The organism is Lentzea sp. NPDC036955, assembly GCF_055608005.1.
On sequence record NZ_JBVJRC010000004.1, the window covers coordinates 589515 to 645153 of the forward strand.

A 55639-nucleotide genomic window follows, 5' to 3' on the forward strand; every position below is an offset into this window, starting at 1 on the left:
GCCAGGGCCTGTACGGCGGCATGGCCGTCACCCTGCTGCTGGCCGGTGCATCGATGCTGGTGGTGGGCCTCGAACAGGTCAGGGAACGCCGTCGCCCGCTGGCCGTGCTGGCCGCGTCCGGCGTCCCGCGCGCCACCCTGGCCCGTTCCCTGCTGTGGCAGAACGGGCTGCCCCTGGTGCTGTCGACGGTGGTGTCGGTGGCCACCGGCATCGGCCTCGGCGTGCTGTCGGTGAGGGTGTCGAGAGCCGAGGTCGCCTTCGACTGGCAGGGCATCGCCCTGGTCACCGCCGCCGCGATGGCCCTGGTCCTGCTGGTCACCGCCCTGACGCTGCCGTCCCTGCGCAAGGCGACCGGCGCCCTCGGCCTGCGCACGGAGTGAGGTGCCGATCTGCACGTGCCTACGATCAGGCCCGTGCAGATCGCCACCACCTCCGACCATCCGCACCTCTCCACAGCGGCGCTGGTCGGCGAATGGCCCCTGTTCGTCCTGAAGGACCCGATCTCCAACCGGTACCGCAAGACCGTCCAGCAGTACTTCCCGCAGTACGACGTGCTCGCACTCGACGGCTCGGAGGTCCTGGCCCATGCCGTGGCCGTCGCCCTGTGCTGGGACGGCACCCCGTCCACCCTCCCCGACGGCGGCTACGACGGCGCCATCGTCCAATCCGTGCGCGACCACGAATCCGGCACCACCCCGGACACCCTGTGCGTCCTCGCCGCCACCGTCCGAGCCACCCACGCCGGCCGGGGCTTGGCCGCCGCGGTCCTGACCGCCCTCCGCACCCGCGCCCTCGCGAACGGCCTGTCCCGCGTCGTCGTACCGGTCCGCCCCACCCTGAAGGCGAGCTACCCGCTCACCCCGATGGCCGACTTCGCGACCTGGACCCGCCCCGACGGCCTGCACCTGGACCCGTGGATCCGCACCCACCAACGCCTCGGCGCCACCGTCCTCGGCCCAGCCGAACGCTCCATGGTCGTGACGGGCACCGCCGCGGAGTGGCAGAGGTGGACCGGCCTGCACTTCCCCCAGTCCGGCCGGTACGTCGTACCCAGCGGCCACGACGTCGTGGTGTTCGAGGGGGACCGCGGCGTCTACGAGGAGACGAACCTCTGGATGCGCCACCTCTGACGGCCCAGGCTCCCGCCCGCGTACCGCACAAGACGCCCGCGCCTTCCGGTGCCTCCGCTCATCCCGCGCCGTTCAGCCCGCGTGGCGTGGCGTGGCTTGCGCCGCTCCGCCTGCGCTGCCCACGCGGTTCGGCTCGCGCACCGCCTCGCGCCGTCCGCGCTCGACAGCCCTACACCCGGTCCTTCCGCCGCAACCGCACCTTCCCCACCCCGCCCCCGGCCGCCGCACCGTGCTCCGCCAGCCGGTCCTGCACCAGCCCGTGCCGGAACTGGTAGCAGGCCCCGGCCCGGCACAGCACCCCGAGCTTGCGCGCGTCCTCGAAGAACACCATCAGCTCCCAGGGCAGCTTCCCCCGCAACGCCAACCAGATCCGCGCCACGGTGAACCACCACCACCGCAGGTGCAGCACGGCCAGCGCGAACCCCAGCATCAGCCCGGAAGCCAGCCCCAGCCCGACCATGCCGGTCTGGTTCGGCCCGAACACCAGTGCCGCCGCCGAACCGAACACCACGGCCAGCACCAGCGACCCGGTCCACACGGCGATCCGGTCGCGCGCCATGGTCCACTGTGGACTGGAGGCCTGGGACAGCTCGGCCGTGCTGGACAACGCGAACCGCAGCGCCACGGCCACCGCGAGGCCCAAGCCGACCACCAGGCCGGCGGACAACCCGTACAGCGCGCCGAAGACGAGGCCCGCCGCGAGGCCGAGGACGCCGGGGACCAGGAGCAGGGAGCGCGAGATTCCCAGGCGTGGCTTGGGTTTGCGTTCCTGCGAGGCGGTCAGTGCGGCGCCGCCGACCAGGACGCCGGCGACCAGGCCGCTGAGCGGGGCGAGTTTTGGGGTGATCGAGTAGGCCATCAGCCAGGCGACGCCGAAGCCGCCGATCGCGCCCAGTGCCAGTGCGCCGAGCAGGGCGAGCCAGGTGCGGCCGACCGAGCGGCGCAGCTCCCACCAGGCCAGCTCACGGATGCCGCGGTCGCGCATCTCGTGCGCGAGGAACTCCAGCCACCTGCGCGCCCTGTCGCGGGGCCAGACCTGGCTGGCCCTGGCGTGGTGGGCGGCGGCGCGGTTGCCGAAGGCGCGGGAGACCAGCTCGTCGCAGAGGTGGTCGCAGACGGCGCGGGCGTCCGGGAAGCAGCCGCGGTCGAGGAGCTCGGTCGGTTCCGCCTCGAAGTCGGCGTAGACCATGCTGGCCAGCCACATCGTCAGCGGTGTGGACAGGGCGTCGGCGAGGCGGCCGTCCGGTTCCTCGCGCAGGTGGATGAACACCGGTTCCCAGCGGGCCGCTCCCACGCTGTCGGCGCTCGCCCGCAGGTAGGAGGCGACCTCGTCGAGGTCGAGCGGGGCCAGTTCGACGACGTCGGCGCCGTGCAGCGGGCCCGCGAGGTGCACGGCCTGGGCGTACTCGGCGGTGCGGCACGTGAGGACGAGCGGGCGCGTGGCGGGGAACGCCTTCGCGATCCGCGCCAGTGCGTCGGCGCGCTGGTGTGCGGGGACGTCGTCGAGGCCGTCCAGCACCGGCAGGACGCGGTGCTGCTCGATCAGCAGGTCACCGGCGTAGCTGCCGTAGAGCTCGGTGTTGCTCAGGGCCGGGTGGTCCTCGTAGAGGCGGCGGGTCAACCACGTGCGGATGTCCTCGACCGCCGGGTTCCACGTCGACAACGGCAGCAGCACCGGCACCATGCCGCCGTCGTAGCGGTCGAGCAGGCCGCACGTCAGCAGCATCGCGACCGTCGTCTTCCCGGTGCCCGCCTCGCCGAGGACGACCATCCGGCGGTGGGGCTGCCGTTCGAACGCGCCGACCACCGCGTCGCTGTGGCCGGGGGGTGCGTTCCGTCCGTCACCCAGGTCCAGTTCGGGTGCGGTCCAGTGCAGGTCGAGGACGTCCGGGTCGGTGAGGCCGCGGGAACGCACCTCCTCGTTCCACTGCGCCTGCAGAGCGGTGGCCAGGGCGCGGCAGGCGGCGTCCAGGTGCTCTTCGGTGCTCAGCTCGGCGTTGTGCCTGCGCCGCACCCACGGGTCGAGCAGCGCGAGGAAGCCGAGGAACACCACGGCGAGCGCGCCCAGCCACACGTGCGGGTTGATGCCGTGGTCGGTGACGAACAGACCGGCAGCCGTGAGCAGTGCGGTCAGCACGCAGCCGGCCAGCAGCGCCTGCTGGCGGAATCTGGACATGCGCGCATCATGACGCACCGCATCCGCCCGGGGTCGGTTCAGTGAGCCGTGTCGTGCCGTTCGCTGTTGATCACAGTCGCCACCTCCGCCCGTCGAAGGTGAGGAACTGGCCGTCATGACCGATGGTGACACCGAAGTGCTGCCGCCGGGGTTTGCCCAGGTCCTCCCACAGCGCCAGCGCCTGTTCCGCCAGGTCCCACAGCCGTCGCGGACCGCCCTGGTCGACGTGCGAGCCGTGGTGGTGCACCCAGGAGCCGTCCGGGTGGCCCAGCCAGTCCTGTCCCGCGACGACGTCGGGCAGCGCGACGCCGGCGAAGAACTCGAACGGGCTGGCCGGGTCGACCACCGTGGCCATCGGCAGCGTGGTGGTCCTGCGGTCGAACGCGCCCGTGCCGGCGAGCGCGGGCTTGCGGGCGTGCGCGCGCAACGGCATGAAGCGGCCGTCCTCCACCAGGACCCGGCCCTCGCCGGTGCCGTCGCCGCGGGAGACGATCCGGACGAGCCCGGCGCCGATGGGGCGGTGCAGGGTGGTGATGACGAGGCCGCCGGGCCGGGTCTGCTCCAGCCACGCGGGTGGGATCGTCGTCACGGAACACGTCGCGAGCACCCGGTCGTACGGCGCTCCCGCCGGATGACCCCGCGCGCCGTCACCGATGACGCAGGTGGGGGTGAAACCGTTGCGGTGCAGGCGTTCGCGGGCCCGTGCGGAAAGCTGCGGGTCGACGTCGACGGTCGTCACGCGGTCGGCGCCCAGGGCGTGGCACAGGAGAGCGGCGTTGTACCCGGTGCCGGTGCCCACCTCCAGCACCGACTGTCCGGTGTGGACCTCCAGCGCCTCCAGCATGATCGCCATGATGGCCGGCATGCTCGACGAGCACGTCGGTGTGCCACCGGTCACCGTGTCGTCACCGTCGAACTGGGTAACCCAGACCCGGTCGGTGTAGACGAGCTCCAGCCAGCCGGGGTGCTCCGCGGTGACCGGTTCCCAGTCGCCGTCGTGCCGCTGGCGGTAGAAGCGAGGCAGGAACTCGTGGCGCGGCACCTCGCGGAAAGCCTTGAGCCACCGGGGATCGCGCAGCACACCGGTGCCGAGCAGGTGGTCGGCCAGCTCGGCGCGCAGGGCTCCGGCGTCGTCCATGACCCCTCCACGGTAGCCCTGTGGCGGAGCACACGCAGCGATTGCTAGCAGAGTGCTTGCAACTGCTAGCACCCCTCGCTAACGTGGTCGGTGCACGAGGAACGGGAGCGGGAACCAATGGACAAGTCCATCGACAAAGCCGTCGCGGACCTCGGCCGCAACATCGGGGACTTCATCCGCGAGCAGCGCAACACCGCGAAGATCTCGTTGCGGGAGTTGGCAAAGCAGGCCGGCGTCTCCAACCCGTACCTGAGCCAGATCGAGCGGGGACTGCGCAAGCCCAGTGCGGAGATCCTGCAGCAGATCGCCAAGGGGCTGCGCATCTCGGCCGAGGTGCTCTACGTCGAGGCCGGGATCCTCCAGCAGCGCGAAGGCGGTGCGTTGGCGGACGCCGTCGTCGCCGCGACCGATCTGACCGAGCGGCAGAAGCAGGTGCTGCTCGACGTCTACGAATCTTTCCGGCGGGAGAACGCCGCCAAGACCAAGGAGGAGTGATCTCCATGCCGAAGCTCACCCAGGACGACATCCGCACCGCCGCCGAGCAGGGCGCGCACGCCGCCCGCCAGGCCCTCCTCGCCGCCCTCGGCGCCGGTGACCTCGCCGCCAAGGCCGTGGTCGAGGCGCTGGGCAAGGCCAGGGAGCGCGCGGAGGAGGCCTCCGCGAAGGCCACCGACCTGCCCACCGAGCTCAAGGACCTGCGCGAGAAGCTGCAGCCCGCCGAGCTGAAGAAGCTGGTCGACGCCTACACCGCCTCCGCCGTGAACCTCTACAGCTACCTCGCGGAGCAGGGCGAGCAGACCCTCGAGCAGATCAAGGCCCAGCCGCAGGTCAAGCAGGCTGTCGAGCAGGTCGAGCAGGCCGTCGGGGCCGCCCAGAAGCGCGCGGGGACCGCCGCCGCCGACGCCCGCGTGCTCGCCGACGACGTCCTCGGCAAGGTGACCCGCCGCACCCGCTCGGTCGGCGAGAAGGTCGCCGTCCAGGTCGAGGACACCGCCGAGAAGCTGGCCGAGGAGATCGTCGAGGTCGGTGGCGAGGCCGCGTCCGAGGTCCGCAGCACCACCCGCAAGGCCGCGAACCGCACCGCGCCGCGCAAGCCGGCGACCACGACCCGCAGCACCGGCACCACCGCCGCGGTCAAGAAGCCGACCACGACGACGGACGACACCGCCAAGTGAGTCGTTGAAGACTCGTTGAGGTTCCTCCGGAGGGGGAGCGCGCCACGGCGTGCTCCCCCTCCGGTGCGTCCGGCGCAAGTGCGTCCCGCGGGCCGGATCGGGCCCTGCCCGACGCTCCGTTCCCGCTGACGCGCACGGGCACGTAGGCTGGTCCTGTGTTCCCCGTGCCGATCTTCAGCATCTGGAACCTCGACGGCATCGTGTACTTCCTCGCCGACCTGGGGTTCACCATCCTCGGGCTGTTCGCGTTCTTCCACGCGCTGAGCCAGCGCGTCGACGCCTACACCGCGGCCGAGCGCATGACGAAGCCGGCGTGGTTGGGCATCACCGGTGGTGGAGCCGCGGCGATGCTGCTGTTCTCGCCGGGCACCTTCGGGTCGATCTTCTGGCTCGCCGGTCTCGTCGCGGTGCTCGTGTACATGGTGGACGTGCGCCCCAGACTCATCGAGGTGCAGCGCGGCCCGCGCTGGTGATCACGAACTCCTACGGCTCCGGCTCGCCCGTCACCCTGGTGGCGCACGGGCTGGGGGCCACGCCCGGTGAGGCGCGCATCCCCGCCTCCGGGCTGCCCGGCACCCGCGTGGTCGTGACGCTGCCCTCCCACGGGTCGGCTCCCGACGCGCCGCCCGGCTACTGGGACTACGGGCGCATCGCCGCCGACCTCGCCACGGTCGAGGCCGACCACGCGGTCGGCGTCTCGCTGGGGGCCGCGGCCCTGGTCAGGCTGCTGTCGCGGCAGCCGCGACGGTTCCGGCGGGTGGCGTTGCTGCTGCCCGCGGTGCTCGACCAGCCGCGCCCTGCGGTCACGCTCCAGCAGCTCTCCGACCTCACCACCGGCCCGCCCGCCTACGTCGAGGACCGCCAGCAGGCGCTCACCAGGCTCGAAGCCGCGGCCGAACAGCTGCCCGGCCAGGTCGCCGTCGCCGACGCCGGACTGCTCGCCCAGGTCGAGGTCCCGGTGCTGGTCATCGCCGCCACGAACGACCCGCTGCACCCCGAGGACGTCGCCGAGGCGACCGCCGGTGCGTTCCCGAACGGCGAGCTGTGGCTGGTCGACTCGCCCGCGCCGATGATCACCCACCGCGCCGGGGTACGCCACAGGTTGGTCGAGTTCTTCGGCGGGTAACCGAACGACATGGCTGAGAAGAAGATCGCATTCCTGGTCGCCTCGGAGGGCATCGAGCAGGTCGAGCTCACCGACCCGTGGACGCACGTCGAGAAGGCCGGTGGCACGCCGCGGCTGCTCGCGCCTGAGCTCGGCGAGGTGCGCGGGTTCAACCACCTCACGCCGGCGGACGCGTTCCCGGTCGACACCAAGCTCGCCGACGCCAAGGCCGACGACTACGCCGGCGCGGTCATCCCCGGCGGGGTGGCCAACTCGGACTTCCTGCGGATGGACGGCGACGCCGTGCGGCTGGTCAAGGAGCTGGTCGCGCAGGGCAAGCCGGTCGCGGCGATCTGCCACGGGCCGTGGCTGCTGGTCGAGGCGGACGTCGTCCGCGGCAAGATGTTGACCTCGTTCCCGAGCCTGCAGACCGACATCCGCAACGCGGGCGGTGACTGGGCCGACCAGGAGGTCCGCGTCTGCGACATGAACGGGTGGACGCTCGTGACGTCGCGCAACCCGGACGACCTGCCCGCTTTCAACCGCGAGGCGCTCAAGGCGTTCGGGCTGGCCGAGTAGCCGGGATCTGCAGCTCCCGGCCCTGCGTCAGCTCAGACGCGTCTCGGCGTAGTGCGCCATGGCGTCACGCGTCCACTCGGCCATGTTGCCGGCACCCTCGACGTCGAAGTTGGCCCGGAACTCGTCCGAGTCGACGTAGAGGTCGCCGAGGCCCTTGTAGGACTCCCGGTTGGGCGTCCAGCTCAGGCAGATCCAGCGGTAGTGGCGGTCGACCAGCTCCTGCGTCTGCGGAGTGTCGACCGCCGCGCCGGCGACGTACAGGGCACCGAGCTGTGTCGCGATGTCCTGCCACTCGGCCATGAACCGGTCCGCGTCGGCCCGGTTCCAGCCCTTCATCTTCCGCTTGCTCTCGGCGATGTGCTCCTTCGCACCCTCGCCGTAGCGCTCGACGAGCTCTGCCTCGTGCCGTTCCTGCTTCTTCGCGTCGAAGCCGTCGAACAGCTCTTCCATCTTCACCTCGTCCCCTCCTTCCAGTTCGGCGATCGTGCGCGCGACGGTGCCCGCCAGCCGGTCCAGCCGCCGCTGCTCGTCACGCAGCCACCGGTGGTGGTTGCGCAGGACGGTCAGCTGGTCCGTGCCGTTCAGCACCTCCGCCACCACGTCGAGGCCCAGGCCCAGGTCGCGCAGCAGCAGGATCTGCTGCAGGCGGTGCACCTGCTCCTTCTCGTAGTAGCGGTAACCGTTGTCGCCGATCCAGGCCGGCGGCAGCAGCCCGATCGAGTCGTAATGCCGCAGCGTCCTGGACGTCACCTTCGACATCCGGGCCACCTGGGCGATCGACCAAGCCATCTCTTCTCTCCTTCGCGCTCTCCAATGACGCTAAAGGTTGACGCAACGTCAATGTCAACGCGACTTTTCAAGTGCACGCGGGGCGCTTTCGTACTCCAGGAGGGCACGCGGGGTCCCCGCGTGCCCTTGGAGGGAACGTGGGGTCCCCGCGTGCCCCCGAGGGGAACGTGGTGCCCCCGCGTGCCGGAAAGTGGAGGGGGAGTGGGGGAGGATGAGAGGTGTGTGGACCATCGGTGGTTCGTTGGAACCCGTACCTGTGCTGTCGCGCCTCGACCTGGTCGCGGAACCGGTCGCGAAGGCGCTGAAGGAGCTGGACGGCGCCGACCGCGTCGCCGTCGCGGAGATCGACCCCTCGCTCGCCGACACCGCCGAGTTCTGCGCCCATTACGGCTCACCGCTGGAGGCCAGCGCGAACTGCGTGGTCGTCGCGGGCAAGCGTGGCGGTGAGGTCCGTTATGCAGCCTGCATGGTGCTGGCGACCATGCGTGCGGACGTCAACGGCGTCATCCGCAGGCGGCTCGACGCGCGCAAGGCGTCGTTCGCGCCGATGGACGAGGCAGTGGCGTTGACGGGCATGGAGTACGGCGGGATCACGCCCATCGGGGTGCCCGCGGACTGGCCGGTCCTGGTGTCGCCCGAGGTCGCCGCCGCCCCCGAGCTGGTGGTGGGCAGCGGCATCCGCGGTTCCAAGATCCTCATCCCCGGCGACGTGCTGCTGACGCTGGCGGGCGCCGAGGTGCTACCCGAGCTCGCCCGCGTACTTGAGCAGTAGCGCGACGGCCTCGTCGACGTCGTCGGTCACGAGGATCCACCGCTCGGCGTCCCGGCCGGCCGCGAGCTTCTGCACGAGCGGTGCGGCCGGGACCTCGTCGGTCCAGAAGGCCGTGCCCAGGAAGATCATGGGCGCGGCCGGGCCGACGCTGCCGTAGTAGTTCTGCGTGAAGTCCTGGAAGACCTCCTGGACCGTGCCCGCCTTGCCCGGCGTGTAGACGATGCCGCCGGTCGCGACGGTCAGCAGGCCCTCCTCGCGCACCGAGTTCGCGAAGTACTTGGCGTGCAGCTCGCAGGCCGGGTTGGGCGGCTCGTGGCCGTAGAACCAGGTCGGGATGCCGATCGTGCGCGGCACCTCGAACGACGGCACCTCCGGGAACGCCGCCAGCCACCGGCCGATCGACTCGTCGTCACCGCCGAACGACGGCGCCTTCGCCAGCTGCGCGAGCACGTCGGCGTCCGCCGAGCCGCAGCGCACGCCCAGCGGCACGGCCTCCATGGCGCCCGGACCACCACCGGTCAGCACGGTCAGGCCCGCGCGGCCCAGTGCGGCGCCGAGCTCGACGGCGTTGCGGTAGCCGTCCGAGCCGCGGGCCAGCGCGTGACCGCCCATCACGGCGACCGGCCGGCCGGTCAGCACCTCGTCGAGCGCCTCGGTGATCGAGTGGTCGTGCAGGCGCTCGGCCAGCGCGTGCAGCGGGTCAGGGTGGTGGCCCTGCTGCTTGCTGTGCCGGTAGATCACCGCGTCCGGGGTGTCGGCGTAGGTCCTCGGGTCAGCCGGGTCGAAGCCCGCGAACAGCTCACCGGGCGTGTAGAGGTGCGAGCGGTACACGTCGTAGGGCACGTCCGGGATCACCGGGAAGATCAACGCGCCCGCCGCCTCCGCCCGGCGCTGCATCGTCTCGCTGAGCGTGCAGCCGAGCAGCAGCGCGCCGTCCATCGGCACGCGCACGTCCTCACGCGTCAGGTCCAGCCCGACGATGACGGCTTTGCGCAGGTCGGGCGCTGCCCGCAGGTGGTCGAGGTCGGTGATTTCGGTCCGCACGGGAAAAGCCTATGCCCCGTGTTGCCGGCTAGAAGATGACCGTCTGGTTGCCGTGCACCAGCACCCGGTCCTCCAGGTGCCACCGCAGCCCGCGGGCCAGCACGACCTTCTCGATGTCACGGCCCTTGCGGACCATGTCCGCGACGCTGTCGCCGTGGTGCACCCGCAGCACGTCCTGCTCGATGATCGGCCCCGCGTCGAGGTCCGCCGTCACGTAGTGGCAGGTCGCCCCGACCAGCTTCACACCGCGCCGGTGTGCCTGGTGGTACGGCCGGGCGCCGATGAACGACGGCAGGAAGCTGTGGTGGATGTTGATCGTGCGGCCGGACCAGTGCGCGCACAGCTCCGGCGGCAGGATCTGCATGAACCTCGCCAGCACCACGGCGTGCGGGTCGTGCTTGTCGACCAGCTGGCGCAGCTGGGCGAAGGCGGCCTGCCTGCCCTCGGGGTCGTTCGCGGGGAACGGGACGTGGTGGAACGGGATGCCGTGCGCGCGCGTGATGTCGCCGAGCTCGGGGTGGTTGCCGATGACGGCGGCCACCTCCACGTCGAGCTCGCCGGTCGCGACGCGGGCCAGCAGGTCGTACAGGCAGTGGCCCTCCTTCGACACGAGGATGACCACGCGCTTGCGCTCGCCGGTGTCGGTGACCGTCCACGTCGACCGCGCGCCCAGCGACGCCGCCACGTCGGCGAAGCGGGTGCGCAGCTCGGTGGCGTCGAAGGGCAGGGAGTCCGCGCGGACCTCCTGACGCGTGAAGAACCAGCCCGTCTCCGGGTCGGTGTGGTACGCGGCCTCGACGATCCAGCCGCCGTTCTCCGCGAGGAACGTGGAGATCCGCGCGATGATGCCGGTGCGGTCGGGGCAGCCGAAGGTGATCACATAGCGGCGTTCAGGCGATGACACGACGGACGAGTATTCACGCCCTGGGCAGCGCCGCCAACAGCGACTCGTCACCGGACACGATCGCGTGGCTCGGACGGGCCCACAGCGCGCGGTAGACCGCGTCGGCGGTGCCAGCGAGGGTGGCGTCGGTGTCGACGGCCGAGTCGAGCACGTCCGTCACGACCGGCGCCTCGCCGGGCGCGAGCCAGACCTCCCAGGCCCGTCCCGCGTCGGCGGCGTGCACGAGGACCCGGCCGGTCACCTCGACGGTGCGGCCGAGCACGAGCTGGCGCGGCATCATGACCGTGAGGAACTCGTCGACGCCGTCCGCCGCGAACTCGGTGCCGAAGACCAGCGACGGCAGGTCGTGGCCGGTGGCGAGCTGCGCGTCCAGGCGGTGGACCGAGGTCTCGTGCGCCTGCCTGCGCGCCCAGAAGTCGGCGACCTGAGGGCCGTGGAACGTCCAGGCCGGACGGTCGGCGGGCACCTCGCGGAGCCGCTGCAGGAGCGTCGCGAGCCCGTTGTCCCACCAGGCGAGCGCCTCGTCCCAGTCCCGGGGCGCCTTCGGCCACTCCGGGCGACCCGCAGCGGGTTCGGTGACGACGCAGGTGCCCGCCCACGTGTGCACCTCGGCGATGTGCCGCACCAGCTCCAGCACCGTCCACTCAGGACACGTGGGGACCGCGGCCCCCGGACCGGCCTGCTCTGCGGCCGACCGCAACGACGAAGCCTGCTTCTCGATCTGCGCGACGAAGTCCACCGGCCCACCCTAGGGTGCGACGGCGGCCCATTCGAGCGAGATCTCGCCCAGCCGCCAGCGCTTGCGGTCGTCCACCACCGGCCAGCCGCGCTCGACCAGCAGCCGCGCCGACTCCACCCAGCGCGCACGGGGTCCGAAGGGAGCGAACGGGGCCGCGGTGGCCCAGCACGCGTCCAGCTCTGCCAGCAGCGCGTGCACCCGTTCGCCCGGCACGTTCCTGTGGATCAGCGCCTTGGGCAGCCGCTCGGCGAGGTCGGACGGCACGTCGATGCCGGACGGCTTGCACGCCAGCGTGAACGTCCGCGGCCCTTCCGCCGACAGCGTCACCCACGTGCAGCGCCGGCCGATCTCGTCGCAGGTGCCCTCGACGACCAGGCCGCCGGGCGCCATCCGCGACAGCATCGTGTCCCACGCCTCGAACGACTGCTCCTCGGTGTACTGGCGCAGCACGTTGAACGCGCGCAGCAGCACCGGCCGCGCGCCCGCGAGCTCGAACCCGCCGCGCCGGAAGTCGAGCAGCGGCGGGTCGGCGACGGCCTTGCCCGCGTCCACCCGCTCCTGGTCGATCTCCAGCCCGAGCACGCGCACGTCCGGCCGCACCGCACGCAGGCGTGCGGCCATCTCGACGGTCGTGATCGGCGTCGCGCCGTACCCGAGGTCGACCACCAGCGGGTCCGCGGCGTCGCGCAGGAACCCCGCGAGCGTGCCGGTCATCCACCGGTCGACCCGGCGCAGGCGGTTCGGGTTGGTCGTGCCGCGCGTGGGCAGGCCGAGCGCGCGGGCCCGGCCGGCCGCTAGCCGCGGTTTTCGAGCCATCGCGAGGTGAACTCGCTCTCCTTGTCGATCAGCACGGCGACCTGCTCGGCGATCATCTTCTCGAGCTTGCCGCCCATCAGCGGGATGCCGACCTTGACCTCCCCCGTGAGGGTGAGCTTCGAGCCGGCGCCGTCGTCGGTGATCGTGAACGCGCCCTCGAGCCGGCCGGGCACACCGCTGATCGTCACCTCGACCGTGCCCGCGCCCGCGGCCCAGTTCTCCGTGCGCTGGATCACCAGGTCGCCGCCCAGTGCGGCCTTGGCGACCGACGGCAGGTGCTCGGCGGGCACGCCCTGCTTGAGCTGGTACGACGTCTTCCCCTCCACCGAGGTGAACGAGATCAGCTCGGCGTTCGGGCCCCCGATGGCGGCCAGCCGGTCGCGCAGGTGGGTCTCGTCGACCATCGCGCCGAAGACCTCCTCCGCCGAACGGGGTGAGGTGGTGTGGTGCTCGATGCGGCGTGCCATGTCGCGGAGGCTACCGTTGACGTCCGTGACCACCACGCAGTCCGTGCCTCTGGCCGAGCGCACCACGCTCCGACTCGGTGGACCGGCCGCGCGGTTCGTCCACGCCACGACCGCAGCCGAGCTGGTCGACGCCGTGCGGACGGCCGACGCCGCCGCCGACGAGAAGGTCCTCGTGCTCGGCGGCGGGTCCAACCTCGTGATCTCCGACTCCGGCTTCGACGGCACCGTCGTGGAGGTCGCCACCAAGGGCTTCCGGCTCGACCCGCTGGGCGGCGGCATCGTCCAGTTCACCGTCGAGGCCGGCGAGGAGTGGGACGCGGTCGTCGCCGAGGCGGTCGCGCAGGGCCTCGGCGGACTGGAGTGCCTGTCCGGCATCCCCGGCTCGAACGGCGCCACGCCCGTGCAGAACGTCGGCGCGTACGGCGTCGAGATCTCCCAGGTGCTGCAGTCGGTCGACCTGCTGGACCGGCGCAGCGGCAAGGTGCACCAGGTGCCCGCGGCCAAGCTCGGCCTCGCCTACCGCACCAGCGTGTTGAAGAACACGGACAACGCCGTCGTGCTGCGGACCCGGTTCTCGCTGACCGCGGGCGGCATGTCCGCGCCGATCCGCTACGCGGAGCTGGCGCGGGTCCTCGGCGTGGCGCAGGGCGACCGCGTGCCGGCCGACGCCGCCCGCAAGGCGGTGCTGGAGCTGCGCCGCGGCAAGGGCATGGTGCTCGACCCCGCCGACCACGACACGTGGAGCGCCGGCTCGTTCTTCACCAACCCGATCCTCGACGACTCGACGTTCTCCGGCGTGCTGATCCGCATCGCCGAACGCCTCGGCACCGACGTCGACGTGCCGACTTACCCGGCGGGCCACGGCTTCCGGAAGCTGTCCGCCGCGTGGCTGATCGAACGCGCCGGCTTCCGCAGGGGCCACCAGGGTCCCGGCGGCCGGGTCGCGTTGTCGGGCAAGCACACGCTGGCGCTGACCAACCGCGGCACCGCCTCCACCGAGGACCTGCTGGACCTGGCGCGCGAGGTGCGCGACGGGGTGCGGTCGGCGTTCGGCGTCGAGCTGCACCCCGAGCCGGTCTTCGTGGGCGTCTCGCTGTAGCTCCCCGGCTCCCACCGCCGTCCGGGTGACTCCGTGTGACGAACGGCTACTTCGCGTGTTTCATTGAGGTAGGGGTGGAACGGAGGTTGCCATGAGCCACCTCGACGACAGCGCGCGAGAGGTCATCCGGCCGGTCAAGCGGATGGTCGAGGACGAGTTCCTCGCCCGGCCCGGCGTCATCGGCGTCGACATCGGCGAGAAGTACACCGGCGGCCGGCCCACCGGCCGGACCGCGATCGTGGTCTACGTGTGCGCCAAGGGACCCGAGCACCCGCAGCAGATCCCGCCGGAGGTCGCCGGCGTGCCGACCGACGTGGTCGCGGAGACGGTCGTGCTGCACCGGGCGCGGCTCTCGCGCTCGGCCGAGGTGCTCGGCGAACCCGGTGCGGCGGAACGGCATCCGGTGCTGCGCGGCGGTCTGAGCATCGGTCCGGCGCGTGCGGTGCGGATGGTGCCGCCGGACGTGCCGGTCGCGGGCGACTACGTGGTCGTGGGCACGCTGGGTGCGTTCGCGGTGACCCGCGAAGACCGGAAGGTGGTGGGGCTCACCACGTTCCACGTCGGCTGCGTGGACGACGCGTGGGCGGTCGGCGACGAGTTCCTGCACCCGTCCAGAGTGGACGGTGGGCTGGTCGGTGCCGACCAGGTGGCCGTGCTCGACCGGGCCGCGCTGGCCGGGTCGGTCTCGGCTGCGGGGCTGCGGATGGGCGGCCGGCCGTTCCGCGCGGAGGTGCTCGACGTCGGCGCGCTGACCGGGACGGCACCGGCCGTGGTCGGCTCGTCGGTGCGGAAACGGGGCCGCACAACGGGTCTGACCTACGGCGTGGTCACGTCGGTGGACGCGACGCTGCGGCTCGACTTCGGTGCCGAACTGGGCGTGCGGACGTTGCGCGACCAGGTCCGCGTGCACTCGGCCGATCGCTTCGGCGACCACGGCGACTCGGGCGCGGTGCTCGTCGACGCGGACAACCGGGTCGTCGGGCTCTACGTCGGCGGAACGGGCACGACCGGGTTCGCGAACCCGATCGAGCCCGTCCTGCGCCTGCTGGACGTGGAGTTGCTCACACCCGGTGTACCCGAGTCGCGGAAGCCTGGGCCCGCGGCTTGAGCACGATCTCGTCGAGGTTCACGTGCGAGGGCCGGGTGACGGCGAACGCGATGACGTCCGCCACGTCGTCGGCCGTCAGCGGCGTGAGGCCCTGGTAGACCTTGGCCGCGCGCTCGGTGTCGCCGCCGAACCGGTTGGCGGAGAAGTCGGTCTCGACCATGCCCGGCAGGACCTCGGTGACCCGCACCGGTTCGCCGAGCAGCTCGCCGCGCAACGTCCGGTGCAGCGCCGACTGCGCGTGCTTCGCGCTCGTGTAGCCGGAGCCGTTGTCGTAGGCGTCACGTGCCGCGACGGACGTCACGGACACGATGTGGCCATCACCGGACGCGATCAGCTTCGGGATGAAGGCCTTGGTGACGAGCAACGTGCCGAGCACGTTCGACTCCCACATCCACCGCCATTCGTCCGGGTCGCCCTCGGCGACGGTCGAGAGACCGCGCGCACCACCCGCGTTGTTCACGAGGACGTTCGCGTGGGGTACCCCCTCCGCGAACGCCGCGACCGAGCCGGCGTCCGTGACGTCCAGCTCGATCGCGGTCCCCTCGATCTCTTTCGCGATAACGTGGAGACGGTCCAGACGACGTGCGCCGAGCACGACGTGGAACCCCTCGGCGGCAAGCCGCCGCGCGGTCGCCTCGCCGATGCCCGCGCTCGCTCCGGTCACTACTGCGACAGGTCGATTCACGACCTCGATCGTAGGCGTCGACCCGGGTGTGACTGACATCACTCGCACCAGGCGGTCGGGCTGGACGTCTTGGTTTGTGGAGGTCAGAACCGTGAAGAGAACCGTTGGTGCGTTGCTCGCCGGCCTGATGCTGCTGTCCGCGTGCTCGAGCGTCGAAGCAGGGTCCGCGAAGCCGGACAGTTCGCTCCCGTCCGCGAAGGTGACCGTGTCCCCCGTGGACGGCACCAAGGACGTCCAGGTCACGTCCCCCGTGCAGGTGGCGGTGGTGGACGGCAAGCTGGAGGCGGTGGCGCTGAAGTCACCGGAGGGCAAAGAGGTCAAGGGCACGCTGACCGAGGACAGGACCGGGTGGACCAACGCCGAGCCCCTCGGCTACGGCAAGACCTACAGCTACTCGGGCAAGGCCGTCGGCACCGACGGCAAGCCGGTCGAGCTCACGGGGTCGTTCACCACGGTGGCGCCGGGCTCGCAGACCCGCGCGACGCTGTGGCCGGGCGACAACCAGACCGTCGGCGTCGCGGCGCCGATCATGGTGAAGTTCGAGGCGCCGGTGCAGGACAAGGCGACCGTCGAGAAAGCGCTGAAGGTCACCAGTTCGGCGAACGTGCAGGGCTCGTGGGCGTGGCTGACCGCCCAGGAGGTGCACTACCGGCCGGAGCAGTACTGGCCGGCGAACACGCAGGTCAAGGTCGAGGCCAAGCTCTACGGCGTGAACTACGGCGGCGGCGCGTTCGGCAAGGCCGACGTGACCAGCGAGTTCACCATCGGCCGCAACCAGGTCGTGAAGATCAACAATCCGACGCACCAGCTCGTGGTGCTGCGCGACGGCCAGCAGGTCGCGTCCTACGCCGCCTCGTTCGGCCGGGACGCCGACCCGGAGCTGACCACGCCGAACGGCACGTTCGTGGTCATGTCGAAGCACGAGACGTTCTCGTTCGACAACCCGCGCTACGGCTACACCAACGTCGTGAAGAAGTGGGCCGTGCGGTTCTCCAACCACGGCGAGTTCATCCACGAGAACAACGACAACGCGGCGAACATCGGCAAGAACAACACCTCGCACGGCTGCGCGAACCTGCTGGAGGCCGACGCCAAGGCGTACTACGACTCGGCGCTGGTCGGTGACCCGGTCGAGGTGACCGGCTCCATCACCACGCTGCCGGCGCAGTTCGACTGGTACGACTGGCAGATCCCGTGGGCGCAGTGGAAGGAGAAGTCCGCCGTCAAGTAGGCGCCCCCGTGCTGCTCCAGCTGTCACGCGGGGGCCCCGCGTTTCCCACAGGGGAACGCGGGGCCCCCGCGTGACGTTCGGGCTGAGGGGAATGTGTGCGTCGACCAGGTCGTTCGTCATTGTGTGCAGCTGACACGCGTGACGGTGGCCGGTGGGGGACGACTGGCCGTCCGTGCGGCGGGACCTCCTGACGCGCCACCGGTGGTGCTCGTCCACGGCTGGGCGCAGACCGGTGCCGCCTGGGACCTGCCGGAGTTCCGCACCTACGCCGTCGACCTGCGCGGACACGGCGAGTCCGACGACTTCGGCGACTACCGCGACAGCGCGCGGTGGGCCGCAGACCTCAGGGCCGTGCTCGACCACACCGGCCCCGCGACCGTCGTCGGCTGGTCCTACGGCGGTCTCGTGGTCGCCGACCACCTGAGGTTCCACGGCACCGCGCAGATCACCGGCCTGGTGCTGGTGGGCGCCATCACCGAGATCGGCCGCGGTCGCCCCGGCGGCGAGACGGGGCCGGTCATGCGGGCCGCGCTGCCCGCCGCGATCACCGACGACGCCGCGCTCGCGGACTTCTGCCGTGCGATGGCACCGCGTCTACCTGGTGGGACGGTCGACGCGCTCACTGCCGCCGCCCTCACCACGAGCCCTAAGGTGCGGGGGGAGCTGTTCCGCAGGGACGTGGGCAGCGCCGACGTGCTGAGGGCCGTCGACGTGCCGACCCTGGTGGTGCACGGAACCCAAGACCAGGTGGTCGCCCCTGCCGCCGCCGAGTACTCCGCCGCCCTGATCCCCGGAGCCGAGTTGAGCCTCTACCCCGACACCGCGCACGCGCCCTTCCTGGAGCAGCGGGACCGCTTCGCCGCGGACCTCGAGAAGGTGGTCCGGTGAAGCGGGTCGCGGTCCTGAGCGTGCACACCTCCCCGCTGGAGCAGCCCGGCACGGGCGACGCGGGCGGCATGAACGTCTACATCGTGCAGACGGCGACGCGGATGGCGCGGCGGGGCGTGGAGGTCGAGATCTTCACGCGCGCGACGTCCAGCGAGCTGCCGCCGGTCGCGGAGCTGGCACCGGGCGTGCGGGTGCGCCACGTCGCCGCCGGGCCGTTCGAAGGGCTCGGCAAGGAGGAGCTGCCGGGGCAGCTCTGCGCGTTCACCGCGGGCGTGCTGAGGGCCGAGGCGCGGCACGAGCCGGGCTACTACGACGCGATCCACTCGCACTACTGGCTGTCCGGGCAGGTCGGCTGGCTGGCGCGGGAACGCTGGGGCGTGCCGCTGGTGCACACGGCCCACACGCTGGCCAAGGTGAAGAACCTCGCACTGGCCGAGGGCGACGCACCGGAGCCGCGGATGCGGGTCATCGGCGAGGAGCAGGTGGTCGCCGAGTCGGACCGGCTGGTGGCCAACACCGACATCGAGGCCGCCGAGCTGGTCAAGCTGTACGAGGCGGAGCCGTCGAAGGTGGCCGTGGTGCCGCCGGGGGTCGACCTCGACCGCTTCACGCCGGGTGACCAGGCCGCGGCGCGGCAGCGGTTCGGCATCCCGCCGGACGCCGTGGTGCTCGCGTTCGTCGGCCGGATCCAGCCGTTGAAGGCGCCGGACGTGCTGCTGCGCGCCGCGGCGGAGATGCTGGTCCGCGACCCCGGGCTGCGGTCGCGGCTGGTCGTGCTGGTCGTCGGCGGGCCGTCGGGCAGCGGGCTGGAGCAGCCGAAGGCGCTGGAGGAGCTCGCGGGCCGGCTGGGGATCGCGGACGTGGTGCGGTTCCTGCCGCCACAGCCGGGTGCGGCGCTGGCGGAGGTCTACCGGGCGGCGGACCTGGTCGCGGTGCCGAGCCACAACGAGTCGTTCGGGCTGGTGGCGCTGGAGGCGCAGGCCTGCGGGACGCCGGTGGTCGCGGCGGCGGTCGGCGGGCTGCCGGTGGCGGTCAACGACGGTGTGTCCGGGGTGCTGGTGCACGGCCACGAGGCCGAGGCCTGGGCGCGGGCGCTCGCGGACGTGGCGCTGCCGCAGCGCGAGCACCTGGCGAGCAACGCGGTCGGCCATGCGCGACGCTTCTCCTGGGACCGCACGACTGACGCCCTGCTCGCGGGGTACCAGGAGGCGGCAGAAGTGTTCCGCCGGGAGGTTTTCGCGTGACCGTCGACGCCGTCATCAAGTCGTTCCTCGACGAACGGGAGATCGAGTACGACCGTCGTGAAGAGGGCAGGTTCTTCGTGACGCTGCCGGGCACCAAGAAGCTGCAGACCAACGTGTGGCTGGTCGAGACGGCGCACGCGCTGGTCGTCGAGGCGTTCGTGTGCCGGCGGCCGGACCAGTCGTTCGAGGACGTCTACCGGTTCCTGCTGCGGCGCAACGCCCGGCTCTACGGGGTGCACTACACGATCGACGCCGAGGGCGACATCCACCTGGTCGGGCGGATCGGCAAGCACGCCGTGACCCCGGACGAGCTGGACCGGGTGCTGGGCCAGGTGCTGGAGGCCGCCGACGGCGACTTCAACCCGCTGCTGGAGATCGGGTTCGCCGACGCGATCCGGCGGGAGTGGGCGTGGCGGGTGTCGCGCGGCGAGTCGCTGGCGAACCTGCGGGCCTTCGAACATCTCGTTTCGGAGTAGGCGCCGCCTCGTTTCGGTCTGGACGGCAACTCCGGCGGCCCTCCGCTCCGTCCGACGGGCATGAGCAGACGAGTGCTGTGGGTGGGAGTCGCGTTGCTGGCCGTCCTCGCGACGGGGTGCGGCGCGGACTCGAAGAGTTCCGGTGGCTCGTCGGTCGCGGAGAACGCCGCACCGCAGCAGCGGGCCGCACAGCCGACAGGGGCGCAGAAGCAACAGGACAACAGCGGTCAGCAGAACCAGTCCGCCGAGTCGGTGCAGCAGCAGGAACGGCAGCTGGTCCGCACGGCGACGGTCGACCTGCGCAGCGACGACGTGCTGCGGTCGATCAGCGACATCAAGGCGAAGGCCCAGCAGGTCGGCGGGTTCGCCGGGCAGGAGAGCTCGACCCAGGCCCGTGGGAGCGTGACCGTGCGGGTGCCGTCGAACGAGCTCGACGGGGTCGTGCGGAGCCTGGAGGACTACGGCGACGTCACGCGCAGCGAGGTCCGCAGCGAGGACGTCACCGACCAGCTGGTCGACGTAGAGGCGCGGATCGCGACGCAGAAGGCCAGCGTCGAGCGGTTGCGCGTGCTGTTCGAGCGGGCCGGGTCGACGGCCGAGATCGCGCAGGTCGAGGGCGAGCTGACCAAGCGGCAGAGCGAGCTGGAGTCGTTGCAGCGGCGCAGCGAGTCGTTGAAGGGCAAGGCCGCGCTGGCGACGTTGACGGTGCAGGTCAGCACCACCCCGATCGCACCGCCGGCGCCGGAGCGCACCGGGTTCGGCGACGCCTTCGTGGCCGGCTGGAACGCGCTCGTGCACGTGCTGCGACTGGTGCTGGTGGGGGTCGGCGGCCTGCTGCCGTTCGTCCTGGTGCTCGGCGTGCCCACGGTGGCGGTGATCTTCTGGCTGCGTCGCCGGAAGCGTGTCACTCCAACGGTCGAAGCAGACGTCTGACGATCTACTGAGAGTGGTCCTTTGTGAAGCGCGGAACGGCTCGGGAGAGAGGGGGAGTCGCATCGAGCCGTCCCGCGTCAAAGGTCCCCGCTGCGTCGATCCGTGGACGGGGGGAGCCGACGGATCTCAAGCGGGCCACGCGATCCGACGGGGGATGACGAACCGCGCCCTTGCCGTCCGCTTGTCGAGTTGAGCGTGGGAGCCGACTCGCGGAGGCGTGACCAACTTCCCAGATACCTGGTTGCGATCACAAGTGCTCGGATTGCTCCATTCGAGTGTATTTAGCGGCGCGAAGTAACGTCTCTGTAGCGATCCCGACTTGCTTGACCTGTTCAGTGGGCTGGCTCACGATGACGGCGCAGGCTGGGTGTACAGCGAGTGAATGAGGTCGCCGCATGGTCTTTCGCAGTCCGTTCCCCGACGTCGAGATCCCCGACGTGTCGCTGCACCAGCTGTTGTTCGGCGACATCGCCGACCGGGTGGACCGCGTTGCGCTGATCGACGGCATGTCCGGCACGTCGCTCACGTACGGCCAGCTCGCCGGTGCCGTCGACCGCCTGGCCGCCGCACTGGCCGCGCGGGGCATCGGCAAGGGCGACGTGGTCGGCGTCCTCAGCCCGAACACGCCGTACTACGCCGTCGTGTTCCACGGCATCCTGCGCGCGGGTGCCACGGCGACGACGATCAACGCGCTCTACACGCCCGACGAGGTGGCCCACCAGCTGCACGACGCGGGCGCGAAGATGCTGTTCACGGTGTCGGTGCTGCTCCCCAACGCCGCACCGGGCGCCGCGAAGGCCGGTGTCACCGACGTCGTCGTGCTCGACGGCGCCGAGGGCTACCCGTCGTTGCCGGAGCTGCTCGCCAACACCGAACCGGTGCCCGAGGTCGAGATCGACCCGGCCGAGGACGTGGCGGTGCTGCCGTACTCGTCCGGCACGACCGCGCTGCCCAAGGGCGTGATGCTCACGCACCGCAACCTGGTGGCGAACATCGTGCAGTGCCAGTCGATCCTCAGCGACGTCGGCCCGCACACCCGGATCCTCGCGGTGCTGCCGTTCTTCCACATCTACGGCATGCAGGTCCTGATGAACAACGGCCTCTACATCGGCGGCGTCGTCGTGACCCTGCCGAAGTTCGAGCTGCCCGAGTTCCTCCGCGTGATCGCCGAGCACAAGACCGACCGCGTCTACATCGCCCCGCCGGTCGCCGTCGCGCTGGCGAAGCACCCGATCGTCGACAACTACGACCTGTCCCCGCTGAAGACCCTCTTCTCCGGCGCCGCCCCGCTCGACGCCGACCTCGCCGCCGCCGTCCGCAAGCGCATCGGCTGCCGCGTCGTGCAGGGCTACGGCATGACCGAGATGTCCCCGGTCAGCCACGCCATCCCGGACGGCCGCGACGACATCTCGGTCGGCACCGTCGGCCTGATCGTGCCGAACCTGGAGTGCCGCCTGGTCGACCCGGCCACCGGCTCCGACGTGGGCGTCGGCGAACGCGGCGAGCTGTGGTGCAAGGGCCCGAACGTCATGAAGGGCTACCTGAACAACCCCGACGCCACCGCCGCCACCATCGACGAGGACGGCTGGCTGCGCACCGGCGACGTGGCCGTGATCGACGACGACGGCGTCGTCTCGATCGTCGACCGCGTCAAGGAACTCATCAAGTACAAGGGCTACCAGGTCCCGCCGGCCGAGCTGGAGGCCGTGCTGCTCACCCACGAGGAGGTCGCCGACGCGGCCGTCATCGGCGTCCGCGACGCCGACGGCGAGGAGGTCCCGAAGGCGTTCGTGGTGCGCCAGGCCGGCTCGTCCATCGACGCGGACGCGGTGATGTCGTTCGTGGCCGCGCACGTCGCACCGCACAAGAAGGTGCGCGTGGTGGAGTTCATCGAGGCGATCCCGAAGTCGGCGTCGGGCAAGATCCTCCGCAAGGACCTCCGTTCCCGCGAACAGTCCTGACCGCGGTCCGAACGCCCCCGGCTCGATCACCGCCGGGGCCGTTCGCCGTATGTGGTGAACGCACGCGGGGACCTTTCGTGCTCTCCGAGAGTACGAAAGCTCCCCGCGTGCGCTCCCCGCGAGTACGAAAGGTCCCCGCGTGCGCTGTCAGAGCTGGCTGACGACACAAGCGGTTGCCTTCGTCAGCGTGGGGACGGGGTACGGCGGGAGGTCCGGCATGGCAGGCTAGCCGCCATGTCTGTCGGAACCTTGGTGCTGCTCCGCCACGGCGAGAGCACGTGGAACGCGGAGAACCTGTTCACCGGCTGGGTGGACGTTCCCCTGTCGGAGAAGGGCGAGAAGGAGGCCCGCCGCGGCGGGTTGCTCCTCAAGGAGGCCGGTGTCCTGCCGGAGGTCCTGCACACCAGCCTGATGCGCCGCGCGATCATGACCGCGAACCTGGCGCTCGACGCCGCCGACCGGCACTGGATCCCGGTCAAGCGCGACTGGCGCCTCAACGAGCGCCACTACGGTGCGTTGCAGGGCAAGAACAAGAAGCAGACGCTGGAGGAGTTCGGCGAGGAGCAGTTCATGCTCTGGCGCCGGTCCTACGACACCCCGCCGCCGCCCATCGAGCCGGGCAGCGAGTTCAGCCAGGACACCGACCCGCGTTACGCGGGGCTGGGTCCCGACCTGCCGCTGACGGAGTGCCTGCTCGACGTCGTGAAGCGCATGCTGCCGTACTGGGACGAGGCGATCGTGCCGGACCTGCGCACCGGCAAGACGGTGCTGGTGGCCGCGCACGGCAACTCGCTGCGCGCGCTCGTGAAGCACCTCGACGGGATCTCCGACGAGGCCATCGCGGGGCTCAACATCCCGACCGGCATCCCGCTGCGCTACGACCTCGACGAGGACCTGAAGCCGATCAAGCCGGGTGGCGAGTACCTCGATCCCGAGGCCGCGAAGGACGCCATCGCGGCGGTGGCCAACCAGGGTCGCTGAAAGTCACGCGGGGGCCCCGCGTTCCCCTCGGGGGAACGCGGGGCCCCCGCGTTCCGCCCCGTGCATCACGGTTGGGTGAACAGGGGCTGACCAGGTGCGGAACAACCGTCCACTGAGGTGTCGCGGGTATCACGGTTCACGCTTCGGCACTAGGCCGGGACACCTCTGAGCTGCTTACCATTCGCCTCGTGACCACAACGGGTTACCTCGCTGTGTCGATCGGCGTCGCGCTCATCGGCGTGATCGCCGCATTCTTCGTTGGCAGGTTCACCGCTCCCAGGAACCCCAAGGCCCCGGAGGGGCTGACGGTGGCCGACCTGATGCAGCGGATCGTCCAGGACGCCCACGACGGCATCGTGGTGCTGAACCACTTCGGTGACGTCGTGCTGCACAACCCGCGGGCCGAGGAACTCGGGGTCGTCCGCAACAACCGCGTCGACGACCGCGCGCGCAAGGCAGCCGAGGCCGTCCGCAACAGCAACGAGGTCGTCTACGTCGACCTGTCGCCGCTGGAGGGCCAGCGCCGCGCCCGGCAGCCGGAGGCGGTGCACGCCGAGGTCAGGCTGCTCACCGAGGGCTTCACCGTGGTCGACGCGAACGACGAGTCCGAGGCCGTGCGGCTGGAGAAGACCCGGCGCGACTTCGTGGCGAACGTCAGCCACGAGCTCAAGACGCCGGTCGGCGCGCTGGCGCTGCTCGCGGAGGCCGTGCTGGACGCGAGCGACGACCAGGAGGAGGTCCGCCGGTTCAGCGCGAAGATCATGCAGGAGGCCACCCGCCTCGGCACGCTCGTCACCGAGCTGATCGCGCTGTCGCGGCTGCAGGGCGCGGAGAAGCTGCCGGAGCTGTCCGACACCGAGATCGACGTCGTCGTCAACGAGGCGCTGTCGCGCTCCAAGCTCGCCGCCGAGTCCGTCAACATCTCGATCACCACCGACGAGCCGAGCGGCTTCGTCGTGCCCGGTGACCGGTCGTTGCTCGTCACGGCGCTGACGAACCTGCTGGACAACGCCGTCGCGTACTCCCCGCCCGGCAGCCCGGTGAGCGTGAGCCGCCGACTGGTCGACGGGCACGTCGAGATCGCCGTCACCGACCGCGGCATCGGCATCGCCGAGGAGCAGCAGCAGCGCGTCTTCGAGCGGTTCTACCGCGTCGACAAGGCCCGGTCGCGGGCCACCGGCGGCACCGGCCTGGGCCTCGCGATCGTCAAGCACGTCGCCGCCAACCACGGCGGTGAGGTGAAGCTGTGGAGCCTCCCGGGAACGGGGTCCACCTTCACGCTGCGGCTGCCGGCCGCGGCGACCGAGATCGACCCGACCCTCGTCCACACCGGCGCGGGTGACACTGGAGGAGAGCTGTGACCAGGGTGCTCATCGTGGAGGACGAGGAGTCCTTCGCCGATCCGCTCGCCTTCCTGCTGCGCAAGGAGGGGTTCACCGCGGCGCTCGCGGCCACCGGCCAGGAGGCGCTGGAGGAGTTCGACCGCAACGGCGCCGACATCGTGCTGCTCGACCTCATGCTGCCCGGCATGAGCGGCACGGACGTGTGCAAGCAGCTGCGCCTGCGCTCCGCCGTGCCGGTGATCATGGTGACGGCGCGCGACAGCGAGATCGACAAGGTCGTGGGCCTGGAGCTGGGCGCCGACGACTACGTGACCAAGCCCTACTCGGCCCGCGAGCTCATCGCCCGCATCCGCGCGGTGCTGCGCCGCGGCGGCGAGTCCGAGGACCTGCTCCCGCAGATCCTGGAGGCCGGCCCGGTGCGGATGGACGTGGAGCGCCACGTCGTCACCGTCGGCGGCCAGGACGTCAGCCTGCCGCTCAAGGAGTTCGACCTCCTGGAGTACCTGCTGCGCAACGTGGGCCGGGTGCTGACCCGCGGCCAGCTGATCGACCGGGTGTGGGGCGCGGACTACGTGGGCGACACGAAAACGCTGGACGTGCACGTCAAGCGGCTGCGGTCGAAGATCGAACCGGACCCGTCGGCACCGCGGCACCTGGTGACCGTGAGGGGTCTGGGTTACAAGTTCGAGTCCTGACGGACACGACCAGGTACCGTTTCCGGCGTGCGCCTGGGCGTCCTTGACGTGGGTTCGAACACCGTCCACCTCCTCGTGGTGGACGCGCATCGTGGTGCCCACCCGATCCCGACGACCTCCGAGAAGACGATCCTGCGGCTCGCCGAGCAGCTCGACACCGGGGGAATGCTCAGCAAATCAGGTGCTGACCAGCTGGTTCGCGCTGTGGCCGCCGCCAAGGCGTCGGCCAAGCGCTCCGGCTGCGAGGACCTGATGGCGTTCGCGACCTCGGCGGTGCGCGAGGCGGGCAACTCGGCCGAGGTGCTCGACCGGGTGCGCACCGAGACCGGGGTCGACCTGAAGGTCCTGTCCGGCGAGGACGAGGCGAAGTACACGTTCCTCGCCGTCCGCCGCTGGTACGGCTGGTCGGCGGGCAAGCTGCTGTGCCTCGACATCGGCGGCGGCTCCCTCGAGCTCGCCGTCGGGCGCGACGAGAACCCGCAGATGGCGTTCTCCGTGCCGCTCGGCGCCGGCCGGCTCACCAGGACCCGGTTCAAGAAGGACCCACCACGGCGGTCAGAGGTCCGCGAGACCACCGAATGGCTCGCCGAGCAGCTCGCGCCTGTGGCGCGGAAGCTGAAACGCGCGGGAGAACCCGATCGGGTGGTTGCGACCTCGAAAACCTTCCGAACGCTGGCGCGGCTCACCGGGGCCGCGCCATCGTCTGCCGGGCCCAGGGCGCGTCGCGTGCTCACCGACGCCGGCCTGCGGCAGCTGATCGCGTTCATTTCCCGGATGTCGGCCAGCGACCTCGCCGAGCTGGAAGGTGTCAGCACCTCGCGTGCGCACCAGCTCGTCGCGGGTGCGCTGGTCGCGGAGGCAACCATGCGAGCCCTGTCACTCACGCAGCTGGAGATTTGCCCGTGGGCGCTCCGGGAGGGTGTCATCCTCCGGCGGCTGGACCACACTGATGGGACGGACCAGAGCGATACTGGACGTACCAGCCAGACCGGGGCACGGTGGAGTTGATGAGTCGAGAGAGCGGATCGGAGCACACGCAGCGCACTGTCGCTGAGCTGCTCGCCCAGTACGGCGGCAGCTCGGGGGAGGCGCCACGTCGGCGACGCCGCCGCGCGGAGGACGACGACGACGTCCAGCAGCCGGAGACCGCGCCCCAGTCGATCATCGAGCGCGTCCTGTCCGACAGCGGCCGGCTCATGGCCGTGCGCGACGACGACCCGGCACCGACCGGTCGCCGCGCCGCACCGGAACCGTCCTCCGAGCGGACCGCCTACCAGCCGGTGCCGCCGGTGACACCGCCCGCCGCACCCCCGAAGGCACCCAAGCCCCCGGCAGCGCAGCCCCCGCAGCCGCAGCCGTCGCAGCAGCTGCCCAAGCCGCAGCCGCAGGTCCGCAGACCAGGCCAGCCCGCTCCCGTGCCCCCGCCCGCCGCTGCCGCCGAGCAGACCCGGCAGGTGCCGCCGGTCCGCGACCAGCCGTCGCGCTCCGACCTGCCCCGTCCCGACCTGGCCCGCCCCGAGGTGTCCCGGTCGGACCTGCCGCGCCCGGACGTGGCCAGGCCCGACGTCTCGCGGTCCGACCTGCCGCGCCCGGACGGCGCCCGCATCGAGTCCCGGCTGGACCCCGCCGCACCGCCGGCGTCGCGCACGAACATCGCGCGCCCGCCGAAGCCCGGCCAGCCGTCGGTGCCGCTGCCGGTCCCCGGTCCGCCGCGCGAGGCGATGACCGAGCAGCTCCCGCGCATCCCGGCGAAGGCGCCGGTCGACCAGATCGCGGCGCTGGAGACCGAGTCGGTCCTGATCGTGCCGCCCGCACCGCCGAAGCTGCCGGAGCCGCTGCCCGGCAACGACGCCGACGCGTGGTTCGGCGACGACGAGCCCGACCTGCAGAAGACCGACCTGTCGCTGCCGCCGATGGAGTCGACCGCGGCCCACGCGGGCCCGTACGTGGACGACGACGACTCGCAGGAGTACGCCGTCTACCGCGAGGACGACTACCTCGCCGATGCGGACGAGATCGACGACGACGAACGCCCGGCGGGCCTCGACGACGTCAGCGAGGCCGAGGAGGACCCGGAGGAGGACGCGCAGCGCTCGCCGGCCAAGGAGTGGCTGGTCATGATCGGCCAGCTCGCGGTCGGCGTCCTCGGCGGCGCGGCACTGTGGCTCGCGTTCAACTTCCTCTGGCGCACCCAGGCCGTGGCGGCGCTGGTGGTCGCACTGGCCGTGACCGTCGGCCTGGTGCTGCTGGTCCGCAAGATCCGCCGCGCCGACGACCTGCAAACCACACTGCTCGCCATCCTCGTGGGCCTCATCGTCACTGTGTCACCAGCGGCGATGCTGCTGGTGAAGAGTTGACGGCCCGCATCCCGGTCGGGCTTTCCACGGCATCGGTCTACCCGCAGCCCGCCGGAGCTGCCTTCGAGATCGCCTCCGAGCTGGGCTACGACGGCGTCGAGCTGATGGTGTGGGCCGACCCGGTCTCCCAGGACATCCGGGCGGTGGACCGCCTGTCCACCCGCTCCGGCCTGCCGGTGCTGGCCGTGCACGCCCCGTGCCTGCTGATCTCCCAGCGGGTCTGGTCGCCCGACCCGGTGGAACGCCTGCGCAAGGCCGTGCGGGCCGCTCAGGACCTGGGCGCGCCGACCGTGGTGCTGCACCCGCCGTTCCGCTGGCAGCGCAGGTACGCCGACGGCTTCGCCGGCCTGGTGTCATCGCTGGAGGACGAGAGCGGCATCGCGATCGCCGTGGAGAACATGTTCCCGGTGAAGCGCCCGCTCGGTCGCGGCCGGTCGGTGCAGATGACCGCGTTCAAGCCCTCCATCGACCCGACCGACGTCGGCCACGCCAACTACACCCTGGACCTCTCGCACTCGGCCGCGGCGCACGTGGACGCGCTGGAGCTGGCGAAGCGGATGGGCGACGGGCTGCGGCACGTCCACCTGGCCGACGGCTCCGGCGCGCCGAAGGACGAGCACATGATCCCCGGCCGCGGCACGCAGCCGTGCGCCGAGCTGTGCGAGCGGCTCGCCCGCAGCGGGTTCGACGGGCAGGTCGTGCTGGAGGTCAACACCCGGCGTGCGGTGACCCCGGCGGCCCGGCGGGAGATGCTGGCCGAGGCGTTGCTGTTCGCGCGGCTGCACCTCGACTGGCCGGCCGACGGCCCCTCCACGACCCCTCGCTCCGCCCTGTCCTGAGTGCACGCGGGGAGCTTTCGTACTCCCACAGCGCACGAAAGGACCCCGCGTGCGCTGAGCGGCGGAGGCCAGCGGGTTAGGGTTCCGGTGTGGACCCGCTGCGAGCGTTGATCATGGCCGCGTCTCGCAACGAGGCGGTGCGGCACCTCGTCGCCAACGCGCCCATCAGCCGGGACGTCGTGAGGCGGTTCGTGGCCGGCGAGTCGACGGCGGACGCCGTGCGGGTCGTCCGCGATCTCGGACTGCCGGTGACGCTCGACTACCTCGGCGAGGACACCACCGACAAGGCGCAGGCGGAGAAGACCGTCCAGGCCTACCTGCAGCTGCTCGACGCCCTGCACGCCGCAGGCCTGGCGGCGAACGCCGAGGTCAGCGTGAAGCTGTCGGCGGTCGGCCAGTCGCTGGACGAGTCGCTGGCGCTCACGAACGCCTCGCGGATCTGCGCGGCGGCCGAGCAGTGCGGCACGACGGTCACGCTCGACATGGAGGACCACACCACCACCGACTCGACGCTGGAGGTCCTGCGCGAGCTGCGCAGGACGTGGCCGTGGGTCGGGGCGGTGCTGCAGAGCTACCTGCACCGCACGCTCGACGACTGCCGGGCGCTCAGCCACGAGGGCAGCCGGGTCCGGCTCGTCAAGGGCGCCTACGCGGAGCCGCCGGAGGTGGCGATCCAGGACCCGCACGAGGTGGACCTGAACTACGTGCGCTGCGCCAACGTGCTCCTGGCAGGAGAGGGGTACCCGATGTTCGGCACGCACGACCCGCGGCTCATCGAGATCATCGGTGAGCGGGCGCGGTGGTATGACAAAACCGACTTCGAGTTCCAGATGCTCTACGGCATCCGGCCGGAGGAGCAGAAGCGGCTCGGGACGCGCGTTTATGTCCCGTACGGCGAGCAGTGGTACGGATATCTCATGCGGCGACTTGCGGAACGGCCTGCCAACGTGACTTTCTTCCTGCGGTCGCTGGCCAGCCGCTCATGACCTTCTCGAAGTCCAGCGCGGTGCGGTCACTCGGTGACGGAACCTTCACCGCCTCGCTCCCGGCCGAGTGGACCGTGGGCCCGAAGCCGCACGGCGGGTTCCTGCTCGCGGTCATGACCAGGGCCGCCGCGGAGCTGACCGGCCACGACCCGCTCGCGGTGTCCGCGCAGTTCCTGCGTGCGCCCGAGGTCGGTCCGGTGCTGGTCAGGACCGATCTGCGCAAGGCGGGGCGCACGGCCACGGTGGTGGCGGTGACGCTGGAGCAGCGCGGTCAAGTGTGCGTCGAGGCGTCGGTCACGCTCGGGCGCATCCCGGAGAACCGGGCCGACTACGCGAACCTGCCGCAGGTGCCGGCCGCGCCGCCGCCGGGGTCGATCGAGCTGGCGTCGTTCCCGACCGGCGGGGCCTACAAGGTCGGCGCCCTGTGCGACCTGCGGGTGGACCGGGAGTCGGCGGCGTTCCTCGAACGGCGCACGGACGGGCCGCTCACGTTCAAGCTGTGGGCGCGGCCGGTCGACGAGCACCCCGACCTGCTCTTCGCGTTGCTCGCGGGCGACCTGTCGATGCCGGTGACGTTCAACCTCGGCCGGTTCGGGTGGTCGCCGACGGTGCAGCTGACGGCCCTGCTGCGGGCGCGGCCGGCACCGGGGTGGCTGCGCATCCACGTCACCTGCCAGGCGGTGCACGGGCAGTGGTTCGACGAGGACGCCACCGTCATCGACGCGACCGGCCGGCTGGTGTGCCAGGCACGGCAGCTGGCGCTGACACCCGCTGTGTGAGACTTGACCGATGACGAAGATCGCGGTGCTCGGCGCGGGCAAGATCGGTGAGGCGCTGCTGTCCGGGCTTCTGCAGGGCGGTCGTCCGGCCGCCGATCTGATGTTCACCGAGAAGCACGAGGCCCGTGCGCGCTCGCTCACCGAGCAGTACGGCATCGAGGGCACCACGGTGGCCGGTGCGGCGGCGAGCGCGGACGTGCTCATCGTCGCCGTCAAGCCGCAGGACATCGAGCCGCTGCTGGTCGACCTCAAGCCGGTGCTGAAGCAGGGCGCGCTGGTCGTGTCGCTGTGCGCGGGGCTGCCGACCGCCCTGTTCGAACGCAGGCTGCCGGAGGGCACGCCGGTGGTGCGGGTCATGCCGAACACGCCGATGGTCGTCGGTGAGGCGATGAGCGCCATCTCCGGTGGGTCCAACGCCACGCCCGAGCACCTCAAGGTCGTCGAGGAGCTGCTGTCGACCGTGGGCAAGGTCGCGGTGGTGCCCGAGTCGCAGCAGGACGCCGTCACCGCCCTGTCCGGTTCCGGCCCGGCGTACTTCTTCTTCCTCGTCGAGGCGATGATCGACGCGGGCATCCTGCTCGGCATCCCCCGTGACCTGGCCTCGCAGCTGATCATCCAGTCGGCCGTGGGCGCCGCGACGATGCTGGCGGAGGGCCAGTCGCACCCGGTCATCCTGCGCGAGGCGGTCACGTCACCGGCGGGCACGACGATCATGGCGATCCGCGAGCTGGAGAAGCACGGCGTCCGCGCGGCCCTGCTGGCGGCCATCGAGTCGGCCCGCGACCGCTCCGTCGAACTGGGCCGCCAGCACGAGGACTGAGTGCACGCGGGGAGCTTTCGTACTCTCCTGGTGCACGCGGGGGCCCCGCGTGCCCCTCAGGGGAACGCGGGACTCCCGCGTGCCATCAAGACTGACCGGTTGGTCGTCGCAGTGGTCACACCAGTCCCGCTACTCTCAGGGCAGCACGTGCGTGTCGAACCGTCGGTGGGGAAGACCGACGGCACGACACGTGTCGAAGGATGCGGTGATGCATGTCTGCGAAGGAGAACGAACGAACAGGTCTCGCTCAGGTGCAGTTCCTGACCGTGGCCGAGGTGGCCTCGATGATGCGGGTCTCGAAGATGACCGTGTACCGCCTGGTGCACTCCGGTGAGCTGCCCGCTGTGCGGGTCGGGAAGTCGTTCCGGGTGCCCGAGAAAGCGGTGCACGCCTACCTCGAGAACGCGTACTTCGACGCCGGCTGAAGGGCGTTGCAGGACTGGCGAACCCCAGCGGGTAGACTGGCAGGCCGATCGTGCTTACCGGCGCGCCGTGCTTGACACGGCCAAGGCTGGGGCGCGCCAGTAAAAGCAACGTCTAGAGCTAAGGATCCCGCATGGGCTCGGTCATCAAGAAGCGCCGCAAGCGCATGTCGAAGAAGAAGCACCGCAAGCTGCTGCGCAAGACTCGCGTCCAGCGCAGGAAGCGCGGCAAGTAAGGCCCATGTGCGGCTCTCGCCACCGCCGGTCCCTCTCGCAGGGGCCGGCGGTGGCTGCTTTTCCAGCACGCCCGGTAGTTGCACTGGCACGGAATTTCACCCAGTGAGACGCTTGCCCGGAAACGCGGGAACGGTCGCCGCCGATCGGGTGATTGGGCCGTAAAGGCTGCGTGACCTGCGTCAAGACGGCGTTCCGGCCCCCTGCGCTCGTCGGCCGGGCTTGTAGCATCGACCAATCGCACCACCCGTCTGCTTGGAGTCGCATGACGCCCAAGGTCGTCCTCGTCACCGGAGTCAGCCGCTTCCTCGGCGGCCACCTCGCCGCGCGGTTCGCCGCGAACCCGGACGTCGAGCGCGTGCTCGGGGTCGACACCGAGCCACCGCCGCGTGACCTGCTGCGCCGCATGGGGCGGGCCGAGTTCGTGCGGGCGGACATCCGCAACCCGCTGATCAGCAAGGTCATCGCCACGGCGAACGTGGACACGGTGGTCCACGCCTCCGTCACCGCCAACCCGGCCGGGCCCACCGGCCGCACGGCGATGAAGGAGATGAACGTCATCGGCACCATGCAGCTGCTGGCCGCGTGCCAGAAGTCGCCGAACGTGCGCAAGCTCGTGGTGAAGTCGACGAGCGCCGTGTACGGGTCCAGCTCGCGCGACCCGGCGGTGTTCACCGAGGACATGGGCCCGAAGGACCTGCCGTCGTCCGGGTACGCCAAGGACGCGGTCGAGGTCGAGGGGTACGTGCGCGGGTTCGGCCGCCGCAGGCCGGACGTGAACGTCACGACCCTGCGCTTCACCAACTTCATCGGACCGCGCATCGACACGGTCCTCACCCGGTACTTCGCGCTCCCGGTCGTGCCCACGGTCCTGGGTTACGACGCGCGCGTGCAGCTGCTGCACTCCGAGGACGCCCTCGCTGTCCTCGAACGCGCGACGCTGCACGACCTGCCGGGCGTGTTCAACGTGGGCGGCGACGGCGTGCTGCTGTTGTCGCAGGCCATCCGCAGGGCGGGCAGGCTGGCCCTGCCGGTGCCCAGCGCGGCCGTGCCCACGGTCGGCGGCTTCTTCCGGAGCGCCCGGCTCGTCGACTTCTCACCCGACCAGATGAGGTTCCTCAACTGGGGGCGGGTGGTCGACACGACCCTGCTGAAGAGGGAGTTCGGGTTCACACCGCGGTGGACCACCCAGCAGGCGTTCGACGACTACGTGAGCGGCCGGGGTCTCAAGCCGCTCGTCGATCCCGAGACGGTGGACGCCGCGGAACGGGGAATCCTCGACGCGGCCGCCCGTTTCCGCTGATCTTTGCCTGAGGAGATGAACGCAGTGGCAGGAGCGCGCGTTATCCCGCTGCACGACCCGGAACGCGACGCCGCACGCAGAGCGCGGCACGTCGAGGTGGTCCCGGAGCCCGCGCAGCAGCAGTCCGGGGTGCCGGACTGGGAACGCCGGCTGACCGACCTGCTGTCGTTCGCGCGCAGGCGGATCGCGGGCGACTACCAGGTCGACGAGTTCGGGTTCGACAAGGACCTGACCGAGAACGTGCTGATGCCGCCGCTCAAGCCGCTGTACGAGAAGTGGTTCCGGGTCGAGACGATCGGCATGTCGAACGTCCCGGCGACCGGGGGTGCGCTGATCGTGGCGAACCACTCGGGCACGTTGCCGCTCGACGCGCTGATGACGTCGTACGGCATCGCCTCCGAGCACCCGGCGCAGCGGCACATGCGCATGCTGGGCGCCGACCTGGTGTTCCGCACGCCGGTGCTGGGCGCGCTCGCCCGCAAGTCCGGGCAGACGCTGGCCTGCAACCCCGACGCCGAGCGGCTGCTGTCGTCCGGCGAGCTCGTGGGCGTGTGGCCGGAGGGCTTCAAGGGCATCGGCAAGCCGTTCAAGGACCGCTACAAGCTCCAGCGCTTCGGCCGCGGCGGGTTCGTGGCGGCGGCGCTCAAGACCGGCACGCCGATCATCCCGTGCTCGATCGTGGGCGCGGAGGAGATCTACCCGATGATCGGCGACATCAAGGCGCTGGCCCGGCTCTTCGGGTTCCCGTACTTCCCGGTGACGCCGTTCTTCCCGCTGCTGGGGCCGCTGGGCGCGATCCCGCTGCCGTCGAAGTGGTACATCGAGTTCGGCGAGCCGATCCGCACGGACGTCTTCGGCGAGAACGCGGCCGACGACCCGATGCTCGTGTTCAACCTGACCGACCAAGTGCGCGAGACGATCCAGCAGACGCTCTACCGGCTGCTCACGCAGCGCCGGAACGTGTTCCTGGGCTGAGCAGGGCGTTCGCCGTCTCGACGGTCGCGGCGCGGGCGGCGCGGAACAGCAGCGAGCCCGTGCTGATCCGCCGCACGCCGAGGTCGGCCAGGCGGTGCACCGGCTCGCCGGCCAGCACGTTCAGCGGGGTGTCGAACGTGGCGGTGAACGTCGCGATGCCCGGCAGCGGCAGCCTCGGCACGAAGATCCCGTCGGCGCCGGCGGCGAGGTAGTGCTCGGCGCGGCGCAGCACCTCGGTGGTCGTCGCGTCGATGCCGAGCCAGTGCGTGTCGACGCGGGCGTTGACGAACACGCCCGGCGTCCGCCGCTTGACCGCCGCGACCAGTTCCGCCTGATCAGCCGGGTCGGCGAGGTGGTCGCCGCGGCCGTCTTCGAGGTTGATCCCGGAGACGCCGAGCGAGGCGACGTACTCGGCGACCTCGTCCGGGTCTTCGGAGAACCCGTGTTCGACGTCGGCGGTGACCGGGCACGGCAGCGTGCCGATCAGCCGGGCCAAGGCGCGGGTGTGCTCCTTGGCGAGTCCGGACGCGTCGGGCACGCCGTGCGCCGCCGAGACTCCGAAGCTCGTGGTGCCGACGGCGGGGTAACCGGCTTCCTGGAGCGCGACGGCGGTGGCGTGGTCCCAGGCGTTCGGCAGCAGCAACGGCTCGGCGCGGTGGTGCAGCGCCTTGAACGCCATGTTCTTCGCGATCTTCGTGGCGAGCTCGCGGCCGGGGCAGGCGTGGGCGCCGTGACCGAACGGATGAGCGGTGAGGTCGACCTCGACCACGCCCTGCGCGCTCTGGCGGCGCGTCAACGGGACCGGAGGCGTCCGATCACCGGTTGTCAGGCGGTCGGCGAACGCCCGCGTTGCCGCCCAGGCCTGCACCAGGAGCCCGATCCGGGCCGCGGTGGTCTCCGTGCGCCCGTGCCGGGCCACCAGCCGTTCCACGGCCGCGTCAGCCTGCGCCGTGATCGGCTCGTGCGGCTGGTAGCTCGGCGCGATCTCCGCGACGTCGGCCGACGCGCCCGGCAGGACCCGGTCGGCCAGCTCGTCGAGCGTGGTGGCGTCGACCCCCTCCAGCAACGCGGTCGTGAGCGCGCGCCGGCGGGTGTGCTCGGGGCCGTCGCTGAACCGGACGACCTGCGATCGAAGCCACGACACCCCGCTCTCACCTGCGGGGACGCTGGGCACGGGCAGGCTCAGCAGCTCTTCGGTCACGTCACGAGGCTAGGGCCGGGACGGTTCGGCGCTGACCGAATCGTCGCAGGCGCAGAATGGCCGTCGTGGAGGCATTGGCACAGGTGGCCGCGCTGCTGGCGGACCGGACGCGGGCCGCGTTCTGCTCGGCGCTGCTGGACGGCCGGGCCTGGACCGCGACCGAGCTGGCCCGGCACGCGGGTGTGGCGCCGTCGACCGCGAGCGAGCACCTGACCCGGCTCGTCGAGGGCGGTCTGCTCGCCGAACACCGTCAGGGCCGGCACCGGTACGTCTCGTTGGCAGGACCGCACGTCGCCGAGCTGCTGGAGTCGATGACCGCGTTCGCGGGGCCGGGGGAGAAGCCGCGCACGCTGCGGGCCGCGTCGGCGTCGGAGGCCCTGGCCCGCGGCCGGACCTGCTACGACCACCTCGCCGGGCAGCTCGGCATCGCGCTCAAGACCGGTCTGCTGGGGCTGGGCGTGCTGACCGCCGACCTCGCCGTGACGCGGCACGGCCTGGTCTGGCTCGGGGAGCTCGGCTTCGAACCCTCGAAGCGGCAGGTCAGCAGGGCCTGCCTGGACTGGACCGAACGCGTCCCGCACGTCGCCGGAGCCGCCGGGGCCCACCTGTGCGGCGAGTTCCTCCGGCGGGGCTGGGTCAGGCGGATCGGCACGAGCCGCGCCGTCGTGCTCACCTCGCGGGGCGAGCACGGCTGGCGCGACCTGGGCCTACTCGGCTAGCGCCGCCCGCAGCCGGTCCTCCTCGACCTTCCAGAACCCGTGCTCGACGCCGTCGACGAGGAACACCGGCACCTGGTCGCCGTACTCGGCACGCCACTCCGGGTCCGAGTCGACGTCCTCCACCGACCAGGTCGCGCCGGCCTCGCCGCAGATGCGGGCGATCTCGGCCTCGGCGACCTCGCAGGCGTGGCAGTCCTTGCGGCCCATGACGGTCACGTGGTGCATGTCAGGCTCCCAACGGCCGGCGCAGCACGGCGCGGGCCAGCTTGCCGGTCGGCGAGTGCGGCAGCGTGGCCGCGAACTCCACCGACGTCGGCACCTTGAACTTCGCGAGCCGGGCCGCGCAGTGCGCCACGACCTCGTCGGAGGTCAGCTCCTGGCCGTCGCGCAGCACGATCACGACCTTCACCGACTCGCCGGTCCTCTCGTCCGGCACGCCGACCGCCGCCGCCTCCACCACACCCGGCAGCTCGCCGAGGACCTGCTCGACCTCGTGCGGGTAGACGTTGAAGCCGTTGACGATGATCAGGTCACCGGCCCGGTCGACCAGGTGCAGGTCACCGTCGGCGTCGATGAACCCGACGTCGCCGGTGCGGAACCAGCCGGTCGCGTCCGGCCCGTGCGCACCGTCCGGCCAGTAGCCGGAGAACAGGTTGTCGCCCTTCGCCGACACCAGGCCGGTGCCCGGCTCGTCCTCGTCGATGTCGAGCACCGAGCCGTCGGTGTCGACCAGCCGGATCTCGACGCCGGGCAGCGCCCTGCCGACCGAACCCGGCTTCGGCGTGCCGCCGACCAGCGTCGACGTCAGCACCGGGCCCGTCTCGGTGAGGCCGTAGCCCTCGAAGACCGGGATGCCGAGCGCGGTCTTCATCTCGTTGATGACCCCGGCGGGCAGCGGCGCCGCGCCCGAGGTGAAGAGCCGGACCGTGGCGAGCTTCTCGCGCAGCACCTCGACCGGGTGGGCCAGCAGCGCCCGGTACATCGGCGGCACGCCCACCATCGTGGTCACCCGGTGCTGCTCGATCACGTCCAGCGCGCCGGCCGGGTCGAAGCGCTCCAGCAGCACGGCCGTGGCGCCCGCGCCCGCGACCTGCAGCAGACCGGGTCCGAGGCCGTAGACGTGGAACAGCGGCAGCGCGAGCAGCACCCGGTCGCCCGCGGTCACCGGCGCCGGGCGCAGCGAGGCGCACTGGGCGACGTTCGCGAGCAGCGCGCGGTGGGACAGCATCGCGCCGCGCGGCACACCGGACGTGCCGGAGGTGTAGCCGAGCACCGCCAGGTCCTCGCCGCCGCCCACCGCCTCGAACGGTTCCGCGGTCGCCCGCACGTCCGGCAGGTCGAGCACGGTGGCGTCGGACCCCTCGCCGTCACCGACCAGCAACGCGGCCCCGGAGTCGGCCAGGATGCGCTGCAGCTCGCGCGACGGGGTGCCGGGACCGGTCGGCACGACGACACCGCCCGCGCGCAGGACGCCGAACACGGCGACCACGAACTCGGGCCCGGTGGGCAGCCGTACCGCCACCCGGTCGCCGGTTTCCAGACCAGAATCGGCCAAACGGCGGGCGAAAGCGTCGACCGCGCCGTCGATGGTCTCCCACGTGAGGCTCAACCCGCTCGTGACGTCGACCAGTGCGACGTGGCCCGGCCCCCGCTGTGCCGAGGCACGAACCAGATCTGCGACATTGCGAGCGGAAGTCACCATGGCCTCCTCATGAACAACTGGGCGCTCCGAGCAGTCTTCCACGCGTCGGCGGCGTCACGAATACGCGGTTGGTGCGTCTCCACATCACAATCGGTCCACTACCTACTACGGAGTAACAACACGTATGCTGCCGCCACGGCGACTCTGTGGAGGTGCCGCCAGCCGATGACCGCGCGGGCACGACCGACGATCAGGACCACCCGGACCATGACGGGAGGTCAGCACGACGACGCAGGCGACGAGCCGTGGCAGCTCGTCAAGGCCGCCCAAGAGGGTGACACCGACGCGTTCGGAGTGCTTTACGACAAGTACGTCGACATGGTGTTCCGCTACGTCCTCTTCCGGGTGGGCGGCGATCGGGCGTTCGCCGAGGACGTCACCAGCGAGACGTTCTTGCGCGCGTTGCGCAGCATCGGGTCGGTCAGCTACCAGGGCCGCGACGTCGGCGCCTGGTTCGTCACGATCGCCCGCAACATCGTGTACGACCACGTGAAGTCCAGCCGCTACCGGCTGGAGGTCACGACCGCGGAGCTGCAGGACAACCGCGAGGAGACCAGCGGCCCCGAGCAAGAGGTGATGACCGAGGCGACCAACGCGGAGCTGCTCCGCTGCGTCTCCCAGTTGGGGGACGACCAGCAGGAGTGCATCCGGCTGCGGTTCATCGAGGGCAAGTCGGTGTCCGAGGTCGCGGAGCTCATGGACCGCAACGAGGGCGCCGTGAAGGCGTTGCAACACCGGGCCGTCCGACGGCTCGCACAGATCCTCCCGTCGTGGTTGCGGTGATCGCGATCGCAGACGCGTAACCCAAAGCAGATCAACTTCGTTACTCGGGCTGAGATGGACGGCAAGGGAAGAACACCGCGGTGGCGGCAGACGGAGCACGAGCGATTCGCCCGTGCCGTGGAAGGCGGTCCGCAGCCGGTCGGGGGTGACTCGTTCGCTGAGGAGCTCGCGGTCGTCGAGCTGCTGCGCGGCCTGGACGTCGGCCCTGACGCCGCGACCCGCGAGCGGATGAGGCAGCGCGTCCTGACCGCGCCGCCACCGGAGAAAGCGCCGGTGCTCCTGTCGGTAAGACGCGTGGGAGCGCGTGGCCGGATGGCGGTCGCCGCCGCCGCGGTGCTGTGCCTGCTGATGTCACTCGGTGGCATGAGCGTGCTGCTCAGCCGTGACGCGCTCCCGGGAGACCCGCTGTACGGGGTGAAGCGCACCGCGGAGGGCGCCTCGCTCGGCCTGACCTTCGACGACGAGTCGCGCGCGCTGAAGCACCTGGAGTTCGCCGCCTCGCGCGTCACCGAGATGGAGACGCTCGCCGACCGCGGCGCCGACTCGGCGAGCCAGCTCACCGCCCTCGCCGACCTGGACGCCGACGCCGTGGAGGGCGCGCGCCAGCTCACCGCGTACGGCACCGTGGCCGACAAGACCGTCCTGCCCTCGCTGCGCGACTGGGCCCTCGACCAGTACGAGAAGCTCGGCGTCCTGCGCCCCCGCCTGCCGGAGGACGCCGGCAAGCACGCTGACACCACCATGTGGCTGCTCGCCTCCATCGCCCAGCGCGCCCACGACCTGGCCGCCCGCGCCGCCTGCCCCGACGTGGTCAGCGGCACCTCCGACCCGCTCGGCCCGCTGCCCGCGAAGGACGCGTGCGCCGCGGCGCCGACCCCGAGCACCACCCCCAGCCGCTCGCCGGTGGCCCCCACGCCGTCCGGTCGGCCGGTGCCGTCCGCGTCCGGCCAGCCGCCGGTGCAGCCGACGCAGTCCGCGGTGCCCGGCCTGCCGGGGGTCTCGACGCCGCCGGTGCCGTCCGGTCAGCCGGACACGACCCCGCCGCCCACGTCGGGCAAGCCGGGGATCACGATCCCGCTGCCGTTGCCCCTGCCGAGCATCTCGCTGCCGCTGCTGCCGGGGATCAGCTTCGGCTGACCCGGCCGCCCGCCGGCCGGCCGGGGCCGGCGCGGTGCGTGCTGCCGGGGTGCGCTCGGCCGCCGGGAGGAGGCGGCCCGGGGGCTTGGTCCGCCGGGCGCCGCCGCCCGTTCGGCACCACCCGCCACCCGTCACCCACCAGGTCTCGTTCCGGCACGACATGGAATCCGCTTCGGCGCAGTCGGGCGTTTTCGACCGGACCAGATCGCTAGGCTGGTCACATGGCAGGCAAGCGTGAGGTGCAGAGCGACCGGCTGGCCGAGCTCGCGGGTGAGGCGTCAGCCGACGCGGCCGTGGCCGCCGCTGCCGCCGCGCCCGAGCTCGAAGCCTCGCTGGCGGTGCCGACGGACCTGACGGCGGCCGCGTTCTTCGACGTCGACAACACGATGATGATGGGCGCGTCGATCTTCCACTTCGCGCGTGGGCTGGCGGCGCGCAAGTACTTCTCGTCGTCGGACCTTGCCGGGTTCGTCTGGCAGCAGCTGAAGTTCCGGGTCGGCGGGCGGGAGGACCCGGAGTCGGTGAAGGCCTCGCGGGAGCAGGCGCTGTCGTTCGTGGCCGGGCGCAGCGTCGCCGAGCTGGTGTCGCTGGGCGAGGAGATCTACGACGAGCTGATGGCCGACCGGATCTGGAAGGGCACGCAGGCGCTCGCCCAGATGCACCTCGACGCGGGGCAGCGGGTCTGGCTGGTCACCGCCACACCGGTCGAGCTGGCGCAGATCATCGCGCGGCGGCTGGGGCTCACCGGTGCGCTCGGCACGGTCTCGGAGTCGGCCGACGGCATCTACACCGGCCGGCTGGTCGGCGACCTGCTGCACGGCAAGGCCAAGGCGCAGGCGGTGCGGTCGCTGGCCGCCAAGGAGGGGCTCGACCTGCGGCGGTGCACGGCCTACTCGGACTCGTCGAACGACGTGCCGATGCTCTCGGTCGTCGGCACGGCGGTGGCGGTGAACCCCGACTCGCAGCTGCGGGAGATCTCACGCCGCAAGGACTGGGAGATCCGCGACTTCCGCACCGGGCGCAAGGCGGCCAAGATCGGCGTGCCGTCGGTGCTGGGCGTGGGTGCGCTGGCGGGTGCCGTGGCGGCCACGATGGCGTGGCGGCGCCGGGTCAGGTAGCCCCGCCGGCTGATTACCGACCCCTTACGGGCCGTGCGAACCGGGGCCGGGTCGGTGTCGAATGAGAGGCATGAAGCCCGCCAAGGCCGCTCTCACGGGACTGCTCGCCGTCATCGCCGCTCTCGCGGCCGGGCACCTGGTGGCCGCGTTCGTGGGCCTGAGCGCCTCGCCGTACCTCGCGGTCGGCAACGCCGCCATCGACCTCACGCCGTCGTGGCTCAAGGACTTCGCCGTCGCCACGTTCGGCACCTACGACAAGCTCGTGCTGCTCACCGGCATGGCGCTGGTCCTCGCGGGCGTCGGCGTCGCGGCGGGCCTGCTCAGCCGCACCAGCCCCACCCCCGGCTCGGTGGTCGCGGTCGCGCTCGGCGTCGTCGGCATCGCGGCCGTGCTGAGCCGGCCGGACGTCGGCCAGCTCAGCGTCCTCGCACCGGTCGCGAGCCTCGCCGCCGGCCTCTACGTCTTCCGCTACCTGCACCGGGAGGCCCAGCACGACGGCGCGCGGCGGGACTTCCTCGTCACCGCCGGGCTCGCGGCCGTCGCGGGCGTCGCGGGGCAGCTGTTCGGCAGCCGGACCGACGTCGAGGGCTCCCGCCAGGCGATCGGCGAGCTCAAGGCCGCCACGCCAGCGCCGGAGCCGCCACCGGGCGCCGACTTCACCGGGGACGGCACGCCGAGCTTCATCACCAGCGGCGACGACTTCTACCGGATCGACACGGCGCTGAGCGTCCCGCGGCTCCGCGCCGAGGAGTGGTCGCTGCGGGTGCACGGCATGGTCGAACGGCCGACCGTGCTCACGTTCGACGACATCCGCAGGCGCGACCTCACAGAAGAAGTCATCACGCTGGCCTGCGTGTCCAACGAGGTCGGCGGCCCCTACATCTCCACCGCCAAGTTCATCGGCATCCCGATCGGCGACGTGCTGCGCGAGGCCGGCGTGCGGGCGGGCGCCGACCAGCTGTTCAGCACCAGCGACGACGGGTTCACCGCGGGCAGCCCGCTCGACTACGTGCTGGAACGCGGCATGATCGCGATCGGCATGAACGGCGAACCGCTGCCCGCCGAGCACGGCTTCCCCGCACGGCTCGTCGTGCCCGGCCTCTACGGCTACGTCTCCGCCACCAAGTGGGTCACCGACCTCAACGTGACCACGTTCGCGAAGGACCAGGGCTACTGGATCCCGCGCGGCTGGGCGACCAGGGCGCCGATCAAGACGATGTCGCGGATCGACCGGCCCAGGGGGCTCGCGAAGGTCCGGGGCAGGACCGTCGTCGCGGGCACGGCGTGGGCGCAGCCGACGGGCGTGGCCAAGGTCGAGGTCCGCTTCGACGGCGGGCCGTGGCGGGAGGCCGTCCTCGCCGCCGACGTCAGCGACAGCACGTGGCGGATGTGGCGGGTCGAGGAGGACCTCCGGCCCGGCAGTCACACGGTCGAGTGCCGGGCCACCGACAAGTCCGGGTACACCCAGGACCAGGCGCGCCTGGACCCCGTTCCCGACGGTGCGACGGGATGGCACTCGGTCACGTTCACCGTCGAGTAAGCGCTCACCCGGAATGATCATGAGCCGAGGAAGTGCTGGTCACAGCCCGTCACTGCCGTCGCGACCGGCGAGCGCCGACTTTGTGCATGCGTTCACAAGCGGTACGGTGTGAGCATCACCAACGCCGCGGGCTCCCTGCGGTGGAGCACACCCGGAGGTCGGACGCGTGGCAGCACAGCGGGGCGAAGGTGAGACGACCGCCACCCCTCTGGAGCCCGCCGACAGGGAGCGCGCGCGTGCGATCCCGGAGGCGGCGGTGGCCAGGCTCGCCGTGTACCTCCGCGTCCTGTCCGGCATGTCGGACCAGGGTGTGACCGCGGTCTCCAGCGAGGAGCTGAGCCAGGCGGCCGGCGTCAACGCCGCGAAGCTCCGCAAGGACCTGAGCTACATCGGCTCGTACGGCACGAGGGGCGTCGGGTACGACGTCGAGGTCCTCGTGAGCCACATCGAGCGCATCCTCGGCCTCACCCGCAACCACTCCGTGGCCGTCGTCGGCATCGGTAACCTTGGTCACGCTCTCGCCAACTACGGCGGGTTCCCCGGCCGCGGGTTCCCGGTCACCGCCCTGTTCGACGTGGACGCCGATCTCGTCGGAGTGCCTGTTGGGGGCATTCCGGTCAACCACATCGACGAGATCACCGCTGTTTGCATCGAGCGCGAGGTGTCGATCGGCGTGATCGCGACGCCGCCGCCCGCCGCTCAGTCGGTTTGCGACCGTTTGGTATCTGCGGGCGTGCAGTGCATCCTGAACTTCGCACCGGTTGTCCTCCAGGTTCCAGACAACGTCGAGGTGCGCAAGGTTGACTTGGCGGTCGAGATGCAGATCCTGTCGTTCCACGTCGCTCGGCGTGCGGACGAGGCTGTGCACGCAGCAGGCGGCGTCTCGGCGGGGATCGGCCCGGCAGGCAACAACGGACATGGTGTGGACGGGATGGTGATTCGCCCGTGAGCGTGAGCCAGACGGCTCCGGCAGACGTGGTGAGTGCATGAGCGTGCTCGTAGTCGGTCTCTCGCACCGCACCGCACCCGTCCCGGTCCTCGAACGCGTCACCGTGGCCGAGCCCCAGCTGCCGAAGGTCCTCGGCCAGCTGCTCGCCGCCCCGAGCGTCTCCGAGGCGATGGTCCTCTCCACCTGCAACCGGGTCGAGGTCTACGCCGTCGTCGAGTCGTTCCACGGCGGCATGTCCGAGGTCGTCGACGTGCTGGCCCAGCACGCCCAGGTCGACCCGCAGTCGCTGTACGAACACTTTTACGTGCATTACGCCGCCGCTGCCGTCGAGCACCTGTTCTCCGTCGCGGCCGGCCTCGACTCGATGGTCGTCGGCGAGTCCCAGATCCTCGGTCAGCTGCGCGGTGCGTACGCGGCGGCGGACGAGGCGGGCACCGTCGGCAGGACCGTCCACGAGCTCACCCAGAACGCGCTGCGCGTCGGCAAGCGCGTGCACGCAGAGACCGGCATCGACCACGCGGGCGCGTCGGTCGTGTCCGAGGCCCTCGGTGACGCGGAGTCCGAGCTGGGCACCCTCGTCGGCAGGCGCGCGCTCCTCGTCGGCGCCGGTGCCATGGGCGGCCTGGCCGCCGCCCACCTGCGCAGGGCGGGCATCGGCGAGGTCGTCATCGCCAACCGGACGCAGGCCAACGGTGTGCGCCTCGCCACGTCCCTGCGGGCCGACGGCGTCCCCGCGACGGCCGTCGACCTCGCCGCGCTGGCCGTCGAGATCGACCTCGCGGACATCGTCTTCGCGTGCACCGGCTCGATCGACACGGTGGTCCGCGCGGACATGATCAGCGCCCGCTCGCGCCCGCTCGTCGTGTGCGACCTCGGCCTGCCCAAGGACGTCGACCCGGCCGCGGCCGAACTGCCGAACGTTCGTGTGGTGGACCTGGAAACGCTGCAGCGGCGCCTCTCGGACGCCCCGGCGGGACAGGACGCCAGGCTGGCCGCCCGGCTCGTCGCCGACGAGGTGAAGGCCTACCTCGCCACCCAGCGCTCCGCCGAGGTCACCCCGACCGTCACGGCGCTGCGCAAGCGGGCGGCCGAGGTGGTCGACGCCGAGCTGCTCCGCCTCGATTCGCGGCTTCCCGAACTGGACGCCGCGACACGCGGTGAATTGGCCAAGACGGTGCGCCGCGTTGTAGACAAGCTCCTGCACACGCCGACCGTCCGGGTGAAGGAGCTCGCAACCTCCCCCGGTGGTACCGGCTACGCGGAGGCTCTCCGCGAACTGTTCGGGCTCGACCCCCAGACGCCAGGGGCCGTCAGTCAGACCAAGCAAGCTTCTGTGGATGGTGAAACGCGGTGACCCGCACCCTACGGATCGGTACCCGTGGCAGCGCTCTGGCGCTCGCCCAGACGGGGACCGTGGCCGAGGCGCTCAAGGCTGCCGGAGCACAGGTCGAGATCGTCGTCATCAAGACGCCGGGCGACCTCTCCGACGCGCCCATCGCCCAGATCGGCATCGGCGTGTTCACGTCGGCCCTTCGTGACGCGCTCGCGAACGGCGAGATCGACGTCGCCGTCCATTCTTACAAGGACCTCCCGACCGCGCCGGACCCCCGTCTGGTGCTCGCGGCCGTGCCGCAGCGCGAGGATCCGCGTGACGCCCTCGTGGCGCGCGACGGGCTCACGCTCGGCGAGCTGCCGCCGGGGTCCACTGTGGGCACCGGTTCCCCGCGCCGTGCGGCGCAGCTGGAGGCCCTCGGCCTCGGGCTGAACGTGGTCCCGTTGCGCGGCAACGTGGACACCCGCATCGGCAAGGTCCGCAACGGCGACCTCGACGCCGTGGTGCTGGCTCGCGCCGGCCTCGCGCGCCTCGGTCGCACGAGCGAGATCACCGAGAGCCTGGAGCCCATCCAGATGCTTCCCGCACCCGCACAGGGCGCGTTGGCAGTGGAGTGCCGGATCGACGACGTCGACTCCGAGCACCTGATCCAGTCCACTTTGGACGACTCGGCCAGCCGGGCCGCTGTGACCGCGGAGCGCGCCATGCTGGCTGCGCTCGAAGCGGGCTGCAGCGCGCCGGTCGGCGCGCTGGCCGATGTGGTGGAGGACCTCGACGACGAGGGCAAGGTCGTGTACCGACTTTCCCTGCGCGGGGTCGCAGCGACGCCGGAGAACGATCTCCTCCGCGCGTCCGCCACCGGTGACTTGACCGAAGCTGAGGGACTCGGCCGGGCGCTGGCCGCCGAGTTGCTCGACCTCGGGGCCGCGGTTCTCAGCGGTCCAGAGGCGTAATCGATGGGGAGTGCCCTGATGACCCGCGCACGCAAGACCCCCGGACGCATCGCCTTCGTGGGCTCCGGCCCCGGCGACACCGGGCTGCTCACGGTCCGGGCCCACGACTTGCTCACCAGGGCTGAACTCGTGGTCACCGACCCGGACGTCCCCTCGGACGTCCTCGCGACCGTGGCGGAGGGAGTCGAGGTCCGCCCCGCCGTCGGCGAGTCCGCCGACGTGGCCAAGGACCTGGTGAACGAGGCGAAGAACGGCGCCACGGTCGTCCGCCTCGTCGCGGGTGACCCGCTGACGCTCGACTCGGTCGTCAAGGAGGCGCAGGCCGTCGCGAAGTCGACGATCCCGTTCGACGTCGTACCCGGCGTGCCCGCGGGCACCGCCGTACCGGCGTACGCGGGCGTCGCGCTCGGCGGCGTGCACACCGAGGTCGACGTGCGCGCGGTGACGGACTGGGCAGGCCTCGCGTCCGCCCCCGGCACCCTCGTGCTGCACGCGACCGGCTCGCACCTGGCGGAAGCCGCGTCGAACCTGGTCGAGAACGGTCTCGCGCCGCAGACGCCGGTCGCCGTGACCGCCGAAGGCACCGGTTTCCAGCAGCGCACCGTCGACACGACGCTGGCCGCCGCGGCCGCGGACGCCGGTGACCTGGGCGGCCCGCTGGTCGTCACGGTCGGTGCCGCCGCCGCCGCGCGCTCGAAGCTCTCCTGGTGGGAGTCGCGGGCGCTGTACGGCTGGCGCGTGCTGGTCCCGCGGACCAAGGAGCAGGCCGGCGCGATGTCCGAGCGGCTGCACTCGCACGGCGCGATCGCCGTCGAGGTGCCGACGATCTCGGTCGAGCCGCCGCGCAGCCCCGCGCAGATGGAGCGCTCGGTCAAGGGCCTGGTCGACGGCCGCTACCAGTGGGTCGTCTTCACTTCGACCAACGCCGTGCGCGCCGTGTGGGAGAAGTTCCGCGAGTTCGGCCTGGACGCCCGCGCGTTCTCCGGCGTGAAGATCGCCTGCGTCGGCGAGGCCACGGCCGCGAAGGTGCGCTCGTTCGGCATCATCCCCGAGCTCGTGCCGTCCGGTGAGCAGTCGTCCGAGGGCCTCCTCAACGACTTCCCGCCCTACGACGACATCCTGGACCCGGTCGACCGCGTGCTGCTGCCGCGGGCCGACATCGCCACCGAGACGCTGGCCGCCGGCCTGCGCGAACGTGGCTGGGAGATCGACGACGTGACGGCGTACCGCACCGTGCGTGCGGCCCCGCCGCCCGCCGACACCCGCGAGATGATCAAGTCCGGTGGTTTCGACGCGGTGTGCTTCACCTCGTCGTCCACGGTGCGGAACCTGGTCGGCATCGCGGGCAAGCCGCACGCCCGCACGCTCGTCGCGTGCATCGGCCCGCAGACCGCCGAGACGGCGCGGGAGTTCGGCCTCCGGGTCGACGTGCAGCCCGAGGAGGCGAACGTGCCCGCGCTGGTCGACGCGCTGGCCGCCCACGCCGCCCGGTTGCGCGCCGAGGGAGCGCTGCCTCCTCCCCGCAAGACGAAGCGTCTGCGCAGGAGCTAGAAGACACTGAAGCCGTCGGGGCCACTCCAAGATCCTTTGGGTGGCCCCTTCGACTCTCTTGAAGTCAGGGAGTCAAGCGATGTACCCACTGCACCGGCCCCGGCGTCTGCGCACGACGCCCGCCATGCGCCGCCTCGTGTCCGAGACCGAGGTGCGCCCCCGGCAGCTGATCCTGCCGATGTTCGTCAAGGAGGGCCTGCGCGAGCCGGCCGAGATCACGAGCATGCCCGGCGTTCTCCAGCACACCCGTGACTCGCTGCGCAAAGCCGCGGTCGAGGCCGTGCAGGCGGGCGTCGGCGGCATCATGCTGTTCGGCGTCCCGGCCGAGCGCGACGCCGTCGGCTCCGCCGGCACCGACCCGGACGGCATCCTCAACGCCGCGCTGGTCGACCTGCGCGCGGAGCTGGGCGACAGCACCGTGCTGATGTCGGACTGCTGCCTCGACGAGTTCACCGACCACGGCCACTGCGGCGTGCTCGCCGCCGACGGCACCGTGGACAACGACGCCACCCTGCAGGCCTATGGCGAGCTGGCCGTGGCCCAGGCCCGCGCCGGTGCCCACGTCGTCGGCCCCAGCGGCATGATGGACGGCCAGGTCGCGTTCATCCGCAACGCCCTGGACGCCGCGGGCTTCGCCGACACCGGCATCCTCGCCTACGCGGTCAAGTACGCCTCGGCGTTCTACGGTCCGTTCCGCGAGGCCGTCGAGTCGCAGCTCGCCGGTGACCGCAAGACCTACCAGCAGGACCCGGCCAACGCCCGTGAGGCGATGCGCGAGGTGCAGCTCGACCTCGCCGAGGGCGCGGACATGGTCATGGTGAAGCCGGCGCTGCTGTACCTGGACGTGCTGCGCGCGGTCGCCGAGGTGTCGGACGTCCCCGTCGCGGCGTACCAGATCTCCGGCGAGTACGCGATGATCGAGGCCGCCGCCGCGAACGGCTGGATCGAGCGCGAGCGGTCGATCCTCGAGTCGCTGACGTCGATCCGGCGCGCCGGTGCCGACATCGTGCTGACCTACTGGGCCGTGGAAGCCGCGCGGTGGTTGGACCGGTAACCGCTCCACCGCCCGTCCCGAGGCTCGTGAACGCGGCGCGCTGGTTGTGGATCTCCAGCGCGCTGCTCGGGATGGTGCGGTTCGTCGCCGAGCTGTTCGACCGCGAGACGCTCGTGGCGGAGGCCCGGCGGCAGAACCCCGGGATGGGCCAGGACCAGGTCGACGCCGGCGTCAACGGCGGCATCCTGTTCGGACTGCTGATCGTCACGGCCGTGCTGCTGGCGTACACCCGGCTCGCGAACACCATGGCACGCGGGAAGAACTGGGCCCGCGTCGTGCTGACCGCGATCGGCGCCGCGTCCGTCCTCTTCGGAGTGTTCCGGGTGTTCGCCTGGGCCAGTGGGATCGCCGCCGAGGTCGGTGTGGTGCTGCGGCCGGTCGACCTGGTGGTCACGGTCGTCACCGCCGGTCTGGACGCCACCGCGATCGTGCTGATGTGGCGGTCGTCCGCGCACTTCAGGACGCGCGTCGCGGTGGACACCGACTTCCTGCGGCCCTAAGTTCCGACCGTGACGTCTCCGAAGCGGTCGGGTGCTCCCGGCACGATCACCGCGGGGTTCTGGCTGGTCGTGGTCGGCATGGCGTTCGTCGTGCTCACCTCGCTCTTCCTGTGGGTCAACCGGCAGGTGCTCATCGACGCCCAGGTGAAGGCGAACACCGACCCGGGGCTCACCGCGCAGGAGATCGCCGACCTGGTGCCGACGGTGCTGCTGGTCGCGCTCGGCGTGAACGTGCTGCTGGCCGCGCTGGCGGTGTTCTTCGGCAACCGGGTCCGCCAGGGCTCGCGCAGGAGCCGCACGAGCCTGTTCATCACGCTGATGATCGCGCTGTTCTTCCAGCTGTTCGTCGACAACCTGCTCGGGCTGGTCGTCGTCGTGATCGCGCTGGGTGGTCTCGCGCTGCTGTTCTTCCGCCAGTCCACCGACTACCTCACCCGTGAGCAGGCGCTGTGAAGGAACCGCTGGAGGACACCGGAACGCCCAGGACGGTGCGGACCGCGGTCGGGCTGTGGCTCGCCATCGCCGTGTTCGTGCTGTTCGTGACCGCGGGGCTGTGGTTCCAGCGCGGGCAGGTGCAGGAGCTCACGAGGTGGACGTCCGGGCAGGTCACGAGCTTCCTGACCACGCTCACCGTGATCGCCGTGCTGTTCGCGGCCGCCTACGCCTGGCTGACCCGCGCGTTCCTGCGCCGCAGGAAGTGGGCTCGGATCGCGTTGTCGGTGATCGCGGTCGTGCACATGGTCTGGCTGCTGTTCCTCGGGGTGAGCGCGGCGAACCTGGTCACGTTGCTGCTCATCTCCGTCGCAATCGTCTTCACGTGGCAGTCGCGTACGGCACAGTGGTTCGCGGAGGTGCGTGACGAGTGAGCGATCCGCAGGGCTCCTGGCAGAACCCGGAGCAGTGGCAGAACCCCGGCCAGTACCAGGCGGCGCCCTACGAGGCCGGCCAGTACCCGCAGCCGACGAGCCAGTACCAGGTGCAGCCGGTGCACAACCCGGCCTGGTCGATGGCACCGCTGACCCCGGTGCTGCCCCAGGAGCTGGCGCCGCCGCGACCGGCGACGATCACCGCGGCGATGTGGACCTGGATCGCCGCCGCGGTCCTCGCCGTCGCCGTGCTGCCGGTGCTGATCCTCGGCAACGCCGACGCGCTGATCGGTGACTCGACGATCAGGGAGGACGACCGGCAGGCGGCTGAGCTGGGCGTGACGACGATCGCGGTGTTCGCGGGCTTCGGCATGCTCGTGGCGGCCGCGCCGTACGTGGCGTTCGCGGTCGTGCTGCGCAACGGGCAGAACTGGGCGCGAATCCTGCTGACCATCCTCGGCGCGCTCGGGTTGCTGAACATGATCGGCACGCTGCTGTTCGCCGTGCGCGCCGACTCGTGGCAGCCGGGGGTGCTGCTGACGCTGCTGGTGATGGGGCTGACCGTCGCGGCCGTGGTGCTGCAGTTCATGCCGGCGTCGAACAGGTACGTGCGTTAGTGCCCCTGTACCAGGAGTCCGGCAGCAGCCGGTGGCCGCTGGTGTGGGGGCCGGCGTTCGCCGTCGCGGGCTACCTGGTCGAGCTGATCACCGGGCCCGCGTCCGTCGCGCTGTGGACGATCGTGGGCCTGGGGCTGCTGCTGGCCGCGTTCCTGTGGGTCAACGGGCGGCGCAAGGTCGGCAGCGTGCGGCTGACGACCGAGGACGTGCAGTTCGGGCGGGAACGCCTGCCGGTTGCGATGGTCGAGGCGTTCCGCGACGTGGGCGCGCCGACCGGGGCGCGGGTGCTCGGCGGTGGCTGGTCGGTGCCCAAGGGGACGACCGCCGTGCCGTTGCGGCTGCTCGACGGCACCGTGGTGCTCGGGTGGGCGCGCGATCCGGAAGCCTTGGTCGCCGCGCTGCTCAAGGTCGTGAGAGGGTGAGCGACGTGACAGAGGCGAGGTCGGACACCGGGTCGTCGGACACCGAGACGCCGGGGACCGGGTCGGCCGGGACCGGGGCGACTGGAACCGGGGCGACCGGGACCGGGGCGACCGCGGCCGGAGCGGCCGGTGCCGGGTCGCCCGTGCCCGCCGGTGGCGGGCCCGCCGAGCTGGCCGAGGAGTTCGAGCCCACCGCGGAGGAGCGCTCCCACGCGGCGGCCCTCGCGCAGGGCCCGTACCCCGCCACGCAGCCCGCTCCCGACCTCCACCAGCCCAAACGCGCCCTGATCGCCGCCGGTGAGCTGGTGGTGGCCGTCGTCCTCGTGCTGGTCGCCGTCTGGGCGTGGAACCGGGGCATCAGCACGCTCGCCTACCCGCTCGAAGGCCGCGACCCGCTGATCTCGACCCGCTACGAGGGCAACTGGCTGGGCACGGCCGTCGCCGCCGTCACGGTGTCCGCGATCCTGCTGCTCGACGCGGTCCGCCAGCTCGTGCTGGCCGCGCGCACCCGGCCGGGGAAAGCCGCCGACGCCGACGTGTGAGACTGGGGTACGTGACTGCGAGTCGATCCCAGGCCCTGTTCGAGCGCGCGTCGACGCTGACCCCCGGCGGGGTCAACTCTCCGGTGCGGGCGTTCCACTCCGTCGGCGGCACGCCGCGGTTCATGGTCCGCGGCGAGGGCCCGCACCTGTGGGACGCCGACGGCAACCGCTACGTCGACCTGGTGTCGTCGTGGGGCCCGATGATCCTCGGCCATGCCCACCCCGCCGTTGTCGAAGCGGTGCAGAAGGCCGCGGTCCACGGCCTGTCGTTCGGCACGCCGACCGAGGGGGAGATCGACCTCGCGGCCGAGATCGTCGACCGGGTCGAGCCGGTCCGCCAGGTCCGGCTGGTCAACTCCGGCACCGAGGCCACGATGAGCGCGATCCGCCTCGCTCGCGGCTTCACCGAACGCCGCAAGGTCATCAAGTTCGCCGGCTGCTACCACGGCCACGTCGACGCGCTGCTGGCCCAGGCCGGCTCCGGCGTCGCCACGCTGGGCCTGCCGACCTCGCCCGGCGTCACGGGCGCGCAGGCCGCGGACACGCTGGTGCTGCCGTACAACGACATCGAGGCCGTGCGCGCGGCGTTCGCGGAGAACCCCGGCGAGATCGCCTGCGTGATCACCGAGGCCGCGGCGGGCAACATGGGTGCCGTCGCCCCGCTCGCCGACTTCAACCAGGGCCTGCGCGACCTCTGCGACGCCGACGGTGCGTTGCTGATCATGGACGAGGTCATGACCGGCTTCCGCGTCTCGCGCGCCGGCTGGTACGGCCTGGAGCGGGTCAAGGGCGACCTCTACACGTTCGGCAAGGTCATGTCCGGCGGGCTGCCCGCGGCGGCGTTCGGCGGTCGCGCGGACGTGATGGCCCGCCTGGCGCCCTCCGGCCCCGTCTACCAGGCGGGCACCCTGTCCGGGAACCCCGTGGCCGTGGCGGCCGGCCTGGCCACGCTGCGCGCCGCCGACGAGGACGTCTACCAGGCGCTGGACCGCAACGCGACCCGCCTGGGCGCGCTGTTCACCGCCGCGCTGACCGAGGCGGGCGTCGAGCACCGCGTGCAGTTCGCCGGGAACCTGGTGAGCGTGTTCTTCGGTTCTGAAGAGGTGAAGGACTACGCGGGCGCCCAGACGTGCGAGACGTGGCGCTTCCCGCCGTTCTTCCACGCCCTGCTCGACCGCGGCGTCTACGCGCCGCCGTCGGCGTTCGAGGCGTGGTTCGTCAACGCCGCACTGGGTGAAGAGGAGTTCGCCGTGATCGCCGACGCGCTGCCCCACGCGGCCCGCGCCGCCAAGGAGGCCCGCAAGTGACCAGCACCGTCGTCCACCTGCTCCGCCACGGCGAGGTGCACAACCCGACCGGCATCCTCTACGGCCGCATCCCCGGCTTCAAGCTGTCCGAACGCGGCCAGAAGCAGGCGCTGACCGTGGCCGAGCACCTCGCCGACCACGACGTCGTGCACGTCGTCGCGTCCCCGCTCGACCGCGCCCAGCAGACCGCGGCACCGATCGCCGACTCCCACCGCCTGGAGCTCGCCACCGACGAGCGCCTGATCGAGGCGGACAACCAGTTCGAGGGCCTGAAGGTCTCCGTCGGCGACGGCGCCCTGCGCTCCCCGGAGCACTGGCCGAAGCTCGTGAACCCGTTCAAGCCCTCCTGGGGTGAGCCGTACATCGAGATCGCCCACCGCATGCTCGGCGCCATCCAGCGCGCCCGCGTCGCCGCCGAGGGCCACGAGGCCGTCTGCGTGTCCCACCAGCTGCCGATCTGGACCGTCCGCCGGTTCCTGGAGGGCAAGCGCATGTGGCACGACCCGCGCAGGCGCGAGTGCTCGCTCGCCTCCCTGACCTCGCTGCACTTCGAGGGCGAACAGCTGGTGCGCATCAGGTACTCCGAGCCGGCCGGCGCCACGAACCCGCGGGTGACCGGGGCATGAAACGCCTGCTCGTGCTGCTCCTGCTCGTCTCGGGCTGCACCGTCGGCAAGGACGCGTCCCAGGTCGGCGGCGGCGACTTCTACCTCGTCGCCCCTGGCGGCCAGGTGAACCTCCGCTACGAGGTCGCGGACCGCAAACCCCTCAAGGGCCTCGAAGGCGAGTCGCTGCTGGAGCCCGGCAAGACGGTCCGGCTCTCCGACTACGCGGGCAAGCCCGTCGTGGTCAACATCTGGGGAGCCTGGTGCGGGCCCTGCCGCACCGAGGCGCCGGAGATGCAGAAGCTGTACGAGGCGGGGACGCAGGTCATCGGAATCGACGTGAAGGAGACCTCGCCGGAACACCCGCGGGACTTCATGAAGGTCCGGAAGCTGACCTACCCGTCCATCTACGACCCGTCGGGACGCAGCTTCATCAACGTGTTCAAGGGGTTGTCGCCCAACTCGGTGCCATCGACGTTCGTGCTCGACAAGGAGCACCGGGTCGCGGCGGTGTTCCTGCAGGCGGTGCTGGAGTCGGACCTCAAGCCCGTGGTGGAGGAACTCGCCAAGGAGTGACCCTGCCTCCCCGCATTCGCACGTCACGCGGGGACCCCGCGTTCCCTCCAGGGGAACGTAGGGCCCCCGCGTGACTTTTCAGGGGTACGTAGGGTCCCCGCGTGCCCTCCAGGGGTACGTGGGGTCCCCGCGTGACTTTCAGGGAGCGGGGGATGGGCGGGGCTGCGGCACTCGGTCAGCTGACCGGTGCCGGTGCGGTCGGGGTGGTCAGCGACGGGATCTTGGCCTTGAACGCCTTCACCATCGCCTCCCGCCCGATCGAGTTGAACTCCTTGCCCAGCGTGCGCATGATCGAGTTCTGGGTCGGCCGGTACAGCCCGTTCTTGTAGTACCGGGCACCCTCGACCGGTGCGATCACGCCGCCGTCCGGGGAGGGCTGGCCGAGGTGGGCCGACCACTTCAGTGCGCCGGTCGGGTCCTTGGTGACGTTGACCTCGCGCGGTTCGGAACCCGTGTAGGTGGCGTAGGGGTAGTCGTACTCGTCGGCGAGGCCGCCGATGGAGTGGCCGAGCTCGTGGACGGCGATCTGGCCCGCCTGGTCGTTGGAGCCGGCGGCGGTGGCGACGGAACCGCCTGCGCCGCCGTACTTCGCGGTGTTGCCGAGGGCGATGACCTGGTCGGCGGCGGGGGCGAGGGCGGCGAACTGCTTGGCCTTCGTCTCGTTCACGCACAGGAGGCGCTCGGTGTTCGGGTCGCGGCCCTGGCACCAGAAGCCCATGTCCAGTGCGGTGTTCCTCTCGACGCCCTTGGCCGGGTCGTTGTCCACGCCGGACTCCGCGGAGACGACGTTGACCTGCCAGACGTTGAAGTAGTCCTTGTAGGACGCGAACGGTTCCACGGCGGACAGCTCCGTCCACTTGCTCAGGACGTTCGCGGTGTAGGTCGGCAGGTCCGCCTCGGTGTAGCCGTCGCCGACGAAGACGAGGTCGAAGCGGTCGGCCGAGTCGCCGGTCACCTGGACCGGGACGACCTCGGCCGCGGCCAGTGTGCGCAGGTCGGTGGCTCTTTCCTTGGGAGCCTTGGGTGTGAGGGCCTGGGTGATGGAGCCGTCCTCGTTGAAGACCTCGCGCCACTCCATCGCGGGGGCTGCGCCGCCGGCCGGGGACTGGGCGAAGAGGGCCAGGGCGGTGACGGTCAACGCCGGGAAGATCAGCCGGGAACGTCGCATGTGATGACGCTAAGCACACGTGTTGTCACCCACAAGGCGGCAATCGTCGGTACTTCCGGCCCAAGGGCGCGACCCGAAGGTGACACCGGTCGTCGCGTGATCTGGGCAACTACCTACCCTGAGGTGTGTGAACCCCACCGATCTGGCGATCTCCGGGCCGTTGCTGCTGGCCACCGGGGTTGCCTTGCTCGCTGGCTTCATCTCCTTCGCCTCCCCGTGCGTGGTGCCGCTGGTGCCCGGCTACCTGGCGTACCTGGCCGGACTGGTCGGGGCCGAGGCGCCGCGGGTCGAGGCGAACGAGCCGGCCAAGGCAGGGCGGTGGCGGGTCGCGGGTGCGTCGTTGCTGTTCGTGCTCGGGTTCACCGTGGTCTTCGCGCTGGCGTCGATGGCGGTGCTCGGGGTCTCGCACGCGCTGCTCTTCAACGCCGACCTGTTCCAGCGGATCGGTGGCGTCGTCACGATCCTCATGGGACTCGTGTTCATCGGGCTGGTGCCCGCGCTGCAGAAGGACGTGCGGTTCCACAGCAGGCCGAAGGCCGGGCTCGTCGGGGCGCCGCTGCTCGGTGCGGTGTTCGCGCTCGGGTGGACACCGTGCCTCGGGCCGACGCTCGCCGGGGTGCTGGCGGTGGCGCAGAGCACCGAGGTCGGGTCGATGTCGGCGCGCGGTGCGGTGCTGGTGCTGGCCTACTGCCTGGGGCTCGGGTTGCCGTTCGTGGTGCTGGCGCTCGGGGCGCGGTGGGCGCTGGGCGTGACGAAGTGGCTGCGCACGCACGCGCGGCAGGTGCAGGTCTTCGGCGGGGTGCT

At 71.5% G+C, this 55639-nt stretch carries 62 protein-coding genes (2 of these 62 only partly in view); 49 read left to right on the forward strand and 13 right to left on the reverse strand.

The annotated features are described in order from the left end of the window. Positions 1-380, forward strand: partial view of an FtsX-like permease family protein gene (locus ACZ7CF_RS16320; protein ID WP_470369902.1) — the 3' end only. 1867 nt of this gene lie to the left of the window's left edge; 380 of the gene's 2247 nt are visible here — the last part of the coding sequence; the start codon falls outside the window, past its left edge; its stop codon occupies positions 378-380. Positions 381-413: 33 nt separating this feature from the next. Continuing rightward, positions 414-1130: a Long-chain-fatty-acid--CoA ligase gene (locus ACZ7CF_RS16325; RefSeq protein WP_470369903.1), complete on the forward strand. Its 717-nt coding sequence runs from the start codon at positions 414-416 to the stop codon at positions 1128-1130. A 169-nt stretch (positions 1131-1299) separates the two neighbouring features. Here the strand turns inward: ACZ7CF_RS16325 and ACZ7CF_RS16330 are convergent, their stop codons facing one another. Both ACZ7CF_RS16330 and tgmC read right to left on the reverse strand, forming a co-directional pair. Beyond that, a complete protein-coding gene (locus tag ACZ7CF_RS16330) occupies positions 1300-3306 on the reverse strand; it encodes an NACHT domain-containing protein (protein WP_470369904.1) in 2007 nt (668 codons plus the stop codon). Between the two features lie 70 nt (positions 3307-3376). Continuing rightward, positions 3377-4444: an ATP-grasp peptide maturase system methyltransferase gene (gene tgmC, locus ACZ7CF_RS16335; RefSeq protein ID WP_470369905.1), complete on the reverse strand. Its 1068-nt coding sequence runs from the start codon at positions 4442-4444 to the stop codon at positions 3377-3379. Between the two features lie 117 nt (positions 4445-4561). Between tgmC and ACZ7CF_RS16340 the strand changes: the two genes are divergently transcribed. The 5 genes from ACZ7CF_RS16340 (at position 4562) to ACZ7CF_RS16360 (ending at position 7303) form a co-directional block, all read left to right on the forward strand. Beyond that, complete coding sequence (locus ACZ7CF_RS16340; RefSeq protein WP_360396866.1) at positions 4562-4939, forward strand: helix-turn-helix domain-containing protein; 378 nt, start codon at positions 4562-4564, stop codon at positions 4937-4939. A gap of 5 nt (positions 4940-4944) precedes the next feature. Next, complete coding sequence (locus ACZ7CF_RS16345) at positions 4945-5619, forward strand: hypothetical protein (protein WP_360396867.1); 675 nt, start codon at positions 4945-4947, stop codon at positions 5617-5619. Positions 5620-5798: 179 nt separating this feature from the next. Next, on the forward strand, positions 5799-6092 hold the full coding sequence (locus ACZ7CF_RS16350) for a DUF2516 family protein (protein WP_360396893.1): 294 nt from the start codon (positions 5799-5801) through the stop codon (positions 6090-6092). Beyond that, positions 6089-6745: an alpha/beta fold hydrolase gene (locus tag ACZ7CF_RS16355; RefSeq protein WP_470369906.1), complete on the forward strand. Its 657-nt coding sequence runs from the start codon at positions 6089-6091 to the stop codon at positions 6743-6745. The genes ACZ7CF_RS16350 and ACZ7CF_RS16355 overlap by 4 nt, the downstream gene beginning before the upstream one ends. A gap of 9 nt (positions 6746-6754) precedes the next feature. Beyond that, positions 6755-7303, forward strand: coding sequence for a type 1 glutamine amidotransferase domain-containing protein (locus tag ACZ7CF_RS16360; protein WP_470369907.1), 549 nt, complete (start codon positions 6755-6757; stop codon positions 7301-7303). Positions 7304-7330: 27 nt separating this feature from the next. Here ACZ7CF_RS16360 and ACZ7CF_RS16365 read toward each other — a convergent pair whose 3' ends face one another. Next, positions 7331-8092 (reverse strand): MerR family transcriptional regulator, encoded by a 762-nt coding sequence (locus tag ACZ7CF_RS16365; protein ID WP_360396870.1) that lies wholly within the window; start codon positions 8090-8092, stop codon positions 7331-7333. A gap of 211 nt (positions 8093-8303) precedes the next feature. On the opposite strand from ACZ7CF_RS16365, the gene ACZ7CF_RS16370 reads away from it, so the two are divergent. Further along, positions 8304-8864, forward strand: a complete 561-nt coding sequence (locus ACZ7CF_RS16370) for a YbaK/EbsC family protein (protein WP_360396871.1) — start codon at positions 8304-8306, stop codon at positions 8862-8864. Here the strand turns inward: ACZ7CF_RS16370 and ACZ7CF_RS16375 are convergent. From ACZ7CF_RS16375 to ACZ7CF_RS16395, 5 genes are read right to left on the reverse strand one after another with little or no spacing between them, the layout of a single operon-like run. Next, the gene (locus ACZ7CF_RS16375; RefSeq protein WP_470369908.1) at positions 8832-9908 is read right to left on the reverse strand and encodes an LOG family protein; all 1077 of its coding nucleotides are present in this window, start codon (positions 9906-9908) and stop codon (positions 8832-8834) included. The two genes, ACZ7CF_RS16370 and ACZ7CF_RS16375, sit on opposite strands and share 33 nt — an antisense overlap. A 28-nt stretch (positions 9909-9936) precedes the next feature. After that, positions 9937-10812, reverse strand: coding sequence for a formyltetrahydrofolate deformylase (gene purU / locus ACZ7CF_RS16380; RefSeq protein WP_470369909.1), 876 nt, complete (start codon positions 10810-10812; stop codon positions 9937-9939). Between the two features lie 13 nt (positions 10813-10825). Next, the gene (locus ACZ7CF_RS16385) at positions 10826-11551 is read right to left on the reverse strand and encodes a maleylpyruvate isomerase N-terminal domain-containing protein (RefSeq protein WP_470369910.1); all 726 of its coding nucleotides are present in this window, start codon (positions 11549-11551) and stop codon (positions 10826-10828) included. A gap of 9 nt (positions 11552-11560) precedes the next feature. Then, entirely contained in the window at positions 11561-12367 is an 807-nt protein-coding gene (locus ACZ7CF_RS16390; protein ID WP_360396875.1) for a class I SAM-dependent methyltransferase, read from the reverse strand. Further along, the gene (locus tag ACZ7CF_RS16395; protein WP_458430102.1) at positions 12346-12834 is read right to left on the reverse strand and encodes a DUF2505 domain-containing protein; all 489 of its coding nucleotides are present in this window, start codon (positions 12832-12834) and stop codon (positions 12346-12348) included. Before ACZ7CF_RS16395 ends, ACZ7CF_RS16390 begins: the two co-directional genes overlap by 22 nt. Between ACZ7CF_RS16395 and ACZ7CF_RS16400 the strand changes: the two genes are divergently transcribed. Both ACZ7CF_RS16400 and ACZ7CF_RS16405 read left to right on the forward strand, forming a co-directional pair. Next, on the forward strand, positions 12833-13933 hold the full coding sequence (locus tag ACZ7CF_RS16400; protein ID WP_360396877.1) for a UDP-N-acetylmuramate dehydrogenase: 1101 nt from the start codon (positions 12833-12835) through the stop codon (positions 13931-13933). The two genes, ACZ7CF_RS16395 and ACZ7CF_RS16400, sit on opposite strands and share 2 nt — an antisense overlap. Before the next feature lie 91 nt (positions 13934-14024). After that, positions 14025-15041 (forward strand): chymotrypsin family serine protease, encoded by a 1017-nt coding sequence (locus tag ACZ7CF_RS16405; protein WP_470369911.1) that lies wholly within the window; start codon positions 14025-14027, stop codon positions 15039-15041. Here ACZ7CF_RS16405 and ACZ7CF_RS16410 read toward each other — a convergent pair. After that, a complete protein-coding gene (locus tag ACZ7CF_RS16410; protein WP_470369912.1) occupies positions 14995-15765 on the reverse strand; it encodes an SDR family NAD(P)-dependent oxidoreductase in 771 nt (256 codons plus the stop codon). The genes ACZ7CF_RS16405 and ACZ7CF_RS16410 overlap by 47 nt on opposite strands. Positions 15766-15853: 88 nt before the next feature. On the opposite strand from ACZ7CF_RS16410, the gene ACZ7CF_RS16415 reads away from it, so the two are divergent. From ACZ7CF_RS16415 to ACZ7CF_RS16505, 19 genes are all read left to right on the forward strand, one after another. Further along, complete coding sequence (locus ACZ7CF_RS16415) at positions 15854-16957, forward strand: L,D-transpeptidase (RefSeq protein WP_458434295.1); 1104 nt, start codon at positions 15854-15856, stop codon at positions 16955-16957. A 123-nt stretch (positions 16958-17080) separates the two neighbouring features. Beyond that, positions 17081-17845: an alpha/beta fold hydrolase gene (locus ACZ7CF_RS16420; RefSeq protein ID WP_360399899.1), complete on the forward strand. Its 765-nt coding sequence runs from the start codon at positions 17081-17083 to the stop codon at positions 17843-17845. Then, positions 17842-19089, forward strand: coding sequence for a D-inositol-3-phosphate glycosyltransferase (mshA, locus tag ACZ7CF_RS16425; RefSeq protein ID WP_470369913.1), 1248 nt, complete (start codon positions 17842-17844; stop codon positions 19087-19089). Before ACZ7CF_RS16420 ends, mshA begins: the two co-directional genes overlap by 4 nt. Continuing rightward, complete coding sequence (locus tag ACZ7CF_RS16430; protein WP_360399893.1) at positions 19086-19565, forward strand: type III secretion system chaperone family protein; 480 nt, start codon at positions 19086-19088, stop codon at positions 19563-19565. Before mshA ends, ACZ7CF_RS16430 begins: the two co-directional genes overlap by 4 nt. A gap of 60 nt (positions 19566-19625) precedes the next feature. Continuing rightward, positions 19626-20498 carry a DUF4349 domain-containing protein gene (locus tag ACZ7CF_RS16435; RefSeq protein WP_470369914.1) on the forward strand — a complete coding sequence of 291 codons (873 nt, stop codon included), beginning with the start codon at positions 19626-19628 and terminating at the stop codon, positions 20496-20498. 395 nt (positions 20499-20893) lie between these two features. Then, on the forward strand, positions 20894-22459 hold the full coding sequence (locus ACZ7CF_RS16440) for an AMP-binding protein (RefSeq protein ID WP_470369915.1): 1566 nt from the start codon (positions 20894-20896) through the stop codon (positions 22457-22459). A gap of 234 nt (positions 22460-22693) precedes the next feature. Further along, a complete protein-coding gene (locus ACZ7CF_RS16445) occupies positions 22694-23440 on the forward strand; it encodes a phosphoglyceromutase (RefSeq protein WP_360399884.1) in 747 nt (248 codons plus the stop codon). Positions 23441-23628: 188 nt separating this feature from the next. Continuing rightward, entirely contained in the window at positions 23629-24801 is a 1173-nt protein-coding gene (locus tag ACZ7CF_RS16450) for a sensor histidine kinase (protein ID WP_360399882.1), read from the forward strand. Beyond that, positions 24798-25478 carry a response regulator transcription factor gene (locus tag ACZ7CF_RS16455; protein WP_360399879.1) on the forward strand — a complete coding sequence of 227 codons (681 nt, stop codon included), beginning with the start codon at positions 24798-24800 and terminating at the stop codon, positions 25476-25478. Before ACZ7CF_RS16450 ends, ACZ7CF_RS16455 begins: the two co-directional genes overlap by 4 nt. Positions 25479-25505: 27 nt before the next feature. Beyond that, positions 25506-26486, forward strand: coding sequence for a Ppx/GppA family phosphatase (locus ACZ7CF_RS16460; RefSeq protein ID WP_470369916.1), 981 nt, complete (start codon positions 25506-25508; stop codon positions 26484-26486). Then, complete coding sequence (locus ACZ7CF_RS16465) at positions 26486-27835, forward strand: hypothetical protein (protein ID WP_470369917.1); 1350 nt, start codon at positions 26486-26488, stop codon at positions 27833-27835. The genes ACZ7CF_RS16460 and ACZ7CF_RS16465 overlap by 1 nt, the downstream gene beginning before the upstream one ends. Next, the gene (locus ACZ7CF_RS16470; protein ID WP_360399870.1) at positions 27832-28674 is read left to right on the forward strand and encodes a sugar phosphate isomerase/epimerase family protein; all 843 of its coding nucleotides are present in this window, start codon (positions 27832-27834) and stop codon (positions 28672-28674) included. Before ACZ7CF_RS16465 ends, ACZ7CF_RS16470 begins: the two co-directional genes overlap by 4 nt. Positions 28675-28763: 89 nt before the next feature. Further along, positions 28764-29660 carry a proline dehydrogenase family protein gene (locus ACZ7CF_RS16475; protein WP_470369918.1) on the forward strand — a complete coding sequence of 299 codons (897 nt, stop codon included), beginning with the start codon at positions 28764-28766 and terminating at the stop codon, positions 29658-29660. After that, the gene (locus tag ACZ7CF_RS16480) at positions 29657-30439 is read left to right on the forward strand and encodes a thioesterase family protein (protein WP_360399864.1); all 783 of its coding nucleotides are present in this window, start codon (positions 29657-29659) and stop codon (positions 30437-30439) included. Before ACZ7CF_RS16475 ends, ACZ7CF_RS16480 begins: the two co-directional genes overlap by 4 nt. 10 nt (positions 30440-30449) lie before the next feature. Further along, positions 30450-31259, forward strand: coding sequence for a pyrroline-5-carboxylate reductase (gene proC, locus ACZ7CF_RS16485; protein WP_470369919.1), 810 nt, complete (start codon positions 30450-30452; stop codon positions 31257-31259). 212 nt (positions 31260-31471) lie between these two features. Next, the gene (locus tag ACZ7CF_RS16490; RefSeq protein ID WP_053737062.1) at positions 31472-31684 is read left to right on the forward strand and encodes a helix-turn-helix domain-containing protein; all 213 of its coding nucleotides are present in this window, start codon (positions 31472-31474) and stop codon (positions 31682-31684) included. 131 nt (positions 31685-31815) lie between these two features. Beyond that, positions 31816-31917 carry a 30S ribosomal protein bS22 gene (locus ACZ7CF_RS16495; protein ID WP_015105422.1) on the forward strand — a complete coding sequence of 34 codons (102 nt, stop codon included), beginning with the start codon at positions 31816-31818 and terminating at the stop codon, positions 31915-31917. A gap of 263 nt (positions 31918-32180) precedes the next feature. Continuing rightward, on the forward strand, positions 32181-33218 hold the full coding sequence (locus ACZ7CF_RS16500) for an NAD-dependent epimerase/dehydratase family protein (protein ID WP_360399858.1): 1038 nt from the start codon (positions 32181-32183) through the stop codon (positions 33216-33218). Between the two features lie 15 nt (positions 33219-33233). Then, positions 33234-34193 carry a lysophospholipid acyltransferase family protein gene (locus ACZ7CF_RS16505; protein WP_360399855.1) on the forward strand — a complete coding sequence of 320 codons (960 nt, stop codon included), beginning with the start codon at positions 33234-33236 and terminating at the stop codon, positions 34191-34193. Here ACZ7CF_RS16505 and ACZ7CF_RS16510 read toward each other — a convergent pair. Beyond that, the gene (locus ACZ7CF_RS16510) at positions 34162-35394 is read right to left on the reverse strand and encodes an isocitrate lyase/PEP mutase family protein (protein ID WP_470369920.1); all 1233 of its coding nucleotides are present in this window, start codon (positions 35392-35394) and stop codon (positions 34162-34164) included. The two genes, ACZ7CF_RS16505 and ACZ7CF_RS16510, sit on opposite strands and share 32 nt — an antisense overlap. Positions 35395-35450: 56 nt before the next feature. Between ACZ7CF_RS16510 and ACZ7CF_RS16515 the strand changes: the two genes are divergently transcribed. After that, on the forward strand, positions 35451-36113 hold the full coding sequence (locus ACZ7CF_RS16515) for an ArsR/SmtB family transcription factor (protein ID WP_470369921.1): 663 nt from the start codon (positions 35451-35453) through the stop codon (positions 36111-36113). On the opposite strand, the gene ACZ7CF_RS16520 is transcribed toward ACZ7CF_RS16515, so the two are convergent. Continuing rightward, on the reverse strand, positions 36102-36338 hold the full coding sequence (locus ACZ7CF_RS16520; RefSeq protein WP_360399846.1) for a glutaredoxin family protein: 237 nt from the start codon (positions 36336-36338) through the stop codon (positions 36102-36104). The two genes, ACZ7CF_RS16515 and ACZ7CF_RS16520, sit on opposite strands and share 12 nt — an antisense overlap. A 1-nt stretch (position 36339) precedes the next feature. Beyond that, positions 36340-37815, reverse strand: a complete 1476-nt coding sequence (locus ACZ7CF_RS16525) for an AMP-binding protein (protein WP_360399843.1) — start codon at positions 37813-37815, stop codon at positions 36340-36342. A gap of 207 nt (positions 37816-38022) precedes the next feature. Between ACZ7CF_RS16525 and ACZ7CF_RS16530 the strand changes: the two genes are divergently transcribed. The 18 genes from ACZ7CF_RS16530 to ACZ7CF_RS16615 all read left to right on the forward strand — a co-directional run bounded on the left by ACZ7CF_RS16530 (position 38023) and on the right by ACZ7CF_RS16615 (position 53667). Beyond that, positions 38023-38598, forward strand: coding sequence for a sigma-70 family RNA polymerase sigma factor (locus ACZ7CF_RS16530; protein ID WP_360399840.1), 576 nt, complete (start codon positions 38023-38025; stop codon positions 38596-38598). A gap of 54 nt (positions 38599-38652) precedes the next feature. Then, positions 38653-39735, forward strand: a complete 1083-nt coding sequence (locus ACZ7CF_RS16535) for a DUF5667 domain-containing protein (protein WP_360399837.1) — start codon at positions 38653-38655, stop codon at positions 39733-39735. Between the two features lie 221 nt (positions 39736-39956). Next, complete coding sequence (locus tag ACZ7CF_RS16540) at positions 39957-40853, forward strand: HAD family hydrolase (RefSeq protein ID WP_360399834.1); 897 nt, start codon at positions 39957-39959, stop codon at positions 40851-40853. A 70-nt stretch (positions 40854-40923) separates the two neighbouring features. Continuing rightward, the gene (locus ACZ7CF_RS16545) at positions 40924-42393 is read left to right on the forward strand and encodes a molybdopterin-dependent oxidoreductase (protein WP_470369922.1); all 1470 of its coding nucleotides are present in this window, start codon (positions 40924-40926) and stop codon (positions 42391-42393) included. A 208-nt stretch (positions 42394-42601) separates the two neighbouring features. Further along, the gene (locus tag ACZ7CF_RS16550) at positions 42602-43342 is read left to right on the forward strand and encodes a redox-sensing transcriptional repressor Rex (RefSeq protein ID WP_360399914.1); all 741 of its coding nucleotides are present in this window, start codon (positions 42602-42604) and stop codon (positions 43340-43342) included. Positions 43343-43379: 37 nt separating this feature from the next. Next, complete coding sequence (locus ACZ7CF_RS16555; protein ID WP_360399828.1) at positions 43380-44696, forward strand: glutamyl-tRNA reductase; 1317 nt, start codon at positions 43380-43382, stop codon at positions 44694-44696. Next, positions 44693-45628 (forward strand): hydroxymethylbilane synthase, encoded by a 936-nt coding sequence (gene hemC, locus ACZ7CF_RS16560; protein ID WP_360399825.1) that lies wholly within the window; start codon positions 44693-44695, stop codon positions 45626-45628. Before ACZ7CF_RS16555 ends, hemC begins: the two co-directional genes overlap by 4 nt. Positions 45629-45646: 18 nt before the next feature. Further along, complete coding sequence (locus ACZ7CF_RS16565; protein ID WP_360399822.1) at positions 45647-47179, forward strand: bifunctional uroporphyrinogen-III C-methyltransferase/uroporphyrinogen-III synthase; 1533 nt, start codon at positions 45647-45649, stop codon at positions 47177-47179. A gap of 79 nt (positions 47180-47258) precedes the next feature. Further along, a complete protein-coding gene (gene hemB, locus ACZ7CF_RS16570) occupies positions 47259-48233 on the forward strand; it encodes a porphobilinogen synthase (protein ID WP_458430115.1) in 975 nt (324 codons plus the stop codon). A 26-nt stretch (positions 48234-48259) separates the two neighbouring features. After that, on the forward strand, positions 48260-48733 hold the full coding sequence (locus ACZ7CF_RS16575; RefSeq protein ID WP_470369923.1) for a hypothetical protein: 474 nt from the start codon (positions 48260-48262) through the stop codon (positions 48731-48733). A gap of 9 nt (positions 48734-48742) precedes the next feature. Then, complete coding sequence (locus ACZ7CF_RS16580) at positions 48743-49186, forward strand: hypothetical protein (RefSeq protein ID WP_360399813.1); 444 nt, start codon at positions 48743-48745, stop codon at positions 49184-49186. Continuing rightward, positions 49183-49599, forward strand: coding sequence for a hypothetical protein (locus tag ACZ7CF_RS16585; protein WP_360399810.1), 417 nt, complete (start codon positions 49183-49185; stop codon positions 49597-49599). Before ACZ7CF_RS16580 ends, ACZ7CF_RS16585 begins: the two co-directional genes overlap by 4 nt. Continuing rightward, positions 49596-50216 carry a hypothetical protein gene (locus ACZ7CF_RS16590; RefSeq protein ID WP_360399807.1) on the forward strand — a complete coding sequence of 207 codons (621 nt, stop codon included), beginning with the start codon at positions 49596-49598 and terminating at the stop codon, positions 50214-50216. Before ACZ7CF_RS16585 ends, ACZ7CF_RS16590 begins: the two co-directional genes overlap by 4 nt. After that, positions 50216-50638 (forward strand): hypothetical protein, encoded by a 423-nt coding sequence (locus tag ACZ7CF_RS16595; protein WP_470369924.1) that lies wholly within the window; start codon positions 50216-50218, stop codon positions 50636-50638. The genes ACZ7CF_RS16590 and ACZ7CF_RS16595 overlap by 1 nt, the downstream gene beginning before the upstream one ends. After that, positions 50635-51180, forward strand: a complete 546-nt coding sequence (locus ACZ7CF_RS16600; protein WP_470369925.1) for a hypothetical protein — start codon at positions 50635-50637, stop codon at positions 51178-51180. Before ACZ7CF_RS16595 ends, ACZ7CF_RS16600 begins: the two co-directional genes overlap by 4 nt. 11 nt (positions 51181-51191) lie before the next feature. Next, positions 51192-52487 (forward strand): glutamate-1-semialdehyde 2,1-aminomutase, encoded by a 1296-nt coding sequence (hemL, locus tag ACZ7CF_RS16605; protein ID WP_458430120.1) that lies wholly within the window; start codon positions 51192-51194, stop codon positions 52485-52487. Further along, positions 52484-53113, forward strand: a complete 630-nt coding sequence (locus tag ACZ7CF_RS16610) for a histidine phosphatase family protein (RefSeq protein ID WP_360399796.1) — start codon at positions 52484-52486, stop codon at positions 53111-53113. Before hemL ends, ACZ7CF_RS16610 begins: the two co-directional genes overlap by 4 nt. After that, positions 53110-53667, forward strand: a complete 558-nt coding sequence (locus ACZ7CF_RS16615; RefSeq protein WP_360399793.1) for a TlpA family protein disulfide reductase — start codon at positions 53110-53112, stop codon at positions 53665-53667. The genes ACZ7CF_RS16610 and ACZ7CF_RS16615 overlap by 4 nt, the downstream gene beginning before the upstream one ends. A gap of 175 nt (positions 53668-53842) precedes the next feature. On the opposite strand, the gene ACZ7CF_RS16620 is transcribed toward ACZ7CF_RS16615, so the two are convergent. Beyond that, positions 53843-54835 (reverse strand): M64 family metallopeptidase, encoded by a 993-nt coding sequence (locus tag ACZ7CF_RS16620; RefSeq protein WP_470369926.1) that lies wholly within the window; start codon positions 54833-54835, stop codon positions 53843-53845. Between the two features lie 127 nt (positions 54836-54962). Between ACZ7CF_RS16620 and ACZ7CF_RS16625 the strand changes: the two genes are divergently transcribed. Beyond that, positions 54963-55639, forward strand: the 5' portion of a protein-coding gene (locus ACZ7CF_RS16625) for a cytochrome c biogenesis CcdA family protein (protein ID WP_360399787.1). Its footprint extends 100 nt past the window's final position; only the first 677 of its 777 coding nucleotides appear in the window; it begins with the start codon at positions 54963-54965; its stop codon lies beyond the right edge, outside the window.

Coding starts and splice junctions, on each gene's coding strand:
- ACZ7CF_RS16410 (WP_470369912.1), bottom strand. CDS start 15,765: ATGTCAGTCACACCCGGGTCGACGCCTACGATCGAGGTCGTGAATCGA.
- ACZ7CF_RS16530 (WP_360399840.1), top strand. CDS start 38,023: ATGACGGGAGGTCAGCACGACGACGCAGGCGACGAGCCGTGGCAGCTC.
- ACZ7CF_RS16620 (WP_470369926.1), bottom strand. CDS start 54,835: ATGCGACGTTCCCGGCTGATCTTCCCGGCGTTGACCGTCACCGCCCTG.
- ACZ7CF_RS16490 (WP_053737062.1), top strand. CDS start 31,472: ATGTCTGCGAAGGAGAACGAACGAACAGGTCTCGCTCAGGTGCAGTTC.
- ACZ7CF_RS16505 (WP_360399855.1), top strand. CDS start 33,234: ATGAACGCAGTGGCAGGAGCGCGCGTTATCCCGCTGCACGACCCGGAA.
- ACZ7CF_RS16415 (WP_458434295.1), top strand. CDS start 15,854: ATGCTGCTGTCCGCGTGCTCGAGCGTCGAAGCAGGGTCCGCGAAGCCG.
- ACZ7CF_RS16480 (WP_360399864.1), top strand. CDS start 29,657: ATGACCTTCTCGAAGTCCAGCGCGGTGCGGTCACTCGGTGACGGAACC.
- ACZ7CF_RS16395 (WP_458430102.1), bottom strand. CDS start 12,834: ATGGCACGCCGCATCGAGCACCACACCACCTCACCCCGTTCGGCGGAG.
- ACZ7CF_RS16535 (WP_360399837.1), top strand. CDS start 38,653: ATGGACGGCAAGGGAAGAACACCGCGGTGGCGGCAGACGGAGCACGAG.
- ACZ7CF_RS16405 (WP_470369911.1), top strand. CDS start 14,025: ATGAGCCACCTCGACGACAGCGCGCGAGAGGTCATCCGGCCGGTCAAG.
- ACZ7CF_RS16545 (WP_470369922.1), top strand. CDS start 40,924: ATGAAGCCCGCCAAGGCCGCTCTCACGGGACTGCTCGCCGTCATCGCC.
- ACZ7CF_RS16540 (WP_360399834.1), top strand. CDS start 39,957: ATGGCAGGCAAGCGTGAGGTGCAGAGCGACCGGCTGGCCGAGCTCGCG.
- ACZ7CF_RS16360 (WP_470369907.1), top strand. CDS start 6,755: ATGGCTGAGAAGAAGATCGCATTCCTGGTCGCCTCGGAGGGCATCGAG.
- tgmC (WP_470369905.1), bottom strand. CDS start 4,444: ATGGACGACGCCGGAGCCCTGCGCGCCGAGCTGGCCGACCACCTGCTC.
- ACZ7CF_RS16390 (WP_360396875.1), bottom strand. CDS start 12,367: ATGGCTCGAAAACCGCGGCTAGCGGCCGGCCGGGCCCGCGCGCTCGGC.
- ACZ7CF_RS16370 (WP_360396871.1), top strand. CDS start 8,304: ATGAGAGGTGTGTGGACCATCGGTGGTTCGTTGGAACCCGTACCTGTG.
- ACZ7CF_RS16445 (WP_360399884.1), top strand. CDS start 22,694: ATGTCTGTCGGAACCTTGGTGCTGCTCCGCCACGGCGAGAGCACGTGG.
- ACZ7CF_RS16500 (WP_360399858.1), top strand. CDS start 32,181: ATGACGCCCAAGGTCGTCCTCGTCACCGGAGTCAGCCGCTTCCTCGGC.
- ACZ7CF_RS16400 (WP_360396877.1), top strand. CDS start 12,833: ATGTCGCGGAGGCTACCGTTGACGTCCGTGACCACCACGCAGTCCGTG.
- ACZ7CF_RS16525 (WP_360399843.1), bottom strand. CDS start 37,815: ATGGTGACTTCCGCTCGCAATGTCGCAGATCTGGTTCGTGCCTCGGCA.
- ACZ7CF_RS16555 (WP_360399828.1), top strand. CDS start 43,380: ATGAGCGTGCTCGTAGTCGGTCTCTCGCACCGCACCGCACCCGTCCCG.
- hemB (WP_458430115.1), top strand. CDS start 47,259: ATGTACCCACTGCACCGGCCCCGGCGTCTGCGCACGACGCCCGCCATG.
- ACZ7CF_RS16520 (WP_360399846.1), bottom strand. CDS start 36,338: ATGCACCACGTGACCGTCATGGGCCGCAAGGACTGCCACGCCTGCGAG.
- ACZ7CF_RS16495 (WP_015105422.1), top strand. CDS start 31,816: ATGGGCTCGGTCATCAAGAAGCGCCGCAAGCGCATGTCGAAGAAGAAG.
- ACZ7CF_RS16615 (WP_360399793.1), top strand. CDS start 53,110: ATGAAACGCCTGCTCGTGCTGCTCCTGCTCGTCTCGGGCTGCACCGTC.
- ACZ7CF_RS16345 (WP_360396867.1), top strand. CDS start 4,945: ATGCCGAAGCTCACCCAGGACGACATCCGCACCGCCGCCGAGCAGGGC.
- proC (WP_470369919.1), top strand. CDS start 30,450: ATGACGAAGATCGCGGTGCTCGGCGCGGGCAAGATCGGTGAGGCGCTG.
- ACZ7CF_RS16565 (WP_360399822.1), top strand. CDS start 45,647: ATGACCCGCGCACGCAAGACCCCCGGACGCATCGCCTTCGTGGGCTCC.
- ACZ7CF_RS16340 (WP_360396866.1), top strand. CDS start 4,562: ATGGACAAGTCCATCGACAAAGCCGTCGCGGACCTCGGCCGCAACATC.
- ACZ7CF_RS16440 (WP_470369915.1), top strand. CDS start 20,894: ATGGTCTTTCGCAGTCCGTTCCCCGACGTCGAGATCCCCGACGTGTCG.
- ACZ7CF_RS16330 (WP_470369904.1), bottom strand. CDS start 3,306: ATGTCCAGATTCCGCCAGCAGGCGCTGCTGGCCGGCTGCGTGCTGACC.
- ACZ7CF_RS16435 (WP_470369914.1), top strand. CDS start 19,626: ATGAGCAGACGAGTGCTGTGGGTGGGAGTCGCGTTGCTGGCCGTCCTC.
- ACZ7CF_RS16515 (WP_470369921.1), top strand. CDS start 35,451: ATGGCCGTCGTGGAGGCATTGGCACAGGTGGCCGCGCTGCTGGCGGAC.
- ACZ7CF_RS16365 (WP_360396870.1), bottom strand. CDS start 8,092: ATGGCTTGGTCGATCGCCCAGGTGGCCCGGATGTCGAAGGTGACGTCC.
- ACZ7CF_RS16465 (WP_470369917.1), top strand. CDS start 26,486: ATGAGTCGAGAGAGCGGATCGGAGCACACGCAGCGCACTGTCGCTGAG.